Source organism: Winogradskyella rapida (genome assembly GCF_042675845.1).
Lineage (GTDB): Bacteria > Bacteroidota > Bacteroidia > Flavobacteriales > Flavobacteriaceae > Winogradskyella > Winogradskyella rapida.
The window spans coordinates 57,672-115,342 of sequence record NZ_JBHTKM010000010.1 but is presented as its reverse complement, the minus strand read 5'-3'; the positions used below and the strand labels follow the sequence as shown (position 1 = coordinate 115,342).

Genomic DNA, 57,671 nt, shown 5'->3' with positions numbered 1-57,671 from the left:
AAGGCGTTAAACAATCTTTTATCGCAATAATGATAAGCCTTATTGCTTTCCTTGATTTAAAGGTATTGCAATTATAAGCCTTGTGAAAAAGCAATAGACTAGTGCCTGATATTTATCTATAAAGCGGCTGTTTTTGTAGATATAGAGTTTTACTGAAGGGCGATTTCTGTGCGGGTTTAGAGGTATGCATAAAAAAAAGGAATACCTTTTCAAGTATCCCTTTTTCCGCAATTAATTCTAGGGGTAATTATTTTAATAAGTCTAATAAGCCTGTTAGCTCGGTAAGATTTAAATTAGAACTGTTGTCTGTATCTAAGACGTCAAAGTTTTCTGAAACTGAACCAATAGCTTCTGAAGAACTGATGGCATCATTATTATCAGTGTCTAATAAATTGAAAAGACTTGTAATTTGTTGTACTGTAGAGTTTGAGCTTAAAGAGCTTAATAGTGTTGAAGCTTGTGCAATGGTAGAAGTGTCTACATTTTTAACACTGTTACAACTTAGCATTGTGATTGCAACCGATACGGTTAAAACAATTTTTTTCATGATTTGATATATATAGTTTTGTGCGGTACAAACGTACTTCTATTGTTTTTAAATTAAAAAGGAAATAGACCAATACCGCAATTCCTCGTATTAAATCTGAAAATCAATAGATGAATACCAATCGTGCTATCCGTTTAAAGAGTTATTATTAATGAATTCTAAGAATTTTGGTTTGTAATGTTCTGATACTGTGATGCGCTGATCATTGATGATAATCTGACTACGTTCAATAACATCAATATTATCTAAGGAAACAATAAAAGAGCGGTGCACACGCATAAATTGCGTGCTTGGCAGTTCTTCTTCTAAAGATTTTAAGCTCATTAAGGTCAGGATGGGCTTCGGATTATCTTTAATCCATATTTTAATATAGTCTTTTAAACCTTCAAAATAGAGCACATCGGCTAGTTTAATGCGTAATTGCTTGTATTCCGATTTTACAAAAAGGAATTCCTTTTCTTCAGAAAGCACACTTTGGCGTTGTCCTTTTACCAATTCAAACCAGGTATTTGCCTTATTGGCCGCGACTAAGAACTCGGCATAATCAAAAGGTTTTAATAAATAATCTATGGCTTCTACTTTAAAACCTTCTAAGGCATAATGATCAAAAGCCGTTGTAAAAATAACACGTGTGTCTTTAGGTAACATTTTTGAAAACTCAATACCCGTTAAATCTGGCATTTGTATGTCTAGAAACAGTAAATCTACCGGTTGGTCTTTGATGTATTCCATCGCTTCAATGGCACTACTGCATTTTTTCTTGAGGTCTAAAAAGGGTGTTTTTTCAACATAACTCTCTACCAAATTAAGTGCCATAGGCTCATCGTCTACAATAACACAAGATATTTTTAAGTTACTCATAAATTAGATGTATAAATTAAAAGTGGCTAGCTTTAAAACGATTAAAATTTAGTTTACCGTATATCTTACCAAAACTTCATTGTCTAAAATAACATTGGTAGACCATATAAATTTTGCATCGGCTTTGCTGTTATCAAAGATATCTATAAAATTGGTATATGCAGGCTTATTATCTACACCAATCGTTCTATTTGTGTACTCGGTTGCGCTAGGCCATTGGCTATCATCAAAATCTGAAGATTGCCACTTTAGAGGTGTTTTCCAATGTAAAGCGTAGTACGATGTTCCATCGTTAGAATCTTCGGTGTTGCAAGACGAACTTAGTCTTAGAGTGCCTTCTTCTGTAGCACAAGATAAGTCTCTTAAAGGTGCTGTATAAAAGGTTTGCGCTTTCCATTCGGAATTTGTTGTAGCAATTATTTCGCCTTCAGCATCTTTAAAAACAGCGACCATACCTCCATCTCCAGGATGAAACGCTTGTCCTCTATTCGCTTCAGAACCTAAACCACTATTTTCTTCCCAATCCACTAATTTCATGGCTATAGTAAAAGGTTTTTGAACTTTAAAGCGAACAATATTAGAATTGAATTGCGTAAAAGGCACATTGTCTTTTCCCACAGGAATGCCATTGATATACATTTCAAAATAATTATCGGCAAAGACATAGGCGGTAATAAGTTCGCCATCTGCATCTACTTCAACAATATCACTGCCATCTAAAGCAGATAAAGCTTCATCTGCAGAGGTATATTCTATTTTAGTACAAGGATTAAATAAATCGGATGCCAACGGAAAACTTTCATCCGTAAAATTAACTTCTGCAGGAACGGTCCATGTGCTGCCATCTGTAGCTGTAGACGTCCCGATTGGTGCTTTTCTACCTCTATCGCAGTCATAAATATTTTGCGTTAACACCGTTGCAGGTCCTTGAGATACGGAGGCGGTACCTTTATAGGTTTCCGTTTTTTCAGATGTCGTTTTTTTTGTGTTTTTACAAGTGAATAGTGCAAAACAAGAAAAAATAACGAGGAATGTGCTAGGCTTTATGTGTATCATTTTTTACTTTTTTTAGTTGGAATCGACAAAGGTTAAGGTGGTTCTATCGACAATTTTTACTGTATTTATGGCATTCATAAATACATTATAATCGACGTCTAAACTGTTTTCTTGAGGTAATGAGGCTGGTGTTTCAGCTAACGCATAAAGCGCTATGGTGTATTCGTGTTTTCCTTTTCCACGAGAACAAGGCGATGTATAAGATATTGCTGTACCATCTTTATTTGCGCCCATAAACCAGTTTCCTTGAGACGCCATTTTATAGGGTATTTCTGTGACTCCAGGATCAATATTCCATAATAACAAGTAGGAATTGATCTCACTCTTATCTTCCTTTTTAGGGTAATGGTACATGACAATCGCTAAAGATTTCGTGCCCTTAGGTACATTTTCCCAAGACAGCGGTATGGAATTTTCCACATCCTTGATTTTTTCTTCACATTTATATGCGTCTAATAAGACCCCATTTTCTACAGCGGCACTTGTGAGTTTAAAATTGGGATGAATGGTTTTAAAATCATCGTGATTTACAGTTGTAAGCTCAGTAGTCTTGTTTTTACAAGCTATAAAAGAAAGAAAAAGGATGAGAGCTAAAATTTTTGTTGGTTTCATTTTTCTGTTGCTTTATAGGTTTCAACGGTTGTTGTACCATCCGGATTTATAAATTGATAGGTGTAAGTTCCTGTACTATCCCAACTGTAATTAATGATATAGTCTTTCCCTTCTAAGCGATAGGTTAATTGATAGGCATTTTCTCCTAAAGATTTAAAATCGATAATTTCAGCACCACGTAATGGTCTTAGTGCAGGTCTTAATTCTTGTGTTCTTGGTTGTGGGTACACCTGATTTTCTGGTGCTTTAGTTTTTGGGTCTAATTGGACTTCTCCTCTCATGCCTGCAATAAAATAAGGATACTCTTTAATGGTGTGGTATTGGTAAGATCCATCGGGATTTGTTTTTCCTAAGTATTCATCTAAGGGCGCTGTTGTTTCTCCATATACCGGAAAACCATCTACAGCATAAGCCACAGGATTTCCTTCGCCCACTTGATCTTGTAAATGTAATGGCGGTAAATGGTAATGATAATCATCGGCACGTCCACAATGTCCGCCCCATTCATCTAATTCACCAATAGCATTGGCATCTTCGCCTCTATTATTTAAAGGATTAAAAATTGGAATTCCGTTCACTGCTACAGCAATAGCCCCTTTTAGTAAATTGGTTTTTGTAGATAAGGGGTCTTCTGCCATTTTTGGATGTATAGGAATAGCCCAACTATTAGTGCCTGTATAATTTTGTGGAATAGGAACTTGTTGTTGCCAATTGCTTATGCCAACCATCATATCATGATTGGGTAATCCATTAGAGGATATATAGAGATAAGTACTATCTGCATGCGTAGAGACACCATCAAATTTTTCAAAAAAGCTTTGCATTACTGAAACCGCGTGCGAAGGAACTTGAAGTGCACTAATCCCTGTAGTCGCTGTGTTTTTACAAGACACAAAGGTGACGAGACATCCTCCTAAAATACCGTAAGTGAAATGCATGGCTTTTCTTTCTTTCCCTAATTTATACACAGATACGCCCAAAAGCAGGAGTCCAAACATAAGAAGCCACCAACTAGAATTGGATCCTTCTAGTGATTCTGAAGCTGTGTGATGATTATTTAAACTCTGAATAGCTGCACGTTTAGCTTTAATATAATTCTGATCTGCTGCAGAAAAGTCTGAAAGTTTATAACTCTGAACCGCGTGATGCGCATCCATTAAATAAACGTTATCATCCTCTAATTTGATGAAATTAGCATTGACAGTTTGATGCGTAGTTGCTAATTCCCATTGTTTTAAAGGGGTGCCATGTCCGCCTTCATGAGCAAACAGATGTAGACTTAGGAGGAAAAAACAAATGGCTAAAAGTGTATTTTTCATAAAGCTTTATTTTTCGGAATGTATGAGCGATTTAGTTGGTCTCTATTTCTAAGGTCACTAAAAACCGATCGTTTTTTAAGAAGGTTTTAAACTCGTGTTTCTGAGGGTATAACAATTCTAAGCGTTTCACTAAATTCTGTAATCCTATACCCGAACCGCTTTTGTCATCGGTTTGTTTGGGATAGTTATTGTTGTCAATAACAAAACGTATTTTATGATCGTCTTGGGTCATATCAATAGTGATCAGGCTTTCCTTGCTAGCAGATACCCCATGTTTAAAAGCATTTTCAATAAGTGAGATAAATAATAGCGGAGCAATCTTAATTCCTGTTTCTTTTACAGGAAAACTGTAATTCACCACGGTCTTGTCCGATACACGAAGCTTCATGAGTTCAATATAGCGCTTCATAAAGTCAATTTCTTTAGATAAAAGAATGGTTTCTACATTCGTTTCATACAACATGTAGCGCATCAGCTTACTTAAACTATGTATAGAGGTTTTGGCCTGATCTGGAGACAGGTCTACCATGGCATAGATATTATTTAATGAGTTGAAAAAGAAATGCGGTTGCAGCTGATAATGTAAGTGCTGTAACTCGGACTGCAATTTAATATTGGCAGCTTCTTTGCGTTCAGCTTCTGTTTTTATCCAACGTTTAGTCGTTTTTAGAGCTATAGAAAACAGGAGTGGCGCCATATAGGATAACACTTGAATGTAGACCGCCATTTTAAAAGGAGGCTCTACCCTATTGCTGTTTATTAAACGTTTCTCAGCAATCTCTTTAAAATAAGTGTCCTCTATATATTCTTTCAATAATAAGAATAGCATAATCATTACGGTGTTTATAGTGACAAATTGTAGCATTTTCTTCGGAAATAAAAACCGATCCACTAAGACAAAGTAATTGGAATAGAAAATGATTACTGAAAAACATAAAGGGATCCAAAAATGGGCTTTAATTCTGTCCATTTCTTGTTCTTGCCCATAGGATAAAAAATAAGGCATACTAAAGAGGACAAACCACACGAGAAGGTGTGAAAATAGGGTGATATTTTTATTGTTAGGCATTGTTGTCGTTTTTAATTAATCCCATTTGTTGTTTGAAGCTACATTATATTTACCTGCGCCTGTCAAAAACAAAGCTAAAGCACCTATTGAATACATCAAAACGAATTCAGATTTAAGTGTTGCTTTATGGTCAAGCACAAGCATTTTCATGCACTTTACTAATTGACATTTCTTACCAAACGCACATAATTGTAATAGCGCTCTCCCCCTTCACTGGCGGGGCCATTTTCATGTTTGGTATCAAACCTTACGGCTCCTGCGCCATGAAAATCTAAACCTTCATTATTCACCGCACGGCCAAAAGCAACGTACCAAGCATAATAATAGGGTTTTCCTTTTTGAAATCTAGCAGAAGTACTGGTCCAAAAATATGGATAATCTTTATCGCCATTTTCATTGACAATTGCTGAAGTTTCAAATACTGGAGCTATGGCCGCTCGGTCTTTAGAGTCGTCCTTAGCTCCTGGAGCATAATTATAATCGACTAGGCCTTGTAATTCTTTTACGTTAGGCAAGCGCCAATCGGTGTAGCCTGCGAGTTCTGAATTTTCAGCATACATCAAGGCATTTTTCCAATCGAAACCTTTTTTACTATCTTGCTTAGACCACATAAGTCCTGTGGCTTTATCCGTAATGGTTTGATCACCATTATCTATAAAAGCATTGTCACCATAGGCATTTCCTCTAACAGCACGAACATATTTTAACATTGGGTTGCCCATAGGTCGGCTGCCGTTCTGATTAGCAGGAGGCGGTGGTCTGTGACCTTCGTCATCATCTTCAGAATATGTTTGACCCTTAGGACCATTTCCCCCAGGAGGAGGTCCTTTTCTATCCTTCATATCTTTAGGCGCTTCCCCGGCATAGGCCTTTATATGTCCGGTAGCATGGTTTACACCAAACGCTGCAGTATACTGCCCCTCTTCGGTATGACCAACATAAGCATTATCAGCCCAATATTGTTCACTTTTATCCACAAAATCATTATTGACTAAGGAAAAATAAGTGGTATCTAAATACGGCCAACCTTCGCTAAAATCACTAATAGAATAGAGTTCTTTGGCTGTTGGCATTCTCCAATCGTCATAACCAGCAAGCTTGAGGTTTTCACAATAGGCTTTGGCATCTTTCCAATTAAATCCTTCGGAAGTTGGAATTTCTTGCCACATTAATCCTGTATTAAGATCACTAATTGTCCCATCACCATTATTTTCAAACGTCATGGTTTTACCTTTTAAATAATGTGCATCTTGCCCGTAAAGCGAATCTCCTATTTGAAGATCCGCACGTACCGTTCCATCTTCATCATAAGCCTTTACTTGCCCCGTTGCTACTTGTGTATACGATGTATGATTTGTGGTTGCAACGGGCTTTGAGGTTGTACTCGCTTCCTTACAGGCCTGCATTAAAATTATGAACAGGGCTATTGAAGTGACCTGAATTACAGTATTCGTTTTTAAAGTTTTCATGGTGACTCTTATTAAAGTTGTATTATACTTTAGGTTATATTACTCGTATCGTAAAGCTGTTATTGGATCTAAAGCAGAAGCTTTTCTTGCTGGATACCACCCGAAAAATATTCCTGTAACCGCACAAACGGCAAATGATATTACAATAGAATATAAGGCGACACTTGTTGGCCAATTCAAGAAGGTTTCAATAAATACCGTGGCTCCAAGGCCTAGGATAACCCCTAAAACCCCACCGGTGATACTTATTAATATGGCTTCAATTAAAAATTGCATTAAAATATCGGCACCTTTTGCACCTACGGCCATACGTAAACCAATTTCTTTGGTACGCTCTTTAACGGAAACGTACATAATATTCATAATCCCAATACCTCCAATTAATAAGGAGATACTCGCTACGGCGACTAATAAAACGGTTAACATTTCACTTGTAGAACTAAAAGTCGAAATCAATTCTTCCATAGAACGTACGGTAAAATCATCTTCTTCATTGTCTAATAATTTATGTTCAGTACGTAAAATGGCACTCACCTGCTCTACAGCTGCCGGGGCATCATCTTCACTAATCGCTGAAGCAATAATTTGGTTGAGGTGATCAATTGCCAAAATACGTTTTTGAACCGTCGTGTAAGGTGCAATAACAACATCATCCTGATCTTGACCAAAGGTATTTTCACCTTTTTCTTCTAATACACCAATTACTGTAAAAGGAATGTTGTTAAAACGTATCATTTGACCTACAGGATCTTGCCCGTCAGGAAACACATTCTCTACAACTGTTTGCCCGATAACTGCCACTTTAGAAGCCGATTTAACTTCAGCATCAGTAAACATACTACCATTTTGTAGCCCCACCGCTTTAATGTTTAAATACTCTGGATTCACCCCGTAAATCGATGATGGCCAGTTGTTAGAGCCATTAATAATTTGTCCACTACCATTCACAACAGGTGTGATGTAGTTAATTAAATCGGATTGCGCTTTTATCGTTTCATAATTCTCTAATGTTAAGGTTTGTACATCACCACCACTACCTCTAGCAGGACCTCTATTGTCCGCTCCGGGTTGAATGGTAATCATGTTTGACCCCATTGCAGAAATGGTGGTTCTGATACTTTCTTTAGAACCTTCACCAATGGCCAACATCGCAATTACAGAGGCGACCCCAATAATGATTCCTAACATGGTTAACAAGGTTCTTGTTTTGTTAAGTATGATGGCTTTGGTCGCTATTTTAAATAAATTTAATAGTCTCATAATTAATGGTCTTGTTTAGGTAATTTTGCTAATTCAGCCGCAGCAGATTGCACATCTTGATTTTGATAATCTTGAATAATATTACCGTCTTTTAAAACGACAGTTCTACTACTAAAGGTGGCAATATCAGGCTCGTGCGTTACAAACGTAATGGTAATACCTTGTTTGTTTAATTCTTGAAATAAAGACATAATCTCATAAGAGGTTCTTGTATCTAAATTTCCTGTGGCTTCATCAGCTAAAATCATTACAGGATTGTTTACTAAAGATCTGGCAATAGCCACACGCTGTTGTTGTCCTCCTGATAATTGTGATGGTGTATGGTCTAAACGTTCACCTAAGCCCACCATTTTTAAAGCTTTTATGGCGCGTTCTCGGCGTTCTTCAGAAGAAACCTTACTGTTATATAATAAGGGTAATTCTACATTCTCAATAGCCGATGTTCTCGCTAATAAATTGTAAGATTGAAATATGAAACCAATCTTCTCGTTTCTAATTGTCGCAAGTTCGTTTCGACTCAAATCCTTAACGCTTACACCGTCAATTTCATAAAGTCCCGAGCTAGGCTGATCTAAGCAGCCTAGAATATTTAGCATGGTACTTTTTCCAGATCCACTAGAACCCATTATGGTGACGAACTCTCCTTCTTGAATTGAAAACGAGAGGCCTTTTAAGGCATGGACCGTTTCGGTACCCATGGTAAACTCACGTTTTAAATCTTGTATTTTTATGATTTCTTTGCTCATAGTTTCTCTTATTTTCTTCCTCCTCCTGGACGTTGTGGCATAAATGGGCTTTCACTTTTTTCTACTGTGGCGCCGTCTGATTTAGAAACACCTTTTAAACTGTAGACTAACTTATCACCTTTAGAAATTCCGCTTAAAATCTGAACATTTACACCATCGCTTGCGCCAAGGGTTACGGATTTCGGGGTGATAGCACCATTAGATTCTAAAACCCAAAGTGTAGTGGCTTCTCTAGATCGATCTGCTGTATTAGCTTCAAGTTGGTGTTGTGCGTTGTAAGTGGCTAAAGTTTCTCTTTCTGGTTTAAAGTTAATCGCTTTTGCTTCAGCTGTTAACACATCATTAAGTTCTAAAGTGAAAATAGAAATCGTTGCTGTTAAACCTGGTTTTAATTTAAGGTCTTCGTTATCCGCCTTAACAACTACTGTATACGTTACAACATTAGAAGTAACGGTTGGGTCTAAACGGACTTGGGTAACCACACCATTAAAAGTTTCTCCTACATAGGCATCTACTGTAAATTCTACACGCTGGCCTTCTTTAACTTGCCCTATATCAGCTTCATCAACATCGGCCTCTACCTGCATTTGTTCTAAGTCTTGAGCGATAGTGAATAATGTTGGTGTGCTGTAACTTGCAGCTACAGTTTGTCCTTCTTCAATATCTTTAGATAAGACCACCCCATCAATTGGCGAGTAAATATTAGCATATCCTAAGTTAGTTCTTGCCGATTGCAAATCTGAATAACGTTGCGTAACCGTACCTTTTGCGGTTTGATAATTATAGTTAGCGTCATCAAAATCTGATTTACTAATCACCTGATTGTCGTATAAGGTTTTCTGTCTATCGTATATGGTTTTTGTATAATCTCTTTGGCTTACCGCATTATCATAAGCGGCTTGGGCTTGTGTTAGTGAGGCTTGTAAGTTTGTTTTATCAAGCTCTGCAATTAACTGGCCTTCCTTTACAATAGAGTTATAATCTACATATACTTTTTCTACAACACCAGAGACTTGGGTACCCACATCAACTTGGTTAATAGGTTCTATAGTTCCTGTTGCGGTTACCATAGTGGTTACGTTGGCTTCTTTTGCAGCAACAGTTTCTGCTTGTATAATTACAGCATCATCGCCATTAAAATATCCAAATGCTGCTATGGCGAGTCCGACTGCAACTAGGCTACCGATAATTATTTTTTTCTTATTCTTCATGATGATTTCTATTTAATGGTTTGAGAATGCCATAAGCGCATGGCATAACGATCTTGTTTTTTATTTCGATTAAAGTGTTATAGCATTTCCTTGGTAGTACTGTAATAATTGGTGGTACAATACATTAAGGTATTTTGCTTGTAAATAATTTTGCTGGGCATTAGTAAACGTGTTTTGACTAATCACTAAATCCGTGGTACTTAAGGCACCGAGCTCATATTTCTTTTGTGCTAATTCATAAGATTGCTCTGCAGCTTCTTTAGAGGCTTCTGCGGCCAGGACTTGCTCTTGGGCAGAAACGGCATTCTGATAAGCTGTTTCTACACGTTTATAAAGGTCTTTTTCCGTGGCCTGCTTTTGTATTTGTGCTTTTTCAATATTAATTGTAGCGCTTTGTACCGCAGCTTTGGTCTGATTTCTGTTGAAAATAGGAATGCTTAAAGACAGCCCTAACTGTTGGTTGAAATTCACATCAAATTGATCTGAAAACGTGTTATCGTTAATACTTGTATACCCTGAGCCTACACTACCCGATAAGGTTAAGGTTGGTAAATACCCGCCTTTAGCAATATCCAGTTCTTTTTCTGAGACAGCTACATTTAATTCACTAGCTTTAATTTCTGGTAAAATGCCTAAGGCTTTATTATAGATGTCTATCTTATCGAGTTCTAAATTTACCACATCCATATTTTCAGAAATCGGGTCTATTTCAAGTTCATCTGCTGGTGTTAACTCTAAAAGTTGTTTTAAAGTAATGATGTATTGTTGGTAATCATTTTTAGCCGCAATAATATTGTATCTGTTGGTCGCCGCCTGACTTTGTGCTTCGGTATAATCGCTTAAGGCAATGGTTCCGGCATCTAATCGTGCTTTGGCTCTAGCAACTTCAGTTTCAGAAGCATTTAAATTATTTTCTGCAACCGTGATACTTTCTTTAGCGTAAAGCGCTTGTAAATAGGTTTCTAAAATATTTAAGATGATGTTATTTTTCTCAACATCTTCTTGTAAAATACTTTGATCTAATAAAAGTTTGCTTTGCTTTATTTCGTTGCTAATTTGATTCCCTTGAAACAAAGTCATAGAACTGTTAATTCCAACATTGGTACTGTGAATCTGATCTGTTACATAATCACTTGTAATAGGATCAATAGTATTACCACTAGAAAATTTTTGCGAAGCACTTCCGAATAAATTTGGTAGTCGCGACGATTTTGTAGCGCTATAATCTACATCAGCGAGGTCTTTATTTAAACTCGCCTCTTTTATAGTGATGTTATTTTCAATGGCATAAGAAATACAATCTTCTAATGTCCATACCTTTTTTGTTTCAGGTGTCGGTGTGTCTTGAGCAAAACTAAACGTTGCGGTTAATAATGCTATAAGGAGGAAATACGATTTCATAATGTTATGTATTTAAATTCTACACTTCAAAGATGTAAACCTATGGCCTATTTTAAAACTGTAATATAAGTTGAGTACAATCTCCTATACCAATGATAGGATTTTATCGACGAGATTTTTTAGGACGATACCAAATCCCTAGAGGGAGTTTTAATAGCTGTTACAATAGATTATAGTTGACAAATGCGGAAATAGTTGCTGTATTTTACTGCTATAAATCCCGTTTTAAACTATGCATTCTTTGGCTTATTCGTTACCTTTGTAAGGTGTTGAATTTTATCAAAGCAACCGCGTTTTATACCTCAAAAAATGAAACAATACAAACCCAAAAATAGACTTTCATCTCAAGCTTATATTGATGGTGTTTTAGCGGGAGACCGTGTCATGTTGTCTAGAGCGATTACTATTATAGAAAGTAATTTAGCAAGTGATAAAGTCTTAGCAAAGGACATTGTACAACAGATTTTACCGCATGCCGGAAATTCCATTAGGATTGGAATTACCGGAGTTCCTGGAGTTGGTAAGAGTACTTTTATTGAAGCTTTTGGGGTATACCTGGTGAAACAAGGCCATAAAGTGGCTATATTATCTATAGATCCGAGTAGCCAACGTACCAAAGGAAGTATTCTTGGGGATAAAACTAGGATGGAAGAATTAGCAAATTTGGAAGACGCTTATATTAGACCCTCGTCTTCTGGAGATACCTTGGGTGGTGTTGCTAATAAAACGGGTGAAACCATGTTGCTTTGTGAAGCGGCAGGTTATGATGTTATTTTGGTTGAAACCGTTGGTGTTGGGCAATCGGAAACTGCTGTTCATGGGATGACGGATTTCTTTTTACTGTTAATGCTTTCAGGTGCGGGAGATGAATTACAAGGCATTAAGAAAGGTATTATGGAAATGGCGGATATGGTGGTCATTAATAAAGCCGATGGTGATAATATCACCAATAGTAAATTAGCCAAACGACAATATCAGAATGCCTTACATATTTTTCCATTGGGCGAATCTGGGTGGAGTCCAGTGGTGAGTACCGCATCCTCCACAAAACATATTGGGATTTCTAAGGTTTGGGATGAGGTGTTAAAATATAAAGCTCTTGTGGATGACAATGGATACTTTATAAAAAACAGAAACCATCAGAAAATTCAATGGATGTATAACAATATTAATGAAGAATTAAAACAGATGTTTTACGGTTCTGAGGCTATAGCTCATACGTTAGAAACTTTAGAGAAAGACATCATCTCTTCAGAGGTTTCCCCTGTAAAAGCGGCGCTTGAAGTCATTGAGAAATTTAAAAAATCCATTTAACTCCTGTGTAATATTCAAAATTCCAAACTATGACAGACGCCGTTTATTTTGACAAGTCGTTTGAGTTGCGTTATTTTGAAATGAATGCATTAGGCTTAGCGACTCCGGCAATTATGTTGGCCTTGCTCGAGGAAACTGCTGCGGAACATTGTCACGCCATTGATTATAGCTTATTCGATTTACTGAAGAAAAACATCGGCTGGGTCTTATTTTCAGGGGTGTTGAAAATGGAACGCTACCCTAGTTACAAAGAACGAGTTACCATTAGAACTTGGTTATCTAATTATTCTACCATAAAAGGTTATAGAGAGAATCTTATTTTTGATGAAAACCAGAATATCATTGGTCGTGCTAAAGGCTTGTGGGTGTTTTTTGATATTGAAAAACGAAGGCCCACTCCTATTTACGATACGATAATTTCTCGCTGGTCGTCTTCAGAAACTCCTTCCATTACAGCGAATATTAAGAAAAAAATTCAAGCGGTTAATAATCCCAATTTTACAGGAGAATTTAAAGTGCACCGATTTGATACGGATATGAATAAACACCTAAACAATATTCGTTATTTGCAATGGGTTATTGAAACCATCCCTGAAACAATCGTAAATTCTCATTTTCTTCAAGTCATTGATGGTCGTTTTATTGCTGAAGCACAATTGGGAGATACGGTGGTCTCTTTAACGGAGCAATTAGAGGAGCCTCAATCGTATCGTCACAGCATTACTGTTAAAGGCACATCTAAGATTTGTGCTACTGCAACCACGATTTGGAAACCTTATTAAAGGCCCGTTCAAGATAAAAAAGCCTGAACCCATTACAGGTACAGACTTTTCTAATCATCAACTTAAACTTGGTTAAACACTTATTCTTTTTCGAGGTATTTCTCCATTATGGTAATGGCCGATTCCGAGATTACTGTACCAGGACCAAAAATAGCTACGACTTTTCGTTCTAATAAGAAATCATAATCTTGAGCAGGGATTACACCTCCTGCAAACACCATAATATCTGGTCGGCCTAATTGTTCTAATTGTCCAATTAACTGCGGAATTAAGGTTTTGTGTCCCGCTGCTAAACTAGAAGCACCAATAAAGTGCACATCATTTTCAATGGCTTGTTTCGCTACTTCTTCAGGCGTTTGAAACAAGGAACCCATATCGACATCAAAACCGAGATCTGCAAAACTAGAAGCGACCACTTTAGCACCACGATCATGACCGTCTTGTCCCATTTTAGCAATCATAACCCTTGGTCTTCGACCTTCAATTTCCGCAAATTTATCGGCTAATTTCTGAGCACGTTCATAGGTGGTATCGTTATTGACTTCTTTACCATAAACACCGCTTATAAGTTTGGTGGCAGCTTTATGTCTTCCGAAGTGCACTTCTAAAGCATCAGAAATTTCACCTAAGGTGGCAAAGTTTTCAGCAGCTTCAACGGCTAAGGCCAATAAATTACCTTTCTTACCACCTGCGCAATCTTCTAAAGCTTTTAAATTGGCCGCAACCACTTCAGAATCACGTTCGGCTTTCATTTTATTTAATCGGGCAATCTGAGATTCTCTCACAACGGTATTATCAACTTCTAAGATCTCTATATTCGATTTTTCACTGGTTTTAAACTTATTTACGCCGACTAATATATCTTGTCCAGAATCTAACCTAGCTTGCTTACGGGCTGAAGCTTCTTCAATTCTCAGTTTAGGAACTCCAGTTTCAATCGCTTTTGCCATGCCGCCTAGTTCTTCGACTTCTTCAATAAGCGCCCATGCCTTTTTAGCAATTTCTTGGGTTAAATATTCAACATAATAAGAACCTGCCCATGGATCTACGGCTTTGGTCGTTTTGGTTTCCTCTTGAATAAAAATCTGGGTATTTCTAGCAATTCTAGCAGAGAAATCTGTAGGTAAAGCAATAGCTTCATCTAAAGCATTGGTGTGTAAGGATTGGGTACCGCCTAAGGTAGCTGCCATAGCTTCAATACAAGTACGGGCCACATTATTAAAAGGATCTTGTTCACTTAAACTCCAACCTGAGGTCTGACTATGCGTCCGCAAGGCCATTGATTTTGGGTTCTTAGGGTTAAAGGATTTTATGATTTTTGCCCATAACATTCTTGCAGCACGCATTTTAGCGATTTCCATAAAATGATTCATCCCAACGGCCCAGAAAAAGGAGAGCCGCGGCGCAAACTCATCAATTTTTAAGCCCGATTTTAATCCGGTTCTTATATATTCCATCCCATCCGCTAAGGTGTAAGCCAATTCAATATCGGCGGTAGCGCCTGCTTCTTGCATATGGTAACCACTAATAGAAATAGAGTTGAATTTTGGCATATACTTCGTGGTATAGTCGAAAATATCACCAATAATTCGCATAGATGGTGCTGGTGGGTAGATATAGGTGTTTCGGACCATAAATTCTTTTAGAATATCATTCTGAATGGTTCCTGATAATTGGTCTAAAGCCACACCTTGTTTTTTAGCCGCTGCAATGTAAAAAGCCATAATTGGGAGCACTGCCCCATTCATGGTCATAGACACCGACATTTTATCTAATGGAATTTGATCGAACAAGATTTCCATATCTAAAATAGAATCGATAGCAACACCAGCTTTACCAACATCACCGGTAACACGTGGGTGATCGGAATCGTATCCACGGTGTGTGGCCAAATCAAAAGCTACCGAAAGTCCTTTTTGACCTGCGGCAAGATTTCGTCTGTAAAAGGCGTTAGATTCTTCGGCTGTTGAAAATCCGGCATACTGTCTAATGGTCCAAGGACGCATGGCATACATGGCGCTATAAGGACCTCTTAAAAATGGCGGTACACCAGCAGTGAAGTCTAAATGTTCTGCTTCAGAAAGATCAGCTTTACTAAAATGTTTTTTTACGGGAATACCTTCGGGCGTGTTCCAAATGTCCTTAGTCTCTTCTTTTGTTTCAACCGTATGTTTAACGGCTTTATTTAATGTTATATCTGAAAAATCGGGTTTCATAACTTTAGTATTTAGAGGTTTCAATAGTGGTATAAAGGAAAATTAAGGCCTTTATATTTCTAAAGATGTTAAGGATTTTTGGGTGTTTTTCTGAAGAGCCGTAAGGGTTTCAAGCACATCCGTTTTCATATTTATAATGCCGTCTAGTCCGGCGGCCGTTAATTGCTCTAAGTTTTTAGGCGCTCCTGCTAAAAGCAAAACTTTAGATTTATTAAGTTGTCTAAAGGTTGTTACAAACTCTAAAGCCGTAGCGTCATAATCTTGATCTGAGCTACAGATAACAACAACATCAGCATCAGATTGCGCACTTTGGGTTGCTGCTATTGTGGCGTTCTCAAAGCTTTCTTCTTGGTGTACATCAAAACCACTCACCCCAATAAAGTCGTAAGCAAATGCCGCTCTTGCTTTTCGCATGGTTAGATTTCCATAGCTTGCGAGTTTTACAACAGGACGAGCATTGGTTTGCGCAACGATATCTTCCGTAACACTACGCATAGCTTCAATTTCTAAAGAGGCACGACGCGGTGTTAAAACTTTTGGATCTGTTGAGGTTTTAGTTGCTAGCAGCGTCTTATCTACCGTTTCCATAAGATTAGGATACTTGTTAATGCCGACCATCGCTGTACGACGTTGGCTCATAAGTTTCAACTTTCTTAGGCGTATTTCAGCTATTTGTTGCTGAATCTTTTCAGCTTCAAAGGCTGTATAGAATCCACCTTGCGCTTCAATCGCTTTAAATAATTCTAGCGCTTTTTCAGCGATTTTAGAGCTGACTTCTTCAATATAATAGGCTCCATCTACAGGGTTAGACACTTTTCCGAAGTAAGATTCCTCTTTTAAAATGGTTGTAATGTTCCCCGCGATACGCTTAGAAAAGTCAGTAGGCGCTTTATAAGAAGCATCGTAAGGATCAATAACAACCCCGTTGACATTTCCTAAAATGGCCGACATAGCTTCGGTGGTACAACGCAAGAGATTGGTTTCTGTATCGGTAACCGATTTACTCCATAGTGAGGTTTTAGCCGTAAGGGTATGGCAGAAATCATCCACACCATATTTGGCAGCTACTTCAGTAAGTAAATTATTAAATGCTCTAAATTTTCCGATTTCAACAAAGTACTCCAGACCTATAGCAAGATTAATATTAAGATGGTCAAAGACGCTCTGTGCTGAGATGCCTTTTTCTTTTAGTTGTTCAACTAAGAAAACTAAATCATTTAAGGTATAAGCAATTTCTTGAACTTGGTTTGCTCCAGAATCTAAGAATTCGGTACCCGAAACGGTCAACACTTTAAGATTAGGGAAAAACGAAGTTAATTCAATAAGTTCTGCAAGGTCATCTATGGCACTGGCTTTATAAACGCCTGTGGTGACATACTGAGAAATGAGGCCTGTATCAATAAAACCTTTAAGGTTGGTGTCTTTCGCGTAAGCCACTAAATCTTTTGTAAATGCTACAGCATCGTTGTTTAACTTAAAGGAAACGCTATAAGTATTAAGATCTATACCCTTTAATATTTTCGATACCTCTACAGGAGTGTTTATATGAAAGAGAAGTCCGTTAAGCCCTTCTTCTATAGCGGTTAAAGCGGAGCTGTTTCCTTGTTGAGCGTTAACCACATCAATGGTTCTATAATTCACTAGCGATTGTGAATTAACCCCTGTGTTTTTTAGTTGTGTTATAGAATCTTGTCTGGTATAACAAGGTTGAAAATTGAGATCGTTTAAGTTTTTCCAAACAAGTTTTTTATTAAAATCCGCGCCTTTTAAATCGGCAGTCACTTTTTCCATCCACTCCGATTTAGACACGGGTGAGAATTCGGAAAAAAGAGGTTTGTTCGTTGTATTCATAATAATTAGAATTTTAAAATGCGATAATACTTAAGCGCTTAGCCTAAGAAACTCAATATGATACCGGCGGCAATGGCAGAACCAATAACACCCGAGACATTTGGAGCCATGGCATGCATAAGTAAATAATTACTTGGGTCTGACTTTAAGCCTTCCGTATGGACTACTCTAGCACTATCTGGAACAGCAGAAACCCCTGCAGCTCCGATTAGTGGATTAATTTTATTGCCGTCTTTTAAAAAGAGGTTCATAAATTTAGCAAATAATAAGCCACCACAAGTCGCGATAACAAAGGAAATTGCTCCTAGGCCAAAGATTAACATTGAATCTTTAGTGATAAAAATATCGGCTTGTGTTGAAGCGCCTACGGTTACCCCTAACAGAATGGTTACGATATCAATTAATTTGGTACGTGCTGTTTCTGCTAAACGTTCTGTTCTCCCAGATTCTTTTAATAAATTACCAAAGAAGAGCATCCCTAATAAGGGTAGCGCACTCGGTGATATAAATAGGGTTAAGATTAAAGCGACAACCGGGAAGATCATTTTCTCTTTTTGAGTGACCGCTCTAGGAGGTTTCATCTTAATTTTTCGATCTTCTTTTGAAATGAGTAAGCGCATTAATGGCGGTTGAATCACAGGGACTAAAGCCATGTAAGAATAAGCAGCGATGGCAATTGGGCCAATTAGGTTTTTCACGGTAGTACCATCGGCGAGCACGTTAATACCATTGGCTAATTTTGAAGATAGGAAAATAGCGGTTGGACCATCAGCGCCTCCAATAATTCCTATAGCTCCGGCTTCTGGTAAGTTAAATCCTAAATAGAGGGCGCCTAAAAACGTTGCAAAGACACCAATTTGGGCAGCGCCCCCTAGTAGCATTAGTTTAGGATTAGCGATTAAAGATGAGAAATCCGTCATGGCACCAATACCTAAAAAGATCAGAGGCGGATACACCCCTTTGACGACCCCAAAATAGAGATAATTTAGTACGGAACCAGTTTCGTAAATTCCGGTTTGGTTGCCGGCAACAAACGGTATATTTCCTATGATAACACCAATACCAATAGGAATAAGAAGTAAAGGTTCGTAATCGTATTTAATACCTAAATAGATAAAGATAATCCCAACAATAATCATAATGATATGTCCGGAAGTCGCATTGGCAAATCCGGTATAGTTATAGAAGGTTTTAATGCCTTTAAACGCCCCATCTAATACGTTTTCTTCGTCAGGTGTTTGTACTTGTGTATTGGAAACGACTGTGGTTTCCATAACCTCGTTATTAGCGCCCAAACCTAATACTGGTCTTATAAAAATCAGTAATGATAAAACACTGAATATGATGATTAGTTTTTTCATTTTTGTTCGTTTAACTGTGGGTTAATATGAAATAGAAATAGTGGAAAAGAAATCATTATTCTAATTCTATCATTAGGGCATCTTGTAAAACCTGTTGACCAACTTCAACTTTAATGGCTGTTACGGTACCCGATTTTTCTGCTACAATATTGTTCTCCATTTTCATGGCCTCTAACACTAAGAGCAAGTCGTTTTCTTTAATGACATCCCCTACTTTAACGTTTAGTGAAAGAATAACCCCTGGAATTGGTGCCACAATTCTGGTTTTTGCAGATTTTGGATTAACTTTTAAAGGAACGGCAGGTTGTTTTGAAGCAGAACGCACTAAGGTTGGCGTTTTGGTCGTTTTAACATCTGCTTTCATCACCACCTCGTAAGGCGTGCCGTTGACTTCTAAATTAATAATATTATCCTCGTGTGATTTAATATTAACCGTATAGCCGTTTTCGTTGACTTTGAATTTATAACTTTTCATATGTTTATAGTGTTGTGAGTGTGGTTTTCATGTTCTGACAACAGGTCGAAAAAGGTCTTGTCTTACCATGAAATCTACTCGTAAGTCTGTTATAATCTATTTTGAATGCCGTAAATTTTAGAACTCCATGGCGAATAGGTTTTTTTCACCTGTTTGATGGTTAAAATGGCGCTTTCATGATCGTGTTGCTCACTCAAATACATATGAACTGAGGCTCCGATTACGGCTGAAATTTCACCTGTAAAACCAGTATCGCCTTTTACCTTAATCTCACTGATCTTTTTGTCTTTCCCCTTGGTAATAATCTTATAGACATAAAGCAATACGGGTAAACCGAAATTAAAGAAAAGGGCTAGGATGACTAAGGCTCCAAAAACAATGAGTAGTCCCGTTATGAGTATCACATAGCCTTCACTAATAGGATCTGTATTTAATAGAATCTGTATCATTATAAAGGGAGATTTGAATGCTTTTTAGGCGGGTTGGTATCTTTTTTATTCTGAAGTAATTCTAGTGCTCTAATAATTCTGAAACGTGTGTTTCTCGGTTCAATAACATCATCAATAAACCCGTATTTTGCGGCTTGATAAGGGTTCGCAAATTTGTGGGTGTATTCATCTTCTTTCTTTTGGATGTAATCTTCTTTTTCAGAATCACTTTCAATTTTTCTAATGTTAGAGCCTTCTAAAACTTCAACAGCACCTTTGGCGCCCATCACAGCAATTTCAGCCGTAGGCCAAGCGTAATTTAAATCGCCTCGTAACTGTTTACAGCTCATAACATCGTGCGCGCCACCATAAGACTTACGTAATGTAATGGTAACTTTAGGCACAGTAGCTTCTCCGTATGCAAATAAGAGTTTAGCACCATGAAGAATTATACCACCGTATTCTTGTCCGGTTCCTGGTAAGAAGCCTGGGACATCAACTAAAGTGACAATAGGGATATTAAAGGCATCACAGAAACGTACAAAACGCGCTGCTTTTCTAGAGGCATCAATATCTAGAACCCCGGCGTAATATTTAGGTTGGTTGGCAACAATTCCAACCGGACGCCCATTAAAACGAGCAAAACCAACGGCAATATTTCTAGCGTAATTTCTATGAACTTCGGTAAACTCACCGTGATCGGCTAGGATAGAAATAACATCTACAATATCATAAGGCTGATTAGGATTTTCAGGAATAATATCATTTAAGGCATCTTCTAAGCGGTCTATAGGATCGTTACAAGGAATAATCGGAGCTTCTTCCAAATTATTAGCAGGCATATAACTCAATAGCTTACGAATAAGGAGTAAGTTTTCTTCATCATTTTCTGCTAAGAAATGCGATACGCCAGAACGTGTGGAATGAATTTTAGCGCCACCCAATTGATCGGCAGTCACGACTTCACCTGTCACTGATTTCACCACCTTAGGACCCGTTACAAACATATAACTGGTTTCTTCAGTCATAATGGTAAAGTCTGTTAAGGCAGGAGAATAAACCGCTCCACCAGCACAAGGGCCTAAGATTGAAGAGATTTGTGGAATCACTCCGGAGGCCATAATATTACGTTGGAAAATTTCAGCATAACCCGCAAGAGATCTTACCCCTTCTTGAATACGAGCCCCTCCAGAATCATTCAACCCAATTAACGGAACACCAATTTTCATGGCCATATCCATCACCTTACAAATTTTTAAAGCGTAGGTTTCAGATAAAGACCCTCCGAATACGGTGAAATCTTGTGCGAATAAATAAACAACTCTACCGTCTATTGTACCATGGCCTGTAACAACACCATCGGAAAGGTAGACTTGCTTGTCTAAGCCGAAAGATTTTGTTCTATGCGTTACAAACATGTCAAATTCTTCAAAACTATCATCATCTAAAAGAATTGCTATACGTTCACGAGCTGTAAGTTTCCCTTTGGCATGCTGAGAGTCTATTCGTTTCTCTCCACCACCTAATTTGGCTTGGGTTCTTTTTTCTATGAGCTCGTTAATTTTATCTTGATTTGCCATAAAAATTATAATTTACTGATCTGTAAAAAGTTTGAATTTAGTTTTGCTTAGAACAAAGCTCGGTGAGCACACCTAAGGTCGATTTGGGATGTAAAAACCCGATATCTAATCCTTCGGCTCCTTTGCGCGACACCTTATCGATGAGTTTTACACCACGTGATTCTGCCGTTTTTAGAGCTTCGGTAGCATCGTCTACAGCAAAGGCGATATGATGAATGCCCTGCCCTTTTTTAGCGATGTATTTCCCAATTGGCCCCTCAGGCGAGGTGCTTTCTAACAATTCAATTTTTGTATTACCGACCAAAAAAAAGGCGGTTTTGACTTTTTGATCTTCAACCTCCTCAATGGAATAACATTTTAAACCCAGTACGTTTTCATAGTATGCAATAGACTCTTCGAGATTCTCAACCGCTATTCCTAAATGTTCAATGTGTGATATATTCATAATAAAGGCGTTTAATTTTTACCAAATTTACTTTACGACAGGGTCTTATTTTATGATAGATGTCATATTATCAAATAAGTTGCGTTTTTCTTAAATTTAGAATTAACACGCCGAGAGGCATCAGATTAGGATAAGATCAAAAAAAAAAAGAGGACCGTTTTAAAACGATCCTCTTTGACTAAAATGTTATAGATGCCACATGCGCATCTTTTAGAATAGCGTAGAGCTATAAGTCTTATTGCGTAATAAGATTGAATGAAATTTTAATCCCTTGGATTACCATTCCGGTTCCGATAATGGCAATAATTAAACCCATAATTTTTCCAATTACAGAGATCACGTTGTTTCCAACAATTCTCACCACAAAGTTACTCAAACTAAAGGTTACATAGGTTAAAACACTCATAAAGCCAAAAATGGCTATGACTAAAATAATTTTTAAGGGAGCCGCATTAGCCACAAAGTTCATTGCTGTTACAATGGTTCCTGGTCCGGCAAGAATAGGAATCGCCAAAGGAGATATGGCAATGTTTTCATCTTCATCTACATTCTTAATGTTTTTTACATTCGATTTTTTAGACTGAAGCATTTCAAACCCAATAAAGAAAATTAAGATGCCCCCTGTAATTTTAAAGGCAGGAATACTAATATTGAATAGCTCAAAAATATATTTCCCCAAAATAATAAAGACCGTAACAATAATAAAAGCAATAAAATTGGCCCGTTTATTAATGTCTTGCTTAGTTGCTTTGTCTTCTCCTTGGGTTAAAGACAAAAAAACGGTAAGATTAGAGATCGGATTTGTAATCGCGAAAAAGCCCGTAAATACAGTGATTGAAAAGGTAATTAAGTTATCCATGGATCTTAAAATTTAATCGTGCAAGAAATTAATTTACTTCTATTTTACCAAAGTAATTTTCATAATTTAATTATTAAATTTTAAATCTGCGAAAAAAGCCCTTTTAAATTGAGTTTCAGCAGGACAGTACAGCTTGACCATTTTGTGTTTTTAACGGTTTAGGCTTAAGTGAGAATTATGTATTTACATAAAAATTTGCAGTCATAGACAAAAAAAATCCTGCCGAAGCAGGATTGCACTTATTATTTAGTGATGCTTAATATTTAAGATCGTTCAGAAATGAATTGATCTTTTCTTTCGTTTCTCCAGTACGCTTTTGAATGCGTCCTACAAGTTCATCTTCTTTTCCTTCGGCATAGTCTAAATCGTCATCAGTGACTTCACCCCACTTTTGCTTGATTTTTCCTTTTGCTATATTCCAGTTTCCTTTTACTTTATCTTCCCACGGTTGTGACATAATATCTATAATTTTAAATTAACTATAAATCGCTTTGATTTATTTACTGCTAAATTAAAACCTTTACTTGAAGGGGCTTAACGCGTTTCCTTAAAGCCTTAGCTCGTTTCATTTCCATATAAGATTCCCGTTCAGCCTTCTCTTGCTATAGCTTTTAAGCTTAAGTATAAACCTTTGTTAAAAAAAAGAATGAACGTTCATTTTTACTTACATTTGTATCAGAATTAGATAATGACATGGCAAAACTTCAAAAAAGTATTGATAAACGTAACGCACTTGTGCAGGCGACTATTGAGTTGGTGAACAATAATGGTTTCCACGCCACGCCAATGAGTAAAATAGCGAAAATGGCTAAGGTGTCGCCAGCTACAATTTATCTTTATTTTGAAAACAAACAAGATCTCGTTAATCAGACCTATATTGATGTCAAAGCAGAATACACCAATTATGCTTTTGAAAATTATGATGAGTCTATGAGTGTGGAAGCTGGTTTTGAGTATATCTGGAAACGTATTGCGGATTTTAAATTAAAAGAGTGTGAACACGCTATGTTTTTAGCGCAGTGTGATAACACGCCTATGATAGATGAACCTAGCCGTATGGAAGGCATTAAACACCTTCAGCCTTTAGTAGATTTATGGCAACGTGGTAAAAGAGAAGGCATTATAAAACCGCTTTCCGACTTTATTCTCTACGCTTATGCCATCAACCCCCTATCCTTTTTAATGATAAATCAGAAACGTGGCACTTTTAAGATGGATGAATCGCATATAGAAGAAGCGTATCAAGCGGCTTGGGATAGTATAAAAATGAATGCCTAACATGGGAAAAATAGCGATAATATTAGGAGCTACAGGATTAACAGGATCTCAACTCCTTCAGCAGTTGATAAATGACCCGCGTTATGCGACTATTAAGTTATTTTCTAGGTCTAAAGTCACGTCTGTGACATCGCCAAAGGTAGAACAGTATATAGGTGACTTATTGAATTTAGAACAGTTTCGTTCCGACTTTACAGGCGATGAGGTTTATTGTTGTATTGGTACGACCAAATCGAAAACTCCAGACAAAGATCAGTATAAAAAGATTGATTTCGGGATTCCGGTCTCTGCAGCCAAATTAGCAAAAGAAAATGGTATCCGTAGCTATGCTGTAGTTTCGGCTATGGGCGCCAATGCAAACAGCGCTATTTTTTATAACAAAGTTAAGGGCGAAATGGAAGCTGCCGTTTTAGCACAAAATTTAGACCACACATTTATACTCAGACCCTCACTTATTGGCGGCGACCGAGACGAAGCAAGAGCTTTAGAAAAATTTGGACTTTCTCTTTTTAAACTCATAAGTCCTCTATTAATAGGGCCTCTTAAAAAATATCGCATTGTTGAGGCCGAAGCCATTGCCAATGCTATGGTATATATGTCGAACTCAAGTCCGGCGAAGAACGTTATTATTAAATCAGATGAAATTAACGCAATACACAAACACAACTAAAAAAGAAATAAATTAACTATGGAATTATTAGATAAATTAAACTGGCGTTACGCCGCAAAAGCGATGAATGGTGAAACGGTACCTGAAGAAAAACTTCAGAATATACTAGAAGCCGCACGTTTGGCCCCAACGTCAAGTGGACTCCAGCCTTTTGAGATTATAGTGGTTAAAAATCAAGAGCTTTTAGAGCAAATAAAACCAGTAGCATGGAACCAATCTGTAATTACAGACTGTTCTCACCTCCTTGTTTTCGCGGCTTGGGATACCTACACAGAAGACCGTATTAATTATATGTTCGATTTAACCAATGATATCCGTGGCTTTAAAAATGAAGGTTGGGAAAATTACCGCCAAATGTTATTAAACGCTTATCCGAAGAAAGATGCTGAAGAGAATTTTAACCACGCGGCAAAACAAGCTTATATCGCCTTTTCTCAGGCCTTAACCGCTGCAGCTTTTGAAGGTGTAGATGCGACACCTATAGAGGGCTTTGACCCTACTGCAGTCGATAAAATTTTAGGACTAAGAGAAAAAGGCTTACGTAGTGCTGTTTTAATGCCAATAGGCTATAGAGAAACAAATGAAGACTGGTTAGTAAATCTCGTAAAGGTGAGAAAACCGATGGAAGATTTAGTAACGGTAATGGATTAATTAAAAAATTTAAAAGAAATGACAAAGACAATCATATTAAAAAACAGACCAGAAGGAAAACCTTCAACTTCAAATTTTGAATTTGTAGAACAAGATTCTGAATTAGCCATCAAAGACGGCGAAATTTTACTAGAAGCAGCTTACGTCTCTGTAGATCCTTATTTAAGAGGTCGTATGAGCGATGCTAAATCGTATGTACCGCCTTTTAAATTAGACGAACCTGTCCACTCTGGCGTTATCGCTAAAGTTGTAACTTCTAAAAACGATGATTTTTCGGAAGGAGATTATGTTTCAGGATTGCTCAATTGGCAAACCCAACAAGTTTCTAACGGTGAAGGTCTTACCAAAGTAGATCCATCAAAAGCCCCATTAAGTGCTTATTTAGGTATTTTAGGAATGACAGGATTAACAGCCTATTGTGGACTTACAGAGATCGGGAAACCGAAAAAAGGTGAAACCCTAGTTGTCTCTGGAGCTGCAGGTGCTGTAGGATCTGTAGTGGGACAAATAGGAAAAATTCTAGGTTTGAGAGTTATTGGTATTGCCGGTACAGATGAAAAAGTAGAGCTTTTAAAATCGAAATTCGGTTTTGATGAAGGGATCAATTACAACACTACGGAAAACATGCAAGAAGCGATTGCTAAAGCCGCTCCAAACGGTGTAGATGTTTATTTTGATAATGTTGGTGGACCAATTTCAGATGCGGTTTTAGTGAATATTAACCACTTTGCTAGAATTATTATTTGTGGGGCAATTTCGGTGTACAACAGTACTGAAGTTCCTAAAAGTTTAAGCGTACAACCATTCTTAGTGAAGAACAGCGCCTTAATGCAAGGATTTATTGTTTCTAACTATGCCGCTAAATTCCCAGAAGCCGTGAAAGCCTTATCAGGCTGGTTAAGTGATGATAAGCTGACCTATTCTGAAACTATTGTTGAAGGATTTGAGAACATACCACAAGCCTTTATCGATTTATTTGATGGGAAAAACAAAGGTAAAATGGTGGTTAAGATTTAATTCTGAAACCACAGCTTATCGCAAGCCCCTATTATTAATTATTTAAAAAGAAAAAGATGAACAATTTTGAATATCAAAATCCTACCAAAATTATTTTTGGAAAGGATACTATAGAAAAGTTAGAAAATGAAATTCCTCAGGATGCTAAAGTATTACTGCTTTACGGTGGTGGTAGCATTAAGAAAAATGGAATTTACGATCAGGTTAAAACCGCCTTATCAAAAGTTAACGTCATAGAGTTTGGTGGAATTCCTGCAAATCCGGAATATGCTAAATTAATGGAAGCCTTAAAAGTTATTAAAGACGAAAACATCACGTATTTACTTGCTGTTGGAGGTGGTTCTGTTATCGATGGGACTAAGTTTTTATCAGCGGCAGCCTTATATGAAGGAGATACGCCGTGGGATATTTTAACGCAAAACATTCGTACTGAAAAAGGCATGCCATTTGGTACCGTTTTAACCTTACCAGCGACAGGATCTGAGATGAACTCGGGTTCTGTGATTACAAGAGCGGAAACTAAGGAGAAATTAGCCATGGGCGGACCTGGATTATTTCCGAAGTTTTCAATTTTAGATCCACAGGTGATTACTTCTATACCAGAACGTCAGTTGGCTAACGGTATTACCGATGCGTTTACTCATGTTTTAGAGCAGTATATGACCTACCCAATCGGAGCTTTGCTTCAAGATCGTTTTGCAGAAAGCATTTTGCAAACCTTAATTGAAGTGGCACCAAAAGTTTTAGCCGATCCTACGGATTATAAAGCCGCATCTAATTTTATGTGGAGCTGTACAATGGCTTTAAACGGATTAATCCAAAAAGGAGTGCCAACGGATTGGGCTGTGCACGCTATGGGACATGAATTAACGGCCTTATTTGGTATAGATCATGCTAGAACTTTAGCCGTGATTGCACCGAGCCATTACAAATACAATTTCGATACGAAAAAAGAAAAATTAGCGCAATATGCAGAGCGCGTTTGGAACATTACTGAAGGAAGTATTGATGATAAAGCTTACGCCGCTATTGATAAAACGGAGGCCTTCTTCCACCAATTAGGTATTGATACCAAGTTATCGGATTACACCGAAGATTACGAAGGGACAGCTGAAGAAATCGCGAAACGTTTTAAGGCGCGTAAGTGGATGGGCTTAGGAGAGCACCAAACCTTATCGCCAGACCGCGTTGAGAAGATTGTAAAAATGGCCTACTAATTTTAAGGATGAATTTTATTAAAACATTAGCCTTAACACTGACTATCATTACAGCTTCGAGTTGTAAAGAAGTGAAAAAGGAAGTTGTTTCTGAAAAAATTTCAGAAGAAAATATAGAACCTAAAAAAGATAAAAACATGAAAGTATTATTTGTATTAACCTCTCACGATCAATTAGGAGATACGGGAAAGAAAACAGGATTTTGGGTTGAAGAATTTGCAAGCCCATATTACACCTTGTTAGATAAAGGTGTAGATATTACTATAGCCACGCCTAAAGGAGGTGCGGCACCAATAGATCCAAGTAGCGACAGTCCAGATGCGGCCACTGCTGCAACAGAACGTTACGATAAAGACGAAGATGCACAACAGAAAATAGCGCATACTAAAGTCTTATCAGAGATGAATGCGGATGATTTTGATGCCGTATTCTATCCTGGTGGACATGGTCCATTATGGGATTTAAGTAATGATGCGGATTCGGTTGCTTTAATCGAAAAATTTGATCGTCAAGACAAACCTATCGCCTTCGTTTGTCACGCACCTGCAGTTTTAAAGGATGTTAAAAATGAAGACGGAACGGCTTTAGTAAAAGGTAAAAAAGTAACAGGCTTTTCTAATAAAGAAGAAGCTGCTGTAGGCTTAACGGAAGTGGTACCATTTCTTTTAGAAGATATGCTCATAGAAAACGGAGCTATGTATTCTAATAAAGACAATTGGGCACCATACGCCTTACAAGATGGTCACCTTATTACAGGTCAAAATCCAGCCTCTTCAGAAATGGTTGCTGAGAAATTGTTAGAGGCCATTAAATAAATAAAGAAGCGATTGAACTAGAGTGCAATTCTAGATAAAGCACACTTTAAGAAGCTTGTAAACCTTGTGTTTGCAAGCTTTTTTTTTATTCAACAGCTAAAGTGCTTACTGTTTTTAAGTCGAAATTGAAGCCCGATAAACTAAAACAGAACATCTTTTTAAGTTTGAAAGCAAAAGCAGACAGCGACTATAGAAACCTTTGTACTTTTGCACATCGGAGTTAAAAATTAAGGAGAACAATGAGAAACGTTTCTAAACTGCATTATATTTCTGAAGGAGCAACGCCAGAAATTATGTTACAAAATATTCAAAGTGCCTGTACGTCTGGTGCGGAATGGGTACAGCTATCTTTAGCAACGTTTCCCGAAGCTGAACATTTAGAACTTGCGCAATCGGCTCGAGGGATTACAAGTCATTTTCAAACCCGATTAATTATTTGTGATGCTTATGAGGTTGCTAAAGCTGTGAAAGCCGATGGGGTTCATATTGAAAATACGGACCTCTGCCCTACAGATTTAAGGACTGAATTGTATACCTGGCAAATTATAGGTGCTACAGCTCATACCCTTCAAGACTGTGAAGCTTTAGCGCAAAAAGAGGTCGATTATATATTTTTAGGACCTTATAAGGTTGAAGGTTCAGAGACTCCTACCAAACCCTCTTTAGGGATTAAAGGTTACGCCTCAATTATGGATGTTTTAGAGACGCCAATTCCTGTTATTGGTTTTGGAGGTGTTAAGACGACAGCAGTTAAAGATATTTTAGAGACTGGTGTGTCTGGAGTGGCTGTTTCCGAAGAGATTACTCATAATTTTGATACTATAAAAACGTTTCATCATTTACTTAAATCCTCAGTGATTGCCGAGCAGCGCCATACATTTGAATAAATAAGTTTAAAAAACAAAGGTCTTAGAGGAAGCAATTAGGCGCTAAATATTATATTCGCGCCATGTGGATGTATTTAGGCTTATTAGCGGCACTTTTTTTAGGATTACATAACCTTTGTAAAAAGCATGCCGTAAAAGGAAATGAAGTGTTTCCTGTGTTATTAGGAACGGTTTCTAGTGGTTTTTTATTTATTGCAAGTTTCTATCTCTTGTCTTTATATTATCCGGAATATGCCATGGCTAACGGCTATAATTTTCAGAAACTTCCTTGGTCTACACATGGTTTTATTTTTATAAAATCGGCTATAATGGCCAGTTCATGGATTCTAGCCTATCAAGCACTGAAACACTTACCTATAACGATTGTTACGCCTATTCGGTCAGCAGGTCCCTTTTTCACCTTTATTGGGGCGATATTACTTTATCAAGAACGCCCAAATGTTTTGCAGTGGATAGGTTTTTTCCTCATTATATTTTCAGTCATCTTATATTCTAAAATTGGTAAAAAAGAAGGGATCAATTTCAAACGAAATAAGTGGATTTTTGCCATTATAGGCGCTACGTTTCTAGGAGCTTCTAGTGGCTTATACGATAAATTTTTGATTCAGAATCTAAGCCTAAATCCACAAACCTTACAATTCTGGTTTTGCTTTTATACCATACTTATTTTACTGGTTATTCTTACCGTGACTTGGTTTCCTTATGCCGAAAAACGCCGTGCCTTTACCTTTCGTTGGTCCATCATTGCAGTTGGGGTGTTACTACAAGCGGCAGATTACTTTTATTTTAAAGCGCTCCAAGATCCAGACGCCCTAATTATGCTGCTGTCTGCTATAAAGCGAAGCCAAATTCTAATCGCTGTGGTGGTTGGTGGTTTGGTCTTTAAAGAGCAGAACAAACGTAAAAAGTTGGTGCCGCTTTTAGGGATTATGATTGGTGTAGGCTTAATATTATACTCTTAGGGTGCCGATTTTAAAACAAGAATCTTACTATAAGTTTTAGTTTTTTAAATCAAAGCAGGCAATATTGTGTGGTCTCAGAATTATAACTTATTTTAAAGGTTGTAATGAATCTTAAGAATGATGCACACAAGTTATAGTCGTATTATAGAAAATGCTTTTGAGGAAGTAAAAGCCCTTCCTGACGCTGGTGAACTGGCCACCTATATTCCCGAATTGGCCAATGTAGATCCTTCAAAATTAGGAATGCATATGACCTGTATAGACGGGAATCATTTTGGGATTGGGGACGATTTACATAAGTTTTCTATTCAGAGTATAGCGAAAGTTTTATCCTTAACCTTGGCTTATAAAATTGTTGGTGAACCCTTATGGGAACGTGTCGATGTGGAGCCCTCAGGGACAAAATTCGATTCGCTGCTGCTCTTAGAAAGTTATAAGGGTATTCCTAGAAATCCTTTTATCAATTCGGGAGCCATTGTTATTTGCGATATTTTAATGACGCATCTTAAAGATACCAAAGTAGAATTCTTAGAATTTGTACGAGAGTTGAGCGATTTACCAAAGCTTAACTATTCAGATAAAATTGCAGATTCAGAAAAGAGAACAGGCTATCGGAATGTGGCGCTTTGTAATTTTATTAAATCCTTTGGAAATATTACCAATGAACCCGAAGAAGTGCTCGACTTTTATTTTGATATGTGTTCCTTAGAAATGACCTGCCAAGAGGTGTCTAGAACCTTTGGGTTTTTGGCTAATGAAGGTTGTAAAATTTCAGATGGCACCAAAATTATCACCAAGAATAAATGCAAGCGGATTAATGCACTGATGCTCACTTGTGGATTTTATGATGAATCTGGAGAGTTTGCGTTTAGGGTGGGCTTACCAGGGAAAAGTGGTGTTGGTGGCGGCATTGTGGCGCTCTACCCAAAAAATTATGCCATGGTAGTCTGGAGTCCTAAATTGAATAAACACGGCAACTCGTATAAAGGTATGGAGCTCTTAGAAAAGGTAACGACACATTCTGAAATGAGTATTTTTTAAACCTTAAGTTACTCCTGAAAAAAAAGCGATTAGTATACGATAAATAACAAATTAAAAGGCATAAAAAAAGCATGATTTTATCTAAGGACGAAATCATGCTTTGTAGGTTGTAAAAACAGCTTTATTTTGAAGCCGCAGGGTAATCCGTATAGCCTTTTTCTCCTGTGGTGTAAAAGGTGTCTTCATCCCATTCTGCTAGTTCTAAACCTTGTTCAAAACGTTCAACTAAATCAGGATTAGAAATATAAAGTTTTCCGTAAGCCACAAGATCGGCATCACCATCGGCGAGAATCTTATTTCCTTTTTCTTGGTCAAAGCCGGCATTAATCATAAGCGTTCCGTTGTATAAAGGACGAAAATGCTTCGCGATATCAGTTACCGCAAACGGAACATCTGATACATCCGTAAATGGTTCTGATAAGTGCACATAAGCAAGGTTATAATCGTTCAGTTTTTTAATGATATATTCAAATGTCGGAATGGTTTCTTTATCTACAGTAATACCAAAAAGACCGTGTGCTGAAGGGTTAAAACGAACCCCAATCTTTTCTTGCGGAATCACCTCTTTTAAAGCCTCTAAAACTTCAAAAAAGAATCTTGTTTTGTTTTCAATGCTTCCTCCATAATCGTCCGTTCTTTGGTTAGAGCAATTATTGAAAAATTGTTGAAACAAATAACCGTTTGAAGAGTGAATTTCTACACCATCAAAGCCCGCTTCAACGGCATTGGCTGCGGCTTGTTGAAAATCTTTAACCGTACGCTTTATGTCTTCTATGGTCATTTCTTTTGGCGTTACAGTTTCTTTAAATCCAGATGGGGTGTACGACTGTGCTTTCGGGTTTATTGCAGAGGCCGAAACAGGGAGTTCGCCATCATGAAAATCAGGATGAGAAATGCGCCCCACATGCCATAACTGAATAAAGATTTTTCCGCCTTTATCATGCACACGCTTGGTAACCGATTTCCAACCTTCCACTTGGGCTTCCGAGTGAATTCCTGGCGTGTTAATATAACCAACAGCTTCTTTAGAAACCTGAGAGCCTTCCGTAATAATAAGGCCGGCTGAAGCACGCTGTTCGTAATATAAACCGTGTAAATCGTTAGTCGGAACTTTAGCTTTGTTGTCTGCACGACTTCGCGTCATTGGCGCCATTACAACGCGATTTTTCAAAGTGATATTTTTATGATATGGGGTAAGTAAGTGTTGTGTATTCATCTGCTTTTTTTTTAAAATTCAATGACCTAAAGTTACGAATTTCGTAGCGCCTATGCATTGACATAAGTCAATTAGGATAGATTTAACTTTTTTGAATAATCATCGTTTAATCCTCCAAATCGCCTTCAGGAAGCTCTAAGGCTTTTACAGATTGAATGGCATTTCCGGCAATACCTTTTACAGAACCATACATGTCGATGGTATTGATCACTACTTTTTCAATTTGTTTTTCACGTTGCTTCCAAATACGCTGCATAGAGCGCTTTTCACTATCTAAGTCCGATTTCATTTGGGTAAAACCTTCTACAATGGCTTCAATAGACATTCGGAAAGTGCTGCTGGTAAGGTAGTCGTAGAGTAAGTCCATTTTGTCGCCTTTGTTTTCTTGCGTCACCAAGGCATTATTAACTTGTAAAATACCCTCGCGCAATACGGTACAAAGCCCTTTAAACTCTTCGTAATTACAGATCCAAATACCGTCTTTTAATCCCATACGGTCCATGTCTGAAGGCATTACTTCAGTTACTAAAACGCCAACATTGGCCCCGCGATCTCTAATGTCGGCTTTGAATTTTTCAATCCAACTAGGCTGAAAATCTTTAGTTCGTTTACTTTCGTAATAAATGGTTCCGCAGTTTTGTTCAGTTCGAGTATGAACCACTTGAATACAGTCGCCACCACGAGCCCCCTTTTTGATTTCTTCAATGGTATCTAAAGGGAATTTAGTGGCCAACCACTCCTCTATCGCTAATTCTTGAACCTCACCTTGCAATTGCATGGAGCCTTGTTCTTGCTTGCGTTTCATTTCTTCAGTAAGCTTTTTCTGATCTTCTAACTGTTTTTGCATTTCCTTAAAACGCAGTTCATTTTTATCTTCTTCAAGCTTTTTTATTTTCTCACGTTCCGCAAGAAGAATATCGTTTAAACGCTTTTGAGCTTCAGCTTCAGCCGCTTCTTTCAGCTCCCCTTTTTCACGCTTTAATTTTTCAATTTCCGCTTTAGATCGGTTAAGCTCCCTAACCTGGGCCGATTTCTCATTTAATTCTTTCTGAAGGGCTTCAAACTGTTCTAATTGTTCATCTTTAAGCTTCTGTTTCAGCTTGTGTTCAATTTCTTTTTTATCAGCCTTTAATTGCTGAGCTAAACGCTCTTGAAACAACTCGTTTTCACGCTTTTTTTTCTGTTCAAAATTTAATTTTTCTTGCTTTAACTTCTCTTGCTCTACACTGTATTGCTTTTTGGTTCTAGCAATTTCAGATTGGTATTTCTGCTTGATCTCTTCTTCAAGTTGGTGCGACAATATATCTTGAACATCTATAGATGTCCCACAGTTAGGACATTTTACTTGTGTTTCGTTTTTCATGGTAATGCGGTTTCAATTTATGCGAGGTCCAAATTTACTATTTCCAAAAATGAAAATACCCACTAGATTCAAATTTTATAAAAAGGAATTTATTTTGGTTTAAAGGATTTTGTTTAAGCAGTCTGCAGGAACTTTTTTATTCTCCTTTACGGAATGGATAAAGGATAATTAATCCGTATTCTTATGGGTCATTTAAAGCCGATTCGTTAATTTTACAAGACGAACCAATGCAGATGCCCAAATGATATGAAGAAGCTACAAAATTTACGTTTTAAACAGCTTCCTTGGTTGGCGACTTATAAAACCAAATTTCTTCGCAATCCTAACCGTTTACTCTCGGCAAAAGCAACCTTAGTTATTGGAGTGTTGTTAATTGTTACCTTGGGTTTAGGTTATCCTTTTTATGCGGTAACTTTAGGTTTAGGGGCATTAGCTGGTGCCTTATCAGAAACGGATGATCATCCCAAAGGCCGCCTAAAATCAATGGCCTTGAAAATTATATGTTTTCTTATTGCTAGTGTTTCGGTAGAGCTCTTACAGCCCTACCCGATTATTTTAGGCGTTGGACTAGGCTTATCGACCATTTTATTAATTCTCATTGGTGGAATAAGTGAGCGCTTTAGAGGCGTTAGTTTTGGTGGGTTGTTAATCGGGATTTACACCATGATTGGTACGCAAATTAGTCCTGATTGGTATATGCAGCCTATTCTGTTAACTTCCGGTGCTGTGATTTACGGATTGGTGTCTTACCTACAGTTGCGCCTCAAACCTTACAGTCTTCTAGAAGAACAATTGGCAAGAGGCTTTTTGGCCTTGTCGTTATATTTTGAAGAAAAATCAAAACTCTTTCCGAGTACGGCTTCAGAACAGAAAGATATCAGAGCTAGTTTAGCCTTGTTAAATGTGAAAACGGTGGTGGCTTTAGACCGTTGTAAGGAGGTTTTAAATAGCTATGGCGAATCCTTGCCCGACCAAAATGTTCTAAAACCGTATCTATATTATTTTATGGTGTTGCAAAGTTTGCACGAACGGGCCACCTCAAGCCATGAACGCTACGATTTGTTAAGTACGGATCCCTCTAATAAAGATGTGATAGGTGGCATCCGACAATTATTACGAGGCTTGTCTACCGCGTCGCATCGATTTGGACACAGTTTGCTCACCGGTAAAACCTATAAGCATCCTACAGCTTTAGATTGGGTAACCACTGCCGTTGCCAACACGATTAAGAATAATGATGTTCAACCGTCTTTACCGATTAGTTTATTAATAAGAAATTTAAAAGCTTCGCATTTAGCTTTCAAAAATATTGAGGATAATTACGAGTTGGTGATGCTTCCTAAGCTAGAAAAAGACCCTCGTAGTTATTTTGAGCGGTTTAAATCTCAGCTGCATATAAGCCATCCTAAAATGCGCTATGCCTTGCAGTTAAGTTTGGCTTTTGTTATTGCATATTGCACCTATCGCTTTTTTGAAATTGAAAAAGGTGAATGGGTCATTTTAACCGTGCTTCTTGTGTTGCAACCGAGTTATAGTGAAACCCGAAAGTTTTTATTGCAACGTATTTTTGGAACGCTCATTGGGGTGGTTAGCGGTATTCTTGTAATACAATTGGTTACCTTTTCGGGCCAAATTGCTTTAATGATTTTATCGACTTATCTGTTCTTTTTTTGGTTAAAACGGCAGTATTCTATAAGTGTTATTTTCATTACTTTCTTTGTGCTTTGTGCGTTTAATATCATCGCAGGGAAAGGGGTTGATGTTATGGCTCCCCGACTTATAGATACGGTGTATGGTGCTTTAATTGCATTTATTGTCATCCGTTTTTTATGGCCTAATTGGCAATATAAAAAGCTTCCTGAGTTGTTAAGTTTGGTTATTTTGAATAACTCCGCATATTTAAAAGCGATCTTAAAGGCTTATAAGTCACCACATCCAGACGATTTGGAATATCGAATAGCAAGAAGAAAAGCCCATAGAGCAGATAATGCTTTGGTAATGGTGTGGCAAAACATGCAATTAGACCCTAAAAAGCATCAAAAATTAAAAGCTACAGCCTTCCGTCTAACCTACCTCAATCATGCACTATTGTCTTATTTGTCGGCCTTAGGGGTGCACAAAGATCACAATACCAAACAATCTATTAATGTGGTGATTATTGAAAATCATATTTTAAAAACCTTAGATCAAGCCAATAAATGGTTAACGGTTAAAGACATCAAAGAAATGAAGTCTATTGAAGAAGATTTAGCGGAAATAAGACGTATGCTCCACACTAAAAAGGAGATATCAGAGCGTTTAGATTACAGTTTGCTGTTCAATATTACAGAAGTGACCCAGCGCATCTTAAAGGAAGCAAAACGCTTTCACTTTACGGATGATGACGATTTGAAGACAGTTTTGAAGGATCGGGCTTAAAATAAGCGCTTTCAAACGCATTAATATTTTGTGTTTTTCCGTTAAAGCATCTTTGGTAATCGTGTTAATTTTGAGATACATCAAAACAAAATGATTATGAAAGACGATAAAAACAAAACCAGTTATAATTCAGATATTACCAAAGAAGAGGAACGCCTTTTAGGGGACAAATCTGGAAATTTAAGGCAAGACAATGGCGATGATGAAATTCTTAAAAAACGTGAAAACGAGCCAGATTTTGCTGCTAATAATCTCGATATTCCAGGGGGTAGAAATGCAAGACCATTGACAAATGATCGCCACTCTGATGAGGAGAATAGACATCACAGTCTTGGTAGTGACCACAATGAAAACCTAGAGTTGGATATTGACAATAAGGATAAGTAATAAAGAAATAAAGGGATTACGCGCAATTCGGTTCTCATTCAGAGCTGTTAAATTAAGGTGAAATGCCTAAGTGTTATTTGCGTATTCCTTGCAATATTAAGACCTTAGTACAAAATTGAAACCTATGACAATATTTGTAGACATGGATGATGTCTTGGCCGATACCTATGGCAAGCACATTGAAATGTATAATCTAGAACACCAACAAGAATTATGTGTCTCTCAAATCACGGAAGGCGAAATGTGGCAAAACGTCCCAGAAATGCATCAAAAAAGTATTTTGAAGCATGCGCATCAGCCTGGTTTTTTTAGAGATTTAAAGCCTATTAAAGACGCTATTCAGGTTATGGAAGCCCTATATGCAAAGCATGAAGTGTATATTGCTACTGCGGCAACCCAATTTCCGAATTCCTTAGAGGAAAAGAGTGAGTGGTTAGCAGAACACATGCCTTTTATTACCTGGCAGCATCAAATTATGTGTGGCCATAAGTTTATTCTTAAAGGCGATTTGCTTATTGATGATAGAACTTATAATCTTGAAAATTTTGACGGCGATACGCTATTATTTAATTCGCCTCATAACGTCAATGACACCGGTTATACCCGCGTCTCAACTTGGTTAGAAATTGCAGAACGTTTACTCTAATCGGTAATAAGAGACGCCTGACGCTTCGTTAGCTTATACTAAAAAAGTATATATATAGCTATGGAAACTTGCCTTGCGTAAGTGGTCATGGCTTTTTTTGTGAAAATGATTAAGGTATACGGTCTACTACGAGAATACTTTAATGGGCAGAAAACCTTATCTTTACAAGGCTATAAAAAAGAAGAATTAAAATCATGTTATATACAATTATTGATGTTGAAACCACAGGTAAAAGTCAACGCATTACTGAGATTTCAATTTTTAAATACGATGGCGATACGGTTGTAGATGAGTTTACCTCTTTAGTGAATCCCATTGCTTATATTCCACAACATATAACTGCCTTGACAGGAATTGATAATCATTTAGTGGCTGATGCTCCTTTGTTTGAGGATATTGCTCAAGATATTTTAGATATTACAGAAGGAACCATTTTTGTAGCTCACAACGTTAATTTCGATTATAATATTATAAGTTCAGAATTTAAGCGCTTAGACCTCCCGTTTCAACGAAAAAAATTGTGTACCGTAAGGCTCTCAAGGCGTTTGTTGCCAGGGCATCGTTCCTATAGTTTAGGGAAACTCTGTCAGGCTCTAGATATAAAATTAGTGGATAGACACCGTGCTCGTGGTGATGCTGAAGCGACTGTTATTTTGTTTGAAATGTTATTGGCACAGCCCGAAGCCACAACTGTATTTACGGAGTTTTTAAACAAGAATTCTAGAGAAGCAACCTTACCTCCTAACCTTCCTAAGGCCACTTTTGAAGCTTTACCGACCACGGCTGGGATTTACTATTTTAAAAATAAAAAAGGGAAGGTCATTTACGTGGGGAAAGCCATTAATATAAAAAAGAGAGTTCTAAGCCATTTCTATAGTAAGACTAAAAAATCCTTAGATATGGTGCGAGAAACGGGCGATATTGATTTTGAAATTTCCGGGAGTGAACTCGTGGCCTTATTGATGGAAGATGCTGCAATTAAACATTATTATCCTATTCATAATAAAGTGGCGAAACGAGCACCACAAGCCTATTCCATTGTCTCTTATCAAGATCGAAAAGGGATTATTCATTTAGCGAGTAACAAAGGAAATCTTGTCCCTAATCCGATGATTACATTCTATAGTCTCAGGGAAATACGCGCATTTTTAGAAAAGTTGTGTGCGAAATATAATTTATGTCCTAAATATTGTCATTTACAGGAAGCGGTTACCGAATGTTCGCATTACAGTATTACAGATTGTCGTGGAATTTGCAGAGATGAAGAGTCTGTAGAAACCTATAACAATAGAGTACTTGAAGCTATTTACGACATTAGTAATCAAAAAAGAGATCTCGTGATTAAGGAAAAAGGTCGTACCCAAGAGGAAGACGCCTTTGTCTTGATTGAAAATGGGACGTATTTGGGTTACGGTTTTATAGAGAAAGAGGTTCAAATTCAACATCCCGAAGAACTTCATGATTTTCTTATTCCACAAAAGAACAACCGAGATATTCAAAAAATATTAAGACCCTATCTCTTAGAACTCTAAGCCAATGTTTTGTCGCTTTTTGTTTACAGTTTGTTGTTTTTCTGCTGTTTCCAAATAAAGTAGAAGACAATCATTAAAATTGGAAGCACAATAAACACAATGATGTCAAAAGTGCTATTAAAATCAATAGGACTGCTGCTTCCTGGTGTTGGTGCTGCTGTAGGGGTTTGTATAAAAATTGGTCGTAACAGATTTTGCATAGTGTCTTTTTTTAAGGTTGACATTAAGTTACAAAAAATAAGAAAAGGAGCTCTTAATATTAACTTAAATCCTTGGACTTCGGCTAGATTTTATAAGATTGGCCTTCATAAAGAAAGCAGCACGATTAAGGTGCTGCTTTTTAACTTAGCTAACCAAGGTTACCTAAGATGTTAAGGGAAGGGAAACTGTTTTTATACGGTCATCTTTTTTGAGTTGTACCGTGTAGCGTCTTGTGGTGCCTTCAGGCTGGTCGTAATTTAATTGGCAAGTGCTTTTATAAAACGACCATCCGGGGTAGTCTTTAGCTAATTTCACGCTCAATTGATATGGAATTCTAACGTCAGTATAATGTTCTTCAGAACGTAATATAAGGCCTTTGTAATCATAAATAGCGGTAATGGTATTGGCCTTTGATTGAAAATGTACCGTATACGTTACGCTCTTATTCTTACTATAGACAGGATCTTTTTTAATGTTATAATTCGCTGCAAGCTGTTGCAAGGTTTTCATGTTTGCTGCAAAAGAAGCCGTTGCCTGCCGTTCAGCCTTTAAATAAGGAGCATTGAGAACTGCAACTTTAGAACTCTTATAGGGTTTTGTTTTGTGAGTTGAAATTTCCATAGCGAGTTCGTTTTGTGCTGAAATTAGGTGGGTTAATCCTAGAAATACTAAACCAAAAAGTGTCGTTTTCATCTGAATATTGTTTTTAAAAGTGAGACTAAAAATGAAGGTTATTTTAGTTTGAGGCCCATGCAAAATTTACACAAGACCAAAGTAAAGGGTTATAAGGCTATAGCTAAATTTTGAGCATAGACCCTTAATAAACAGCCTATAGACAAACAATAGACAAGCAATGTATAATGGCTTTTAGAGCTTGTTTTAGAGGAGATTATAAATTTTGAATAAACAGATCTAAATCGTTGTCTTCTGAAAGTTGAAGTTTTTTACGTAAGCGATAGCGACTTGTATTTAGAGAAGCTAAGGTGATATTTTGAAGCGTGGCAATACTGCGGCTTTCAATTTTTAAACGAATCAGTGAACAGAGTCTAATTTCATTTTTACTTAAGTTGGGGAACTGTGCAATTAACTTACTGTAAAAGGCATCGCTCAATTTATCTAAACGTTCAAAAAAGGCTTGCGTATCACTGTCTACCGTGATTTTATTTTTAATGTCGGTAGACAAGGTTTTAAATAAGTTGCTCCGCTCCTCGCCTGTTGCTTTAGAAATTTGGTCTAATTGATGGGCGAGATTTTTAGCCCAATCTTGGTCTTGCGTTAGTTTTAGTGCAAAATCAGATAGATCACGTTCTTTAGATTTTATTTCCGAGTTGAGCTGCTCTATTTTTAAAGCCGTATTCTCTAAAGTTTGCTCGGCTAATAATTGTTTGTTCTTAGCATTGATCAGATGTTGTCTGCGATTAAATATTAAGAGCACCAAAATCACAATAAATACAGAAGATAGTATTCCGATAAACCAAAGCTTTACCCGTTGGGCTTTAATCATTTTTTCTTTTTGAAGTTGGTCTATTTTAAAATCCAATCCTATTTTAGATAAGGTAATCGCGTTGAGTTCTGCTCTCCATTTTTTATCAGCCTGCTCAGAAAGCGTCTTAAGACTATCTGAAATTGTTTGTACCGTTTTTACGACTTTATAGGCCTCTTTTATGCGATTTTGAGCGCTTAGCAATTGCTCTTTAGCGTTTAGGTATTCCAATTGTGTGGTTGCGGATAACGCTTGATTTTGGGGTGGTGAACGGACAATATCAGAAAGCTTGTTAAAGGTTATCTGGGCGGTATCTAAACGGTTTAGATAAATATTAGCCTCAATACTCTGAGCCCCTGCGCTCACAAGTCTTGGGAGGTCTATTAATAAGGTTTTTTCATTTCTAGCGGTTTGGTAAAACTTAAAATTTTCAGCGTATAAGGCTGCGGCGTTTTGGTAGTCATTTTGGTATCTGTAGATGTCTGCCATATTATCTCTAAGACTACCATTGAGACTGTGCAGCGGATGATGGGCCTGTGTTAAGCGATAAGCGCTTTTAAAATACGTCATGGCCGTATCTGGCTTGTTCTTGTACCAATAGAAAAAGAGCCCGTAATTATTTAAGGCCGACGGATGATAGATATAGTTAAGTGGTTTGGTGAACGCTACATTTGTCTTATGCTGTTCTTCTGCGTCGTCATATGCACCAAGTTTAGCATAACTTTCAGCGAGCATACTCCTCGCATAACTCCGCATTTCTTTATAGTGTTCGTGCTGAGTTAGACTGAGTTCTTGATGATGCTTTTGAAAATAATCAAAAAAATGAAGATAAGATTTTATGGATTCCTTCGGAAAACCGACTTCGTGAAACCAATTGCCAGAATGAAGATAATTGTCTAAGACAAATTGAGTACGTCCTTTAATACTTTTTAAAAGGTCTAAGCGCTGCACATGTAAAGACAGGTAGTTTTGCATCTCTGCATCTGAATACGAACTTCGTCGGTATGTTTGAAGTTCATCTTCAGGAAAAATAGCCGTCATAGAATCGCTAATCTGTTTGAATTCTAAAAAAGCTGAGGAGGATTCAGACTGCAGTTCTTGTCCATATACCGTCAGAAACACAAGGCCAGATAAAATTAATAGCAAAGAATTTATAATCGATTTCAAAATCAACAAAATAAGAATTCTTCTAAAGATACTATTTTTTTAACCATCTGTAAATCAGTGTTTATTGTGCTTGTTGTCTAGAGGGTTAGAAAGAAAAAGAGCTAAAGGAATAAAATTCCAATGGCTCTTATTTTATTAGATATAATTAAGTCTATACTAAGCTTCCTTGCGTAAAACGGCTAAGGGCGAACTTTTTAAAACCGTTCTTATATTGCTCAGACCAATGATTAATACCAAGAGGGTAATTCCCGGTAAAAACACGACAAACGGTATTAAGGAAGGAACAAAGGGTTCGTTAAAAAGTAATAAGGCCAAACAAAGACTACTGATTAAGGCTAGTAGAATTCCTACCAAACTCCCTAAGGCACCCAAAAAGAGATATTCAAATGCTGAAATCTTTAAAATATGTGCGTTTTTTGCGCCTAAAGTTCTAAGTAAAACACTTTCCTTAATGCGTTGGTATTTACTCGTTCTTACCGATCCTATTAACACTATGATTCCTGTGATAATGCTAAAAAAGGCCATAAAATTAATCACCCAAGAAACCTTATCGAGGATGTCTTCAACAATAGTAAAAACCTGTCGCAAATCAATAACCGTAATATTCGGAAATTCAGCCACTAAATTTCGTTGGAGTTCCGCTGAAATATTATCGTTAGGCACGGCTGTTAAAACTACACTAAATTGTGGTGCTTTTTCTAAAACTCCTGCGGGAAAGAGTACAGTGAAGTTAGGATGCATCTGTCGCCAATCGACCTCACGGATGCTTCCAATGGTAGTTTCCATAAGTACCCCTTGAACATTAAACACAACAGGGTCGCCCACGTTTAACTTTGCACTTTCAGCTAAATTATCGGATACTGAAATAACTATAGGGTCTCCTGGATTTAATCGAGGAGTCCAAACACCTTCCTTTAGAATTTCAGAATCAATAAGCGAATCTCTATAGGTCGCTCTAAACTCATGACTTAGCACCCAACCATTAACCTTTCGTGTAGAATCTTGTCGGATGTCATTCACTAAGCGGTTATTAATACTGTGCATCCGCATGGTGACAATAGGGATGGTAGAAACCACGGGTAATTCACTCGCTATAATACGATTTTCAACAGCTTCACGTTGCTCTGTTTGGACGTCCAATAAGATTAAATTGGCGGTATCAGCATTCTGTTCCACTTCAGTTTTTGCTAAGAGGATATCTTTAGTAAAGTATAAATTACTTATTAAAAAGGTTCCTAAACCGATGGCTACAACTAAAACTACGGTTTGGTTATTGGGACGAAATAAATTTAATAAACTTTGACGCGCCGTAAAGCTCCAGCGTGAAGGGAAAAAACGTTTGATTCCTTTGATACTTAACCATGCAATGCCTGCTAATACTGAAAAGGTCACTAATGTGGCCAGTACAAATGCCGAAGCGTATTTTAAATTATCTAGCAAGCCATAAGAAAATAAAAACAAGAATGCTAGGATGGCTCCATACACCAAAAGTTTCACTTTCAAAGGCTCGTTTGTAGCTTGTTCATTAACACGAAGAACTTCCAAAGGCGACACATACCAAGTTCGTAATAAAGGCAATAAAGCAAATAATACGGACATGAATAAACCTAACAACACACCGATAATAAGAGGTTGCGCTGCGATAGAAATTTCAACTGTAAAGGGTAGAAAATCTTTGAGTAAATAAGGAAATAAGGTTTGGATTCCGATTCCAATAAGGGATCCCATTAAGCCACCAATAATTCCAATCCCTGCAATTTGAATAAGAAATATTAAAAAGCTTTGTAATCGCGACGCGCCTAAACATTTTAAAACGGCAATGGCCGCTAATTTTTCTTTGATATAAATATGTACCGAGCTTGCAATCCCAATACAGCCAAGTAATAAGGCAATAAATGCCGCTAGATTCAGAAAGTTTCCTACATTTTCATAGCGTTTCCCTAAACGTCGACTTGTGCTGGTGTGGGTATCCAAATCTAAATTACCAGAATCGAGTTTGGGTTTTAGAGCTTCTGCAAACTTGTCGATATCTACGGTTTCAGGTGTTTTAAAAAAGTATTGATATTCCTTTCGGCTTCCAAACTGAAGCAGTCCTGTGGCTTCTAGAAATTGATATGGGATAACGATTGGTGGCGCTACGGAGGTACTTATTGCGGTACTTCCAGGAATAGCTTTTAGGGCTCCTGCAATTGGTAAAGTGAGATTACCAACTTTAATTGAATCGCCTGGTTGTACATTAAACTGAAGCATTAAGGTGGCGTCTACTAAAGCCCCGCCAGAAGTTTGATAAGTGTCTGCGGCAACGCTTGGCGCGGTATCTATAGTTCCGTAAAACGGAAAATCCCCTTCTAAACCTCTTACTTTAACCAATTTGGTGCCTCCATTTTTAGGAAAGGCCACCATAGATACAAAATTTACTTCTTTGGCGTCCGGTTGTAAAGAGTCTATAAGGGCTTGTTCTTGAGTATTGGGGGCCTGCTTAATGTCTATAGTATAGTCGGCTCCCATTAGAGCTTTGGACTGCAGTTTTATGTTGTCCGTTAGATTATGACTAAAGAGTTGGATGGATACTACGGCTGCAATGCCTAGTATTATGGAGGCCATAAAAAGCAAGAGTCTAACCCGACTTGCTTTAGCATCTCTCCAAGCCATTTTAAATAGCCAGATGGTATTCTGATTCATAAGCGATGTCTTATTTACTGTACGGATGTCATTTCATTAGTTAAAATTCTTCCGCCTTTAAGACGTAAGATCTGCTGCGTTCTTTGGGCTAAATCTAAATCGTGAGTGATAATTACCAAGGTGGTGCCCGCTTCTTTGTTGAGTTGCAATAACAATTGAATGACCTTTTCTCCTGTTTCTTCATCTAAATTCCCAGTGGGCTCATCTGCAAATAAAATGGAAGGTGCATTGGCAAAGGCTCTTGCTAAAGCTACACGCTGCTGTTCTCCGCCGGAAAGTTGAGAGGGATAATGGTGAATTCGTTTTCCTAAACCCACTTTTTCCAATAACTCCGTACTTTTTTTAACCGCTAAAGGATCGCCTTGAAGCTCTAAGGGAACACTCACATTTTCTAAGGCTGTTAATGTGGGAAGTAATTGAAAATTCTGAAAAATAAAGCCAACATTTTTATTTCTAAGTTGCGCTCTTTGATCTTCGCTAAGGGTTTTTAAATCTTGGCCACAAAGTTCTACAGAACCTTTATTAGGTTGGTCTAAACCCGCACATAATCCAAGTAATGTTGTTTTTCCACTTCCAGATGGGCCAACAATAGAAAAGGTTTGTCCTTGTTCTACCGCAAAGGAAACCTCATGCAAGACCGTTAATTGTTTGTTACCGCTAGAATATGTTTTTTCTAGACCAGTTATGTTTAATATCTTTGGCATACTAATTATTAATTAAAATAAGACACTTTATGTCGAAGGCTGAAAATAATCAATTGCGTTTAAATGTACTAACCTCCATCTCTCAGAAACTCATAAAGTTTTGTTATTTTCTAACGGTACTGCTTGTGGTGGCTTGTGGTGATCGTAACACAGAAAAGAAAACGGCTGAAGTAAATACGGAAGTTGTTAGTGAACAAACTGAAACGGAAACGAGTGGGACTAAAACGATTTTGTGTTTTGGGGATAGTATTACGGCAGGTTATGGCTTAGACGATACGGATGATGCGTATCCGGGAGTTTTACAACGTAAAATAGATACTTTAGGTTTAGATTATACCGTGGTTAATTCTGGGGTTAGTGGTGAAACGACAGCTGGAGGAAAAGCCCGTATTGATTGGGTTCTAAATCAAGATATCGATATATTTATTTTAGAATTAGGGGCTAATGATGGTCTTAGAGGTGTTAATTTAGTGGAAACCACCATGAATTTACAAGCTATTATAGATCGTGTTAAGTCTGAAAGTCCTAAGACAAAAATTATCCTGGCGGGTATGCAGTTGCCACCTAACATGGGACAAGAATATACTAGAGATTTTAAACAGGTTTTTATGAATCTTGCTGAAAAAAATGAGATTGAATTTATCCCTTTTATTTTAGAAGATGTCGGTGGAATTGCTGAACTGAATCAAAAAGATGGCATCCACCCTACTGAGGAAGGTCATGAATTAGTGGCCAATACCGTGTGGAAAACCTTAAAGCCTTTAGTGACGCCTTAAGAACGCCTAATGCGGAATTTGGCGTTGCTAGTTAAATACTACTCATTCAAGTTGAAGTGTTATTGCCTTTATTAGCGTAGCACTTCAACTTAAAATAAGTGAATCCTTTTAAAAGTAATAAGGTTGATTTGAAGACCTTAAATAAGATAAACTCTTACTTTTTTCTTCTTTAAACGCGAATTGTTAAGGTCTGCCGCTAAATTTTCAGCAAGTTTAGCCGGAACAGAGACAAAAGCGCAATCTTGTTTTAATTCAATAACCCCTAACTGATCTTTTTTAAGCTGGCCTTGTTTAAAAAATAAACCAGCGATATCGCCTTTAGATATTTTGTCCTTTCGTCCGCCCGAAATAAATAAGGTTTCCCAATAGGTAGGCTTAATAGGTGATTTTGAAGTGGTATCCGCCACATCTGCGGCCTCAATAAAATCGGGTAATAATTGATCTTTCCATTTTAAAATGTACGCCGTTCCTTTTGCTGAAACACGTGCTGTTCTTCCATTTCTATGAATAAATTCTTCTTTATGAAGTGGAAGCTCATAGTGGATAATGAATTCCATTTCGGGAACATCAATACCACGTGCAGCCAAATCTGTTGCAATCAGTAATTGGTGGGTGCCATTTCTAAATTTAATAAGGGCACGTTCCCGATCTTTCTGTTCCATCCCGCCATTAAAACAACCATGAGTTATACGATGCTTGTTTAGAAAATCGCTAACCGTCTGTATGCTATCTTTTAAATTACAGAAAATAATTCCCTGGGCATTTCCAATATGCTGTAATAAACCTAAAAGTGTGGTTAGTTTACTCTTATCTGGAGATATAACCAATTTTAAGGCTAATTTAGAAACTTTAGTCCCTAAATAATCTATGACTTTAGGCGCATTAAGCCCAACAAAATCAGGAATATCTACGCCTTGAGTCGCAGAGGTTAATACACGTTTGTTTAAATGGGTTAAATCCTTAATGATGGCGCGCATTTCATATTCAAAACCAACCTCTAAAGACTTGTCAAATTCATCGAGAATTAAGGTTTTTATGTGCGCTTTTGTGAAGCGTTCATTTGAGAAATGATCTTCAATACGCCCCGGAGTCCCTACTAAAATAGCAGGAGTGTGTTTCAAGTCAATTTTATCCTTAGACATCGCCCTTCCTCCGTAAACAGCATTGACTTTATAGCCAGAGCCCATAGAGCGAATCACCTGTTCTATTTGAATGGCTAATTCTCGAGATGGCACTAACACCAAAGCTTGAATATGCTCACAATTGGGATCTAAACTCTGAATAAGAGGTAATGCAAAAGCCAAGGTTTTACCGGTTCCTGTAGGGGAAAGTAAAATGGTATTGGGATGATTAGGAATAACCTTTTGAGCCTCCTTCTGCATCGGATTAAGAGCCGAAATGTTTAATTTCTCTAAAATCTCTGCCTGTGTTTTTATCGGTTCTGCCATAATTATTTCTTTTTCTTAGCTTTAGAGTCCGCTGTTGTAGGGATGTTTTTGCTGTTTTGCATTAAATAATTTGAGAGAATTTTATCAACTAACTCTTCCTTAGTTAAATGATGAAATATGGTTTTTACTTTCGCCTTTAAATCTTCAGAAACCTCGCGATTAGGCTTTGTTTTAAAGATTTTTTTAGCCCAAAGTAAGGTGTTATTGTCTTCTAGACTTTGTGCGTCTGCTTTTTGTATTTCGGTAAATGTAATTCCTAATTCATCTTCAAAATCATCAATATCAATAACTTCTTCTTCCTGAAGTACCGTTAAAGATAGACCTTTCGCTCCTGCCCTAGCCGTTCGTCCACTTCGATGCACATAAGCTTCATAGGTATCTGGAAGGTGATAGTTTACAACATAAGAGATGTCTTTAACATCAATACCTCTTGCGGCTAAATCCGTGGCCACTAAAATAGAAATATGACCCTCTCTAAATTGACCCATAATACGATCTCTAATCCCTTGAGATAAACTTCCATGAAGTGCTCCAGACGAGAATTTATGAATGGCTAGATTCTTAGCTAATTTGTTAACGGCAGCTTTCGTCTTACAAAAAATAATACCGCGTTCACCTTCTCTAGAATTTAAAAAATGCATGAGCACTTCTAATTTTTCTATAGGTTCTACAACCACAAATTGGTGGTCAATACCTTGATGTCCTTTGGTTTCGGTCCGAGCCTCAATTTGAACCACCTTTTTAGACATATAATTCTGCACCAATTGTTTAATGGCACCCGATAAGGTTGCAGTAAACAATAACGTACGTCTTGTTTTAGGAAGCGCTTTAATAATTTGATCGACGTCCGTTTTTAGAGCGCTTAGCATTTCATCAGCTTCATCTAAAACCAAATAGCGAAGTTGCGTTAAATCTATGGCGTTTCGCTCTATTAAATCCACTAAACGTCCTGGCGTAGCAACAACTAGGTGTGTTGGTTGCGTTAATTGTTCTATTTGTGGTTTTACGGGTTGCCCACCAAAAGCGGCAACCATAGAAATAGAAGGGTTATGTTTTGAAAAATCTTGTAGATTCGAATAAATTTGCTGACCCAACTCACGCGTTGGCGCTAAAATAACTGTCTGAACATTAGTGTTATCAACATCGATAAGCTGAAGTAAAGGAAGTCCGAAGGCTGCCGTTTTTCCCGTACCTGTTTGTGCAATAGCAACCACATCCTCTTTCTGATTCAGTAGAATTGGGATGGCTTTTTGCTGAATATCTGTAGGGACAGAAATTTGTAATTCGGCTAAACTCTGGATAAGTTCAGTTTGGATTCCTAAATCGGAAAAATGCTTAGACATAAATAATAATTTTGGTAAAGATACGCATACCGTTCTCGGTATTATGAAAAATAAAAACAGCCGGCGTTAGATGCTGTATGTTGAAGGTGTAAAAGCTATAGGTATTAGTCTACTGAGCTTCACACTTCTGAGTGATAACAATTGGGCATAAAAAAACCATTAATTAAAATGGTTAAGAATTTTATCAGGGATTAAGATTTCTTTATCACACGAACATTTGTTGCGATAGGACCTTTTTTACCTTTTTCGATATTAAATGATACCTTATTCTTTTCCCTAATCTTATCCACAAGGTTTGTAGTGTGTACAAAGATCTCTTCGTTAGAATCGTTAATGATAATAAATCCAAATCCTTTTTTAGCATTAAAAAATTTCACGACACCTTCTTTCGTTTCTAACTCCTTATTACTATTAAACAATTTATTTATTAAATTTTTAATCATCTTTTCTATTGTGTATTAGATTTAAAAATGCAAAAAGCAATGGTTTACTTTTAATTGATATGCTGCAAAAATAATATAAATAATAGAGTTAGTAAGAAACATTCTAAAGATATCATGGAATATTATCTAAATTCATTCTAAAAATAGCACGAATATGTATCTTTACCGTTTTAACTGTTAGTAAAAAAGAGTGGAACAAATAAAAGCGTATTTAGACCAGTTAGCGACGATCTCACAGCCGGACTGGGATTATTTTACTTCAAGATTACAGCGTAGAGTTATAAAAAAGAAAACGGTCTTTTTAAAAACTGACGCTATAGAGAATCATATTTCTTTTATAGAATCTGGTGTGGTGCGTTTATTTATTCCGAAAGAGAACCCGAATAAAGAAATTACCTTTGGTTTTAGTTTTAAAAATCAGTTTGTAAGTGCTTACGATTCTTTTTTAACCCAAACCCCTTCAGCCTACCAGTTACAAGCCCTTACAGATACGACGTTGTTAAGTATGACTTATGACGACTTGCAAGACGTGTATCAGCACACACAAATAGGAAATTTAATTGGTAGACTTACCGCTGAGCGTTTGTTTTTACTCAAATCAAAACGCGAACAAAACCTCTTAAACCTCACAGCGGAAGAACGTTATTTAAAATTATTTAAAGAACGTCCAGAACTTTTAAAGGTGATTCCTCTTAAATATATTAGCTCTTATATAGGAGTAACAGCCCAAGCTTTAAGCCGAATTAGAAAACGATTGTAATTGCATTTAATTGATTTAGGTTCATTGTTTGGCTTAAGACATCAATTTATCTTTGCAAAAAAAATGTTATGATTATTATTTTGTTTGTGCTTGTGCTTTGGTATGGGGGACTCTTTTTTCAGTCTTTTTTTCTTCACCGTTACGCCGCGCACCAAGTGTTTACTATGTCTAAGCCTGTAGAGCGTCTTACTTTTATTCTAACTTGGATTTTTCAAGGCTCTAGTTATTTAAGTGCTTATGGGTATGGTATAATGCACCGTATGCATCATGCGTATACGGATACAGAACAAGATCCGCACTCCCCTTCATATGATGCTAATGTGTTTGCAATGATGTGGAAAACAAAAACAATCTACCAAGATATTAATCAACAACGTATTGCTGTAGACGAGCGTTTTACTAAAAATGTTCCGCAATGGAAATCATTTGATGCCTTTGCCAGTTCTCGCTTTTCTAGACTTTTATGGATGGCTTTATATGTTGTGGTTTTTGCTGTTTTTGCTACAGCTTGGTGGCAGTGGCTATTATTACCTGTTACGCTTTTAATGGCGCCTATCCACGGGGTTATTATTAATTGGTTTGGTCATATTTATGGTTATGTTAACTTTAAAATGAAGAATACCAGTAAAAATTTATTTCGTTTCGATTTTTTAATGATGGGCGAAGGCTACCATAATAACCATCATAAGCATGCGAGCCGTGCTAATTTTGGTGTCAATTGGTATGAAATTGATGTCACTTATGTGATTATTAAAATTTTAAACGCTTTAGGTATTATAAAATTGAAAGCCGTTCCGGTTAAAAAATAAAAATAAAGGAAGGCGTTTAGCTTTCAGGATTTATAATTTATTCTGAAGCGCGATCTCTAGGATCTTTACGGACACGTAAAGGAATATCTTCTTCGTTACCATAGAGTTTTAATTCTTTAATATCCGCCGGAAGATTAAAGCCTTCCTTAGCTAGGACTTCTTTGACTTGTTTAATAACGAGACCTCTTAGAATGCGAGATGATTTTCTATAATCTAAAGTTTCAACCCAAAAGAAGACTTTAAGGTTCACGGTACTTGCCGCGAGTTCGTTTTCTATAACGAAGTTATCGTGGATATCATCATGAACAATATCGGGATGCGAATTTAAAATATGGTGAATGATGGTTTTAGCCGCTTCAATATCATCTTCATAAGAAATTCCTACTATAAATTCATTCCTATAATAGCCATCGGCTGTGTAGTTTTCTACCGCTTTAGTGAGGACGTCACTATTAGGAATAAAAATATCGCGGCCATCAGGTGTTTTTATATGGGTGTATCTAAAATTTAAAGCCTTTACTTTCCCAAACAGATCGGCTACCAAGATGGTGTCGTTAACATTAAAAGGACGATTAAAAGCAAGTATAATTCCTGCTAAAAAGTTTTTTCCAATATCCTGAAAAGCAAAACCTAAAACAATAGCCGCACCTCCAGCGGCGGTGAGTATCCCAGTAGCTACTCCACTTAAGCCGGCAACTTGTAAGGCGAGTAATATGGCAATTAAAATAAGGATGGTTTTTATGGCTTGCGCTAGAAAGCGTGCCATAAGGGGGTCTTCAGCTTTTTTTAAGATTCGTTTCTTATAAATATCTGTCAAAAATTTAGCGATAAGAACTCCTAAAATAATCACAAGGATTCCTAAGGCAATACGAGGTAAAACTTCTAAAAAGCGATCGTAATAATCTAAAACGGAATTTCTAACGGTTTCTGAAGGATCCTGGGTGCTTATGGGCATAATCTCGGTTTTATATTAAGATGAGGAAGATCGTAAAAAACCGTCTTATGCTTTAACCCATTAAATGAGAACTGTAACCCTAATACTTTTAGAATTATACCTCTTATATTAAGCATAAAAAAAACACTCTAAAATTGTAGAGCGTTTTTAAAATATGAAATTGTTGTTTATAGAGATTAGCGCATGGCCATAGTATCCGATTTTAAGATGATGTCGTATTCTGCCACTAATAAACCATCTTCAGTTTGAGGTTTTAAGATGCGTGACGTATCTCCGTTTTTCTTCATACGCTTTCTGCAAGATTGCGTTAATAACGGATCATTATCAAATAATAAGGTGTCTTCCATATATTTTGGCGTCGCGGGTGCTTTTATAGATGGAAATATTTGTTGTGGTTGGTTATAACGTCTGTCCCCTCCTGGCACAAATGTATATAAGGTATATTGTCCGTTCGCATCCGTTTTAACCCAACTGCGATGAAACACATAACGTTCATCTCCAGATTTTCTTAAATCAAAATTACCATCTTCATCAGGTTGTTCTATAAATAGGATAACATCTTTTGCTGGTGTAACACCATCACTTTGGTAAATTGTTCCCGTTAATTTAAGCTTGTTTTCTTTCGAATGATATTCAGGAATAGTATCAACAGATCTTAATTGCTTTATAACATTGGGCGCAATAAGTTGTTCTAAATCCGTTTCTAAGTCGGCATCTTGTGCAACAACAGTATTGAACATGAAACATACACTAAGGATCGAAAGGAAGGCGCTCAAATTTTTCATACAAATAGGTTTTAATACCTTCAAAGTTGTCAATTAAATACGGTAAAACCTTAAAAATCATATTAATGCAGTTTTTATCCGATAAAGTGAAATTAGAGGTTAAAAAATCCGACGAAAAGCACGATTAGCGTTTGATATTGAGTGGATTAGTTCTGGTTCCTCGTTTGTTTAGGCATGAAAAGATGAAATTATTGGGGTTGATAAGGTTTAAATGAGGTGTGTTTTGAACGCTGCAAAGTAGGTTAGAAAAGATGATTTTGCAGGATGATTTTTTGTTCTAAAATAACAAGCTGTTAATAGGCTGTAAAATGAAATTTCATATGGTTTTTTTTCGGCCACTTTTAGGATGAAAAATGACTCAAGGTGTGTCTAATCTTGAAAAAACGGAAAAAGTATTTCGTCGATAAAATATGCGTTTTATCAAGCGTATTAGCCGTTTATCCGCTAAAACATGCATTTCATATGTAGACTTTCTTTTGTAAAATCTTTGAAATAAAGTTGTTTTATTTAATAAATTGTATAGATTTGTGTCCCTAACATGATCTAAAAAGCGTGAATATGAAAACCAAATCTACTTTTTTTTGTGCTCTATTTTTACTCCTTACGAGCCTTACATTTGCCCAGAAAAAAGACCATTCCCAGAGTATTATTAGTGGTAAAGTCAATATAAAGAAATACCACAGTCGTGAGGATTTAAAAAAGATGAAAAAAGGAGAGCTACTGGATCTCTATATCGAGCGAATTGAAGTTATCGTAAATATTCTTCCCAATATTGCCTTTGCGACGAAACCGGGAGTAACAATGGAGTCTTTAGGGATTCCGGATACTAAAGACAATAAAAAAGCGCTTGAAGAAAACATAGAAGCTTCGACCTCGTACTTTGATAGTACTATTGAGTTTCAGAAAAAGATTTTACCCTATTCTGATACGGTAGATTTAATAGCGGCAATCTTGTTCTATGAATCGACGTTAAAAGCGCTTCATACTTATGACGATTTCAAAAAAGAATAATAAGAGATTTAAATTCTAAATCTTGTATGAAAACCTTGACTTTACGGTCAAGGTTTTTTTTGGTCTTAAAATGAGCGTCAAATGTTAAAATTATACTTTTATCCGTTCTTTAATCCGACAAAGAGGCTTTTTCTGTGTGCTTTTACCTACAAATAGGTTTAATTTGTGCATTTCGTCGATATTATTTGTGTTTCATAGATAAAGTTTATATGTTTGATCTTAATTGTATGAAAAGCCCTTATAATCAACATCAAAAGACCCTATTTATGAAAAATATTACACTCACCTCACTTTTCTTCTTAGTTGCTTTTAGTTCGTTATTCGCACAACAGGAAAAAGGAATTACAGGATATAATAATTGGCTAGACAGCTGGACTGATTTTCAGCCTAATAAAGCTAACTACGATGAGCCTAATCAAATTCTTTCAGGGAACATCACTGAAGACATTACCCTATCTAAAAGAAATACCTATTTATTATTAGGGGATGTTTTTGTTACGGATAGTACGACGTTAACTATAGAACCAGGAACCGTAATCTTAGGCGACTCTAAAAGTAAAGGCGCTTTAATTATTACTAATGGTTCTCAAATTATAGCAGAAGGTACAGCGACAGATCCTATTGTGTTTACCTCTAATAAAACGGATAAGAAACCTGGTGATTGGGGTGGCTTATTTTTATTAGGTGATGCGCCTACAAATGTATTTGGAAATGTAACAGCACTTAATTATGGGTTTAGACCTACCGAAACCAACCATATTAGTTATGGAGGAGAGCACTTGGAGGCTAATTCAGGTTCTCTGAATTATGTTAGAATTGAATACGCCGGTAAGAAAACGAAAGACTTTGGGAATTTTAGTGGTTTAACCTTAGCAGGTGTGGGTAACCAAACTGCCATTAAAAATGTTATGGTGAGTTATAGTGATGGTCATGCTTATAACGTTTTAGGTGGGGAAATTGCTTTAACTAAAGTGGTTTCTTATAGAGCGCGTAAAAATGATTTTAATTTTAACTACGGAACACAAAGTCGAATTGAAAACTCTATCGCTATTCGTTCTCCATATATTTCAAGCGCAGACGGCTCACGTTGTATGGCTATAAAATCTTATGATAATAAAGAGAATTCAGATAGTACCAAGAAAGAAACTTTTGTAGATGCTTCTAACCTTACACTGATTAATGTGAGTAACGATCTTAAAACCGATATGCAAATGAGCTTGGTGCAAGAGGCTATTTTTATTGGAGCTGATGCGACTTTTCATATTAATAAAAGTGTGATTTCTGGATTTCAGCCTGCGGTAATCTTAGATGATAAAATTCAGATCAATAATGAAAATCTTATTAAAATTAGATTTACACGCTCTTACTTTAATAATTGTAAAGGCAATATTTTTAGAAAAGGCTACACAAATAATGACGATTTAGAAAGTTGGTACGGCTCTAGAGCTTTTGATAATGTATACTCTAAAGGACCAGATGAGGAAACGTTTATAGACTCTGATCACAGCAAGTATCCTGATTTCAGATTGCGAATTAACAAAATTATTGCGTCTAACGATTTATTTGACGATGAAGACGAATAGACTTAGTGCTGCTAAGGCATTAAGCGCTTAATTATCCTGTTGATACGTTTCATGAAATCCCAAACAAGCTTATAGATTAAAAAACTACAATTCTTCCTCAATGCTTAAACCAACCTACCTCACTCAATTCTTATGCGGAATTTGCTTTTTTATAGGAGCAATATTCAGTGAAGCTAAGGCGCAAATTGTAATTGGGACCCCAAACCTTGGATTTACGCAAGCTTGTGCGAGTGCCGATTTTAATACCTACTATGCCACCTTTATCTTTTCAACGGCCGATGATTTATCTACAAATCAATTTAGTGTAGAATTATCGGATGCTGATGGTGAATTTGATGCCACTACCGTAGTGTATACGTCTGCTGAAGGTGAAATTACATCATCGCCAGCGACGGTTGGATTTTCTATTCCTGAAACTACAGCTGGAGAAAACTATAAGATTCGTATTAAAAGTTCTTCGCCGGCAGGAACAAGTTCAAGATCTGTGGGCTTTGCTGCCTATTATAAAATTCAAGATGAACCTTTTACCATTAATAATTTGGTTTCAACAGGTGCATTCTGTGCAGGAGGTAGTTATTTGTTAACTATTGATAACCCTGGAAGTGGATCAAACAATTCACCATTACAATATCCAAACCTTACCTATAAGTGGTATAGAGAAACGAGTCCGACAACATCGGCTTTTGTAGCGGATGGTCCTACCCTATCCGTGGATACTGAAGGAACTTATTTTGTAAAAACGAATTACGGAAGCTGTACTTCAGATTCATTTTCAAATCGTGTAACCATTAGTCAAGCGACCTCAGGTGAAGCTAACGCTACTATTGCTTCTAGTTTAGGAAATCCTTTTTGTCCTGAGCAAGGTTATACAACCTTAAGTACGATTGGTGGTGTAAGTTATCAATGGTATAAAGATGGAAACATAATTCCAGATGCCACGTCTCAAATGTATCAAACGGATGCGTCAGGACTGTACTCTGTAATTGTTGATTTAGGCGCTTGTTTAACTTCGGGATCTATTGAGTTGGTCAGCGAATTGTTTGACAGTTCTATTAATGTTCCTGAATTTAATGAGATGTTAGATAGCGAGTCTTTAACAGTAACAGTAACGGATACTGCTTTAGACCCTATATATGAATGGTATTTAAACGGAACGCTTATCACTTCAGCAATAGATGAGACGTTAGAAGCTACAGCCTTTGGAGATTACGAAGTGGTGATCACAGAAACAGCAGGTTGTAATGCTTCTGTAGCTTATGCTTTTTATATTGAAGAAGCTTTAGATCTTTTTCCTGAAGTGGCTAATATTCCAAATGTAATTAGTCCTAATGGCGATCAAATTAATGATACTTGGATTATTCCAGCGCAATATGTAAGTGGTACAGATACGGAAATTATCATCATGACCAATCGTGGTAAAGTGGTATTTAAAACCAATGATTATCAGAATAATTGGCCAGAAACCGATTTAAATTTAACCAGTGTAAGTCAAGTGTATTATTACGTCATCACGACAGCCGATAACGAAACAAAAAAAGGATCGATTACGGTCGTGAAATAGCATGAAAAGATATTTTCTACTTCTCATATTATGTATCTGCTCATCAGGGCACTTCTATGCGCAAGAAGATGATGGCGTGGTGGCTTTTGATTTGCCAACACGTAATTCTTTAACCTTTAATCGTTTTACCATAAACCCAACCTTTAGTTTTGTAAGGGAACAAACTAAATACATCAGTTTCTATAACAAAAGAGAATGGGTACAATTTGAGAATGCGCCTCTCACCTATTTAGCGAGTTATTCAGGACGTTTTGGTGAAAATATTGGTGCCGGAATCGGGTTGTTTCAGCAAAACTATGGTGTACTTACTACTTTTGGTGGGGTTCTTAATTTTGCCTACAATGCCCAGTTGGGATATGATAGCAATTTAACCTTCGGACTTAATATTGGAGCCTATAAAAGTGGTGTAAATACCGCTAATGTTATTACCAATTTTCAAGATCCGTCATTACAAAATATTCCTGATAATTTCTTATTAACCGTTAATCCAGGAATTAATTATGGTACGGAATTTTTAGATTTCGGACTTGCCGTTAAAAATTTAGCTTTATATAATGTAAAAACCTCTACGCTTATTGAGGAGAATCCTAAGCAAAGTTTACAAGCGCATATGTTATACACGGGCTATATGCGTAGCCGTGGTTTTTTTGATCGTAGTAAATTCACAGGTTTAATTCAGTCCGAATTTCAAGAGGAAGAGACTATTCTGTCGGGTGTCGCTATGGTTACAGTGCCAAAAGGAATATGGGCACAAGTAGGCTACAATACATTATACGGTATTTCAGGTGGACTAGGTTTGCATATTACGGATCACATTGCGCTGGAGTATAATTATGAAACGGCGTTCGGTGATCTTAATCAATTTGGATCTTCGCATGAAATAACACTGGCTTACCGTTTTAAGAATAAGAAGTATTACGATTACAGTCGTGAAGATGAAATAAGTAGTATTCTGTCTTCAGGAAATAAGCGTCGTTATAAAAAGACAAGAAAATCTA

Annotated in this window: 54 protein-coding genes (1 of these 54 only partly in view); 22 read left to right on the top strand and 32 right to left on the bottom strand. The window is 37.0% G+C overall.

Going from position 1 to position 57,671, the window contains the following annotated elements; genetic code table 11:
• Positions 1-247 precede the first annotated feature (247 nt).
• The 11 genes from ACFQ13_RS02370 to ACFQ13_RS02320 all read right to left on the bottom strand — a co-directional run bounded on the left by ACFQ13_RS02370 (position 248) and on the right by ACFQ13_RS02320 (position 11,551).
• Positions 248-547, bottom strand: coding sequence for a hypothetical protein (locus ACFQ13_RS02370; protein ID WP_386113593.1), 300 nt, complete (start codon positions 545-547; stop codon positions 248-250).
• Between the two features lie 126 nt (positions 548-673).
• Positions 674-1,408, bottom strand: coding sequence for a LytR/AlgR family response regulator transcription factor (locus ACFQ13_RS02365; protein WP_386113591.1), 735 nt, complete (start codon positions 1,406-1,408; stop codon positions 674-676).
• A gap of 48 nt (positions 1,409-1,456) precedes the next feature.
• Positions 1,457-2,464, bottom strand: a complete 1,008-nt coding sequence (locus tag ACFQ13_RS02360; RefSeq protein WP_386113588.1) for a hypothetical protein — start codon at positions 2,462-2,464, stop codon at positions 1,457-1,459.
• Positions 2,465-2,476: 12 nt separating this feature from the next.
• Complete coding sequence (locus tag ACFQ13_RS02355) at positions 2,477-3,076, bottom strand: YbhB/YbcL family Raf kinase inhibitor-like protein (protein ID WP_386113586.1); 600 nt, start codon at positions 3,074-3,076, stop codon at positions 2,477-2,479.
• Positions 3,073-4,395 (bottom strand): YHYH protein, encoded by a 1,323-nt coding sequence (locus ACFQ13_RS02350; RefSeq protein WP_386113584.1) that lies wholly within the window; start codon positions 4,393-4,395, stop codon positions 3,073-3,075. The genes ACFQ13_RS02355 and ACFQ13_RS02350 overlap by 4 nt, the downstream gene beginning before the upstream one ends.
• 31 nt (positions 4,396-4,426) lie before the next feature.
• Positions 4,427-5,464 carry a sensor histidine kinase gene (locus ACFQ13_RS02345; RefSeq protein WP_386113583.1) on the bottom strand — a complete coding sequence of 346 codons (1,038 nt, stop codon included), beginning with the start codon at positions 5,462-5,464 and terminating at the stop codon, positions 4,427-4,429.
• A gap of 158 nt (positions 5,465-5,622) precedes the next feature.
• A complete protein-coding gene (locus ACFQ13_RS02340) occupies positions 5,623-6,933 on the bottom strand; it encodes an Lcl C-terminal domain-containing protein (protein WP_386113580.1) in 1,311 nt (436 codons plus the stop codon).
• Positions 6,934-6,972: 39 nt separating this feature from the next.
• A complete protein-coding gene (locus ACFQ13_RS02335; protein ID WP_386113578.1) occupies positions 6,973-8,193 on the bottom strand; it encodes an ABC transporter permease in 1,221 nt (406 codons plus the stop codon).
• A 2-nt stretch (positions 8,194-8,195) separates the two neighbouring features.
• Positions 8,196-8,939, bottom strand: coding sequence for an ABC transporter ATP-binding protein (locus ACFQ13_RS02330; RefSeq protein WP_114310260.1), 744 nt, complete (start codon positions 8,937-8,939; stop codon positions 8,196-8,198).
• Positions 8,940-8,947: 8 nt separating this feature from the next.
• Positions 8,948-10,153 (bottom strand): efflux RND transporter periplasmic adaptor subunit, encoded by a 1,206-nt coding sequence (locus ACFQ13_RS02325; protein WP_386114124.1) that lies wholly within the window; start codon positions 10,151-10,153, stop codon positions 8,948-8,950.
• Positions 10,154-10,219: 66 nt separating this feature from the next.
• Positions 10,220-11,551, bottom strand: a complete 1,332-nt coding sequence (locus ACFQ13_RS02320; protein ID WP_386113576.1) for a TolC family protein — start codon at positions 11,549-11,551, stop codon at positions 10,220-10,222.
• 309 nt (positions 11,552-11,860) lie between these two features.
• Here ACFQ13_RS02320 and meaB point away from each other — a divergent pair, with 309 nt between their 5' ends.
• Together meaB and ACFQ13_RS02310 are read left to right on the top strand one after the other, a co-directional pair.
• The gene (meaB, locus tag ACFQ13_RS02315; protein WP_386113574.1) at positions 11,861-12,865 is read left to right on the top strand and encodes a methylmalonyl Co-A mutase-associated GTPase MeaB; all 1,005 of its coding nucleotides are present in this window, start codon (positions 11,861-11,863) and stop codon (positions 12,863-12,865) included.
• Positions 12,866-12,894: 29 nt separating this feature from the next.
• Positions 12,895-13,647, top strand: a complete 753-nt coding sequence (locus tag ACFQ13_RS02310; protein WP_386113572.1) for an acyl-[acyl-carrier-protein] thioesterase — start codon at positions 12,895-12,897, stop codon at positions 13,645-13,647.
• Positions 13,648-13,727: 80 nt separating this feature from the next.
• On the opposite strand, the gene scpA is transcribed toward ACFQ13_RS02310, so the two are convergent.
• The 9 genes from scpA to ACFQ13_RS02265 all read right to left on the bottom strand — a co-directional run bounded on the left by scpA (position 13,728) and on the right by ACFQ13_RS02265 (position 23,319).
• Positions 13,728-15,863: a methylmalonyl-CoA mutase gene (gene scpA / locus ACFQ13_RS02305; protein ID WP_386113571.1), complete on the bottom strand. Its 2,136-nt coding sequence runs from the start codon at positions 15,861-15,863 to the stop codon at positions 13,728-13,730.
• Positions 15,864-15,914: 51 nt separating this feature from the next.
• Complete coding sequence (locus tag ACFQ13_RS02300) at positions 15,915-17,714, bottom strand: methylmalonyl-CoA mutase family protein (protein WP_386113568.1); 1,800 nt, start codon at positions 17,712-17,714, stop codon at positions 15,915-15,917.
• Between the two features lie 38 nt (positions 17,715-17,752).
• Positions 17,753-19,075 (bottom strand): sodium ion-translocating decarboxylase subunit beta, encoded by a 1,323-nt coding sequence (locus ACFQ13_RS02295; RefSeq protein WP_386113566.1) that lies wholly within the window; start codon positions 19,073-19,075, stop codon positions 17,753-17,755.
• Between the two features lie 55 nt (positions 19,076-19,130).
• Complete coding sequence (locus ACFQ13_RS02290; RefSeq protein ID WP_386113564.1) at positions 19,131-19,550, bottom strand: biotin/lipoyl-containing protein; 420 nt, start codon at positions 19,548-19,550, stop codon at positions 19,131-19,133.
• Positions 19,551-19,639: 89 nt separating this feature from the next.
• Positions 19,640-19,999 (bottom strand): OadG family protein, encoded by a 360-nt coding sequence (locus ACFQ13_RS02285; protein WP_386113562.1) that lies wholly within the window; start codon positions 19,997-19,999, stop codon positions 19,640-19,642.
• Positions 19,999-21,558, bottom strand: coding sequence for an acyl-CoA carboxylase subunit beta (locus tag ACFQ13_RS02280; RefSeq protein ID WP_386113560.1), 1,560 nt, complete (start codon positions 21,556-21,558; stop codon positions 19,999-20,001). The genes ACFQ13_RS02285 and ACFQ13_RS02280 overlap by 1 nt, the downstream gene beginning before the upstream one ends.
• Positions 21,559-21,595: 37 nt before the next feature.
• Positions 21,596-22,003 (bottom strand): methylmalonyl-CoA epimerase, encoded by a 408-nt coding sequence (gene mce / locus ACFQ13_RS02275; protein ID WP_386113558.1) that lies wholly within the window; start codon positions 22,001-22,003, stop codon positions 21,596-21,598.
• A 235-nt stretch (positions 22,004-22,238) separates the two neighbouring features.
• Entirely contained in the window at positions 22,239-22,862 is a 624-nt protein-coding gene (locus ACFQ13_RS02270; protein WP_386113557.1) for a MarC family protein, read from the bottom strand.
• A gap of 256 nt (positions 22,863-23,118) precedes the next feature.
• Positions 23,119-23,319 carry a CsbD family protein gene (locus ACFQ13_RS02265; protein WP_386113556.1) on the bottom strand — a complete coding sequence of 67 codons (201 nt, stop codon included), beginning with the start codon at positions 23,317-23,319 and terminating at the stop codon, positions 23,119-23,121.
• A gap of 236 nt (positions 23,320-23,555) precedes the next feature.
• Here ACFQ13_RS02265 and ACFQ13_RS02260 point away from each other — a divergent pair, with 236 nt between their 5' ends.
• The 9 genes from ACFQ13_RS02260 to ACFQ13_RS02220 all read left to right on the top strand — a co-directional run bounded on the left by ACFQ13_RS02260 (position 23,556) and on the right by ACFQ13_RS02220 (position 31,400).
• On the top strand, positions 23,556-24,140 hold the full coding sequence (locus ACFQ13_RS02260; protein WP_386113555.1) for a TetR/AcrR family transcriptional regulator: 585 nt from the start codon (positions 23,556-23,558) through the stop codon (positions 24,138-24,140).
• Between the two features lies 1 nt (position 24,141).
• Positions 24,142-24,810: an NAD(P)H-binding protein gene (locus ACFQ13_RS02255; protein ID WP_386113554.1), complete on the top strand. Its 669-nt coding sequence runs from the start codon at positions 24,142-24,144 to the stop codon at positions 24,808-24,810.
• 18 nt (positions 24,811-24,828) lie between these two features.
• Positions 24,829-25,461, top strand: a complete 633-nt coding sequence (locus ACFQ13_RS02250) for an NAD(P)H-dependent oxidoreductase (protein ID WP_386113553.1) — start codon at positions 24,829-24,831, stop codon at positions 25,459-25,461.
• An 18-nt stretch (positions 25,462-25,479) separates the two neighbouring features.
• Complete coding sequence (locus ACFQ13_RS02245) at positions 25,480-26,478, top strand: NADP-dependent oxidoreductase (protein ID WP_386113552.1); 999 nt, start codon at positions 25,480-25,482, stop codon at positions 26,476-26,478.
• 56 nt (positions 26,479-26,534) lie between these two features.
• Positions 26,535-27,695, top strand: coding sequence for an iron-containing alcohol dehydrogenase (locus ACFQ13_RS02240; RefSeq protein WP_386113550.1), 1,161 nt, complete (start codon positions 26,535-26,537; stop codon positions 27,693-27,695).
• Positions 27,696-27,703: 8 nt separating this feature from the next.
• Positions 27,704-28,510 carry a type 1 glutamine amidotransferase domain-containing protein gene (locus ACFQ13_RS02235; protein ID WP_386113548.1) on the top strand — a complete coding sequence of 269 codons (807 nt, stop codon included), beginning with the start codon at positions 27,704-27,706 and terminating at the stop codon, positions 28,508-28,510.
• Positions 28,511-28,749: 239 nt separating this feature from the next.
• Positions 28,750-29,397, top strand: coding sequence for a thiamine phosphate synthase (locus tag ACFQ13_RS02230; protein ID WP_386113546.1), 648 nt, complete (start codon positions 28,750-28,752; stop codon positions 29,395-29,397).
• Between the two features lie 62 nt (positions 29,398-29,459).
• Positions 29,460-30,359 carry an EamA family transporter gene (locus tag ACFQ13_RS02225; protein ID WP_386113544.1) on the top strand — a complete coding sequence of 300 codons (900 nt, stop codon included), beginning with the start codon at positions 29,460-29,462 and terminating at the stop codon, positions 30,357-30,359.
• A gap of 120 nt (positions 30,360-30,479) precedes the next feature.
• Positions 30,480-31,400 carry a glutaminase gene (locus ACFQ13_RS02220; RefSeq protein ID WP_386114122.1) on the top strand — a complete coding sequence of 307 codons (921 nt, stop codon included), beginning with the start codon at positions 30,480-30,482 and terminating at the stop codon, positions 31,398-31,400.
• Between the two features lie 121 nt (positions 31,401-31,521).
• Here ACFQ13_RS02220 and ACFQ13_RS02215 read toward each other — a convergent pair whose 3' ends face one another.
• Positions 31,522-32,616: an alkene reductase gene (locus ACFQ13_RS02215; RefSeq protein WP_386113542.1), complete on the bottom strand. Its 1,095-nt coding sequence runs from the start codon at positions 32,614-32,616 to the stop codon at positions 31,522-31,524.
• 106 nt (positions 32,617-32,722) lie between these two features.
• The gene (locus ACFQ13_RS02210) at positions 32,723-33,979 is read right to left on the bottom strand and encodes a DUF2130 domain-containing protein (protein ID WP_386113540.1); all 1,257 of its coding nucleotides are present in this window, start codon (positions 33,977-33,979) and stop codon (positions 32,723-32,725) included.
• A gap of 246 nt (positions 33,980-34,225) precedes the next feature.
• Here ACFQ13_RS02210 and ACFQ13_RS02205 point away from each other — a divergent pair, with 246 nt between their 5' ends.
• The 4 genes from ACFQ13_RS02205 (at position 34,226) to ACFQ13_RS02190 (ending at position 38,962) form a co-directional block, all read left to right on the top strand.
• A complete protein-coding gene (locus tag ACFQ13_RS02205; RefSeq protein WP_386113538.1) occupies positions 34,226-36,397 on the top strand; it encodes an FUSC family membrane protein in 2,172 nt (723 codons plus the stop codon).
• 96 nt (positions 36,398-36,493) lie between these two features.
• A complete protein-coding gene (locus ACFQ13_RS02200; protein WP_386113537.1) occupies positions 36,494-36,784 on the top strand; it encodes a hypothetical protein in 291 nt (96 codons plus the stop codon).
• Between the two features lie 124 nt (positions 36,785-36,908).
• Positions 36,909-37,430 (top strand): 5' nucleotidase, NT5C type, encoded by a 522-nt coding sequence (locus tag ACFQ13_RS02195; protein WP_114310239.1) that lies wholly within the window; start codon positions 36,909-36,911, stop codon positions 37,428-37,430.
• A gap of 194 nt (positions 37,431-37,624) precedes the next feature.
• Entirely contained in the window at positions 37,625-38,962 is a 1,338-nt protein-coding gene (locus ACFQ13_RS02190; RefSeq protein WP_386113535.1) for an exonuclease domain-containing protein, read from the top strand.
• A gap of 23 nt (positions 38,963-38,985) precedes the next feature.
• Here ACFQ13_RS02190 and ACFQ13_RS02185 read toward each other — a convergent pair whose 3' ends face one another.
• The 5 genes from ACFQ13_RS02185 to ACFQ13_RS02165 all read right to left on the bottom strand — a co-directional run bounded on the left by ACFQ13_RS02185 (position 38,986) and on the right by ACFQ13_RS02165 (position 45,199).
• Positions 38,986-39,162, bottom strand: a complete 177-nt coding sequence (locus tag ACFQ13_RS02185; RefSeq protein WP_114310497.1) for an adenylosuccinate synthetase — start codon at positions 39,160-39,162, stop codon at positions 38,986-38,988.
• Positions 39,163-39,325: 163 nt separating this feature from the next.
• Positions 39,326-39,856: a hypothetical protein gene (locus ACFQ13_RS02180; protein ID WP_386113533.1), complete on the bottom strand. Its 531-nt coding sequence runs from the start codon at positions 39,854-39,856 to the stop codon at positions 39,326-39,328.
• A gap of 196 nt (positions 39,857-40,052) precedes the next feature.
• Positions 40,053-41,792, bottom strand: a complete 1,740-nt coding sequence (locus tag ACFQ13_RS02175) for a hypothetical protein (protein WP_386113531.1) — start codon at positions 41,790-41,792, stop codon at positions 40,053-40,055.
• A 177-nt stretch (positions 41,793-41,969) separates the two neighbouring features.
• Entirely contained in the window at positions 41,970-44,465 is a 2,496-nt protein-coding gene (locus tag ACFQ13_RS02170; RefSeq protein WP_386114120.1) for an ABC transporter permease, read from the bottom strand.
• Positions 44,466-44,509: 44 nt separating this feature from the next.
• On the bottom strand, positions 44,510-45,199 hold the full coding sequence (locus ACFQ13_RS02165; RefSeq protein WP_386113529.1) for an ABC transporter ATP-binding protein: 690 nt from the start codon (positions 45,197-45,199) through the stop codon (positions 44,510-44,512).
• A 29-nt stretch (positions 45,200-45,228) separates the two neighbouring features.
• Between ACFQ13_RS02165 and ACFQ13_RS02160 the strand changes: the two genes are divergently transcribed.
• Positions 45,229-45,975, top strand: a complete 747-nt coding sequence (locus tag ACFQ13_RS02160) for an arylesterase (RefSeq protein WP_386113528.1) — start codon at positions 45,229-45,231, stop codon at positions 45,973-45,975.
• A gap of 137 nt (positions 45,976-46,112) precedes the next feature.
• Here ACFQ13_RS02160 and ACFQ13_RS02155 read toward each other — a convergent pair whose 3' ends face one another.
• From ACFQ13_RS02155 to ACFQ13_RS02145, 3 genes are all read right to left on the bottom strand, one after another.
• Positions 46,113-47,423, bottom strand: a complete 1,311-nt coding sequence (locus ACFQ13_RS02155; protein WP_386113526.1) for a DEAD/DEAH box helicase — start codon at positions 47,421-47,423, stop codon at positions 46,113-46,115.
• Between the two features lie 2 nt (positions 47,424-47,425).
• Positions 47,426-48,766, bottom strand: coding sequence for a DEAD/DEAH box helicase (locus tag ACFQ13_RS02150; protein ID WP_386113524.1), 1,341 nt, complete (start codon positions 48,764-48,766; stop codon positions 47,426-47,428).
• A gap of 191 nt (positions 48,767-48,957) precedes the next feature.
• Entirely contained in the window at positions 48,958-49,209 is a 252-nt protein-coding gene (locus ACFQ13_RS02145; RefSeq protein WP_114310230.1) for a cold-shock protein, read from the bottom strand.
• Between the two features lie 190 nt (positions 49,210-49,399).
• Here ACFQ13_RS02145 and ACFQ13_RS02140 point away from each other — a divergent pair, with 190 nt between their 5' ends.
• Positions 49,400-49,969, top strand: coding sequence for a Crp/Fnr family transcriptional regulator (locus ACFQ13_RS02140; RefSeq protein ID WP_386113522.1), 570 nt, complete (start codon positions 49,400-49,402; stop codon positions 49,967-49,969).
• A gap of 68 nt (positions 49,970-50,037) precedes the next feature.
• Positions 50,038-50,778, top strand: coding sequence for an acyl-CoA desaturase (locus ACFQ13_RS02135; RefSeq protein WP_386113520.1), 741 nt, complete (start codon positions 50,038-50,040; stop codon positions 50,776-50,778).
• A 37-nt stretch (positions 50,779-50,815) separates the two neighbouring features.
• Here ACFQ13_RS02135 and ACFQ13_RS02130 read toward each other — a convergent pair whose 3' ends face one another.
• Complete coding sequence (locus ACFQ13_RS02130) at positions 50,816-51,733, bottom strand: mechanosensitive ion channel family protein (protein WP_386113519.1); 918 nt, start codon at positions 51,731-51,733, stop codon at positions 50,816-50,818.
• Between the two features lie 176 nt (positions 51,734-51,909).
• On the bottom strand, positions 51,910-52,518 hold the full coding sequence (locus ACFQ13_RS02125) for a hypothetical protein (RefSeq protein ID WP_386113517.1): 609 nt from the start codon (positions 52,516-52,518) through the stop codon (positions 51,910-51,912).
• A gap of 558 nt (positions 52,519-53,076) precedes the next feature.
• On the opposite strand from ACFQ13_RS02125, the gene ACFQ13_RS02120 reads away from it, so the two are divergent.
• From ACFQ13_RS02120 to ACFQ13_RS02105, 4 genes are all read left to right on the top strand, one after another.
• On the top strand, positions 53,077-53,529 hold the full coding sequence (locus tag ACFQ13_RS02120) for a hypothetical protein (RefSeq protein ID WP_386113515.1): 453 nt from the start codon (positions 53,077-53,079) through the stop codon (positions 53,527-53,529).
• Positions 53,530-53,795: 266 nt separating this feature from the next.
• Entirely contained in the window at positions 53,796-55,112 is a 1,317-nt protein-coding gene (locus ACFQ13_RS02115) for a hypothetical protein (RefSeq protein WP_386113513.1), read from the top strand.
• Positions 55,113-55,212: 100 nt separating this feature from the next.
• Entirely contained in the window at positions 55,213-56,673 is a 1,461-nt protein-coding gene (locus ACFQ13_RS02110; RefSeq protein ID WP_386113512.1) for a T9SS type B sorting domain-containing protein, read from the top strand.
• Position 56,674: 1 nt separating this feature from the next.
• On the top strand, positions 56,675-57,671 hold the beginning of the coding sequence (locus ACFQ13_RS02105; protein WP_386113510.1) for a PorP/SprF family type IX secretion system membrane protein. 1,556 nt of this gene lie beyond the right edge of the window; 997 of the gene's 2,553 nt are visible here — the first part of the coding sequence; it begins with the start codon at positions 56,675-56,677; its stop codon lies beyond the right edge, outside the window.

Bases quoted from the DNA above. Each gene is read 5' to 3' on its own strand.
- ACFQ13_RS02235 (WP_386113548.1), top strand. From the start codon at position 27,704: ATGAATTTTATTAAAACATTAGCCTTAACACTGACTATCATTACAGCT.
- ACFQ13_RS02290 (WP_386113564.1), bottom strand. From the start codon at position 19,550: ATGAAAAGTTATAAATTCAAAGTCAACGAAAACGGCTATACGGTTAAT.
- ACFQ13_RS02150 (WP_386113524.1), bottom strand. From the start codon at position 48,766: ATGTCTAAGCATTTTTCCGATTTAGGAATCCAAACTGAACTTATCCAG.
- ACFQ13_RS02125 (WP_386113517.1), bottom strand. From the start codon at position 52,518: ATGAAAAATTTGAGCGCCTTCCTTTCGATCCTTAGTGTATGTTTCATG.
- ACFQ13_RS02155 (WP_386113526.1), bottom strand. From the start codon at position 47,423: ATGGCAGAACCGATAAAAACACAGGCAGAGATTTTAGAGAAATTAAAC.
- ACFQ13_RS02165 (WP_386113529.1), bottom strand. From the start codon at position 45,199: ATGCCAAAGATATTAAACATAACTGGTCTAGAAAAAACATATTCTAGC.
- ACFQ13_RS02240 (WP_386113550.1), top strand. From the start codon at position 26,535: ATGAACAATTTTGAATATCAAAATCCTACCAAAATTATTTTTGGAAAG.
- ACFQ13_RS02180 (WP_386113533.1), bottom strand. From the start codon at position 39,856: ATGAAAACGACACTTTTTGGTTTAGTATTTCTAGGATTAACCCACCTA.
- ACFQ13_RS02280 (WP_386113560.1), bottom strand. From the start codon at position 21,558: ATGGCAAATCAAGATAAAATTAACGAGCTCATAGAAAAAAGAACCCAA.
- ACFQ13_RS02195 (WP_114310239.1), top strand. From the start codon at position 36,909: ATGACAATATTTGTAGACATGGATGATGTCTTGGCCGATACCTATGGC.
- ACFQ13_RS02135 (WP_386113520.1), top strand. From the start codon at position 50,038: ATGATTATTATTTTGTTTGTGCTTGTGCTTTGGTATGGGGGACTCTTT.
- ACFQ13_RS02295 (WP_386113566.1), bottom strand. From the start codon at position 19,075: ATGAAAAAACTAATCATCATATTCAGTGTTTTATCATTACTGATTTTT.
- ACFQ13_RS02310 (WP_386113572.1), top strand. From the start codon at position 12,895: ATGACAGACGCCGTTTATTTTGACAAGTCGTTTGAGTTGCGTTATTTT.
- mce (WP_386113558.1), bottom strand. From the start codon at position 22,003: ATGAATATATCACACATTGAACATTTAGGAATAGCGGTTGAGAATCTC.
- meaB (WP_386113574.1), top strand. From the start codon at position 11,861: ATGAAACAATACAAACCCAAAAATAGACTTTCATCTCAAGCTTATATT.
- ACFQ13_RS02285 (WP_386113562.1), bottom strand. From the start codon at position 19,999: ATGATACAGATTCTATTAAATACAGATCCTATTAGTGAAGGCTATGTG.
- ACFQ13_RS02225 (WP_386113544.1), top strand. From the start codon at position 29,460: ATGTGGATGTATTTAGGCTTATTAGCGGCACTTTTTTTAGGATTACAT.
- ACFQ13_RS02365 (WP_386113591.1), bottom strand. From the start codon at position 1,408: ATGAGTAACTTAAAAATATCTTGTGTTATTGTAGACGATGAGCCTATG.
- ACFQ13_RS02250 (WP_386113553.1), top strand. From the start codon at position 24,829: ATGGAATTATTAGATAAATTAAACTGGCGTTACGCCGCAAAAGCGATG.
- ACFQ13_RS02145 (WP_114310230.1), bottom strand. From the start codon at position 49,209: ATGATTAAAAATTTAATAAATAAATTGTTTAATAGTAATAAGGAGTTA.
- ACFQ13_RS02370 (WP_386113593.1), bottom strand. From the start codon at position 547: ATGAAAAAAATTGTTTTAACCGTATCGGTTGCAATCACAATGCTAAGT.
- ACFQ13_RS02255 (WP_386113554.1), top strand. From the start codon at position 24,142: ATGGGAAAAATAGCGATAATATTAGGAGCTACAGGATTAACAGGATCT.
- ACFQ13_RS02350 (WP_386113584.1), bottom strand. From the start codon at position 4,395: ATGAAAAATACACTTTTAGCCATTTGTTTTTTCCTCCTAAGTCTACAT.
- ACFQ13_RS02265 (WP_386113556.1), bottom strand. From the start codon at position 23,319: ATGTCACAACCGTGGGAAGATAAAGTAAAAGGAAACTGGAATATAGCA.
- ACFQ13_RS02190 (WP_386113535.1), top strand. From the start codon at position 37,625: ATGTTATATACAATTATTGATGTTGAAACCACAGGTAAAAGTCAACGC.
- ACFQ13_RS02320 (WP_386113576.1), bottom strand. From the start codon at position 11,551: ATGAAATCGTATTTCCTCCTTATAGCATTATTAACCGCAACGTTTAGT.
- ACFQ13_RS02230 (WP_386113546.1), top strand. From the start codon at position 28,750: ATGAGAAACGTTTCTAAACTGCATTATATTTCTGAAGGAGCAACGCCA.
- ACFQ13_RS02110 (WP_386113512.1), top strand. From the start codon at position 55,213: ATGCTTAAACCAACCTACCTCACTCAATTCTTATGCGGAATTTGCTTT.
- ACFQ13_RS02210 (WP_386113540.1), bottom strand. From the start codon at position 33,979: ATGAAAAACGAAACACAAGTAAAATGTCCTAACTGTGGGACATCTATA.
- ACFQ13_RS02160 (WP_386113528.1), top strand. From the start codon at position 45,229: ATGTCGAAGGCTGAAAATAATCAATTGCGTTTAAATGTACTAACCTCC.
- ACFQ13_RS02340 (WP_386113580.1), bottom strand. From the start codon at position 6,933: ATGAAAACTTTAAAAACGAATACTGTAATTCAGGTCACTTCAATAGCC.
- ACFQ13_RS02205 (WP_386113538.1), top strand. From the start codon at position 34,226: ATGAAGAAGCTACAAAATTTACGTTTTAAACAGCTTCCTTGGTTGGCG.
- ACFQ13_RS02185 (WP_114310497.1), bottom strand. From the start codon at position 39,162: ATGCAAAATCTGTTACGACCAATTTTTATACAAACCCCTACAGCAGCA.
- ACFQ13_RS02115 (WP_386113513.1), top strand. From the start codon at position 53,796: ATGAAAAATATTACACTCACCTCACTTTTCTTCTTAGTTGCTTTTAGT.
- ACFQ13_RS02120 (WP_386113515.1), top strand. From the start codon at position 53,077: ATGAAAACCAAATCTACTTTTTTTTGTGCTCTATTTTTACTCCTTACG.
- ACFQ13_RS02330 (WP_114310260.1), bottom strand. From the start codon at position 8,939: ATGAGCAAAGAAATCATAAAAATACAAGATTTAAAACGTGAGTTTACC.
- ACFQ13_RS02200 (WP_386113537.1), top strand. From the start codon at position 36,494: ATGAAAGACGATAAAAACAAAACCAGTTATAATTCAGATATTACCAAA.
- ACFQ13_RS02345 (WP_386113583.1), bottom strand. From the start codon at position 5,464: ATGCCTAACAATAAAAATATCACCCTATTTTCACACCTTCTCGTGTGG.
- ACFQ13_RS02170 (WP_386114120.1), bottom strand. From the start codon at position 44,465: ATGGCTTGGAGAGATGCTAAAGCAAGTCGGGTTAGACTCTTGCTTTTT.
- ACFQ13_RS02260 (WP_386113555.1), top strand. From the start codon at position 23,556: ATGGCAAAACTTCAAAAAAGTATTGATAAACGTAACGCACTTGTGCAG.
- ACFQ13_RS02300 (WP_386113568.1), bottom strand. From the start codon at position 17,714: ATGAATACAACGAACAAACCTCTTTTTTCCGAATTCTCACCCGTGTCT.
- ACFQ13_RS02220 (WP_386114122.1), top strand. From the start codon at position 30,480: ATGCACACAAGTTATAGTCGTATTATAGAAAATGCTTTTGAGGAAGTA.
- ACFQ13_RS02130 (WP_386113519.1), bottom strand. From the start codon at position 51,733: ATGCCCATAAGCACCCAGGATCCTTCAGAAACCGTTAGAAATTCCGTT.
- ACFQ13_RS02270 (WP_386113557.1), bottom strand. From the start codon at position 22,862: ATGGATAACTTAATTACCTTTTCAATCACTGTATTTACGGGCTTTTTC.
- ACFQ13_RS02355 (WP_386113586.1), bottom strand. From the start codon at position 3,076: ATGAAACCAACAAAAATTTTAGCTCTCATCCTTTTTCTTTCTTTTATA.
- scpA (WP_386113571.1), bottom strand. From the start codon at position 15,863: ATGAAACCCGATTTTTCAGATATAACATTAAATAAAGCCGTTAAACAT.
- ACFQ13_RS02360 (WP_386113588.1), bottom strand. From the start codon at position 2,464: ATGATACACATAAAGCCTAGCACATTCCTCGTTATTTTTTCTTGTTTT.
- ACFQ13_RS02245 (WP_386113552.1), top strand. From the start codon at position 25,480: ATGACAAAGACAATCATATTAAAAAACAGACCAGAAGGAAAACCTTCA.
- ACFQ13_RS02335 (WP_386113578.1), bottom strand. From the start codon at position 8,193: ATGAGACTATTAAATTTATTTAAAATAGCGACCAAAGCCATCATACTT.
- ACFQ13_RS02215 (WP_386113542.1), bottom strand. From the start codon at position 32,616: ATGAATACACAACACTTACTTACCCCATATCATAAAAATATCACTTTG.